General features: G+C 69.0%; 45 protein-coding genes and 2 tRNA genes. 19 read left to right on the top strand and 28 right to left on the bottom strand.

Annotated elements, in window-relative coordinates:
- The 3 genes from RISW2_RS25500 to RISW2_RS18705 form a co-directional block, all read left to right on the top strand.
- The coding region (locus tag RISW2_RS25500; protein WP_280113179.1) for a ubiquitination-like system serine protease family protein at positions 1-243 on the top strand (243 nt) is incomplete at its 5' end.
- 107 nt (positions 244-350) lie between these two features.
- The gene (locus RISW2_RS25690) at positions 351-710 is read left to right on the top strand and encodes a hypothetical protein (protein ID WP_051492150.1); all 360 of its coding nucleotides are present in this window, start codon (positions 351-353) and stop codon (positions 708-710) included.
- Between the two features lie 8 nt (positions 711-718).
- Positions 719-916 (top strand): hypothetical protein, encoded by a 198-nt coding sequence (locus RISW2_RS18705; RefSeq protein WP_043774005.1) that lies wholly within the window; start codon positions 719-721, stop codon positions 914-916.
- A gap of 1,124 nt (positions 917-2,040) precedes the next feature.
- On the opposite strand, the gene RISW2_RS18700 is transcribed toward RISW2_RS18705, so the two are convergent.
- From RISW2_RS18700 to RISW2_RS18685, 4 genes are all read right to left on the bottom strand, one after another.
- Entirely contained in the window at positions 2,041-2,520 is a 480-nt protein-coding gene (locus RISW2_RS18700; protein ID WP_051492152.1) for an NUDIX hydrolase, read from the bottom strand.
- A 222-nt stretch (positions 2,521-2,742) separates the two neighbouring features.
- Positions 2,743-2,994 (bottom strand): hypothetical protein, encoded by a 252-nt coding sequence (locus RISW2_RS18695; protein WP_156943887.1) that lies wholly within the window; start codon positions 2,992-2,994, stop codon positions 2,743-2,745.
- A 565-nt stretch (positions 2,995-3,559) separates the two neighbouring features.
- A complete protein-coding gene (locus tag RISW2_RS24655) occupies positions 3,560-3,811 on the bottom strand; it encodes a hypothetical protein (protein WP_156943886.1) in 252 nt (83 codons plus the stop codon).
- Positions 3,812-4,729: 918 nt separating this feature from the next.
- Positions 4,730-4,806: transfer RNA gene (locus RISW2_RS18685), tRNA-Ile, on the bottom strand.
- Between the two features lie 109 nt (positions 4,807-4,915).
- Here RISW2_RS18685 and purM point away from each other — a divergent pair.
- The gene (purM, locus tag RISW2_RS18680) at positions 4,916-5,965 is read left to right on the top strand and encodes a phosphoribosylformylglycinamidine cyclo-ligase (protein WP_043773999.1); all 1,050 of its coding nucleotides are present in this window, start codon (positions 4,916-4,918) and stop codon (positions 5,963-5,965) included.
- 14 nt (positions 5,966-5,979) lie between these two features.
- Positions 5,980-6,573 carry a phosphoribosylglycinamide formyltransferase gene (gene purN, locus RISW2_RS18675; protein ID WP_043773997.1) on the top strand — a complete coding sequence of 198 codons (594 nt, stop codon included), beginning with the start codon at positions 5,980-5,982 and terminating at the stop codon, positions 6,571-6,573.
- Here purN and RISW2_RS18670 read toward each other — a convergent pair.
- A complete protein-coding gene (locus RISW2_RS18670) occupies positions 6,570-6,764 on the bottom strand; it encodes a hypothetical protein (RefSeq protein WP_043773995.1) in 195 nt (64 codons plus the stop codon). The genes purN and RISW2_RS18670 overlap by 4 nt on opposite strands.
- Positions 6,765-6,960: 196 nt before the next feature.
- Between RISW2_RS18670 and rnd the strand changes: the two genes are divergently transcribed.
- Positions 6,961-8,124 carry a ribonuclease D gene (gene rnd, locus RISW2_RS18665; protein WP_043773993.1) on the top strand — a complete coding sequence of 388 codons (1,164 nt, stop codon included), beginning with the start codon at positions 6,961-6,963 and terminating at the stop codon, positions 8,122-8,124.
- Between the two features lie 71 nt (positions 8,125-8,195).
- Here rnd and RISW2_RS18660 read toward each other — a convergent pair whose 3' ends face one another.
- Positions 8,196-8,726: a hypothetical protein gene (locus RISW2_RS18660; RefSeq protein ID WP_051492149.1), complete on the bottom strand. Its 531-nt coding sequence runs from the start codon at positions 8,724-8,726 to the stop codon at positions 8,196-8,198.
- A gap of 134 nt (positions 8,727-8,860) precedes the next feature.
- On the opposite strand from RISW2_RS18660, the gene RISW2_RS18655 reads away from it, so the two are divergent.
- Complete coding sequence (locus tag RISW2_RS18655; protein WP_043773991.1) at positions 8,861-9,271, top strand: SufE family protein; 411 nt, start codon at positions 8,861-8,863, stop codon at positions 9,269-9,271.
- Between the two features lie 13 nt (positions 9,272-9,284).
- Here RISW2_RS18655 and trpE read toward each other — a convergent pair whose 3' ends face one another.
- The 6 genes from trpE to fabI all read right to left on the bottom strand — a co-directional run bounded on the left by trpE (position 9,285) and on the right by fabI (position 15,967).
- Positions 9,285-10,799 (bottom strand): anthranilate synthase component I, encoded by a 1,515-nt coding sequence (trpE, locus tag RISW2_RS18650; RefSeq protein ID WP_043773988.1) that lies wholly within the window; start codon positions 10,797-10,799, stop codon positions 9,285-9,287.
- Positions 10,800-10,807: 8 nt separating this feature from the next.
- Positions 10,808-12,655, bottom strand: a complete 1,848-nt coding sequence (locus RISW2_RS18645; RefSeq protein ID WP_043773986.1) for a peptidylprolyl isomerase — start codon at positions 12,653-12,655, stop codon at positions 10,808-10,810.
- A 46-nt stretch (positions 12,656-12,701) separates the two neighbouring features.
- On the bottom strand, positions 12,702-13,907 hold the full coding sequence (locus RISW2_RS18640; RefSeq protein ID WP_043773985.1) for an aminotransferase: 1,206 nt from the start codon (positions 13,905-13,907) through the stop codon (positions 12,702-12,704).
- A 136-nt stretch (positions 13,908-14,043) separates the two neighbouring features.
- Positions 14,044-14,544, bottom strand: coding sequence for a xanthine phosphoribosyltransferase (gene gpt / locus RISW2_RS18635; protein WP_043773983.1), 501 nt, complete (start codon positions 14,542-14,544; stop codon positions 14,044-14,046).
- A gap of 5 nt (positions 14,545-14,549) precedes the next feature.
- Positions 14,550-15,155 carry a LysE family translocator gene (locus tag RISW2_RS18630; protein WP_084615466.1) on the bottom strand — a complete coding sequence of 202 codons (606 nt, stop codon included), beginning with the start codon at positions 15,153-15,155 and terminating at the stop codon, positions 14,550-14,552.
- A gap of 5 nt (positions 15,156-15,160) precedes the next feature.
- Positions 15,161-15,967, bottom strand: a complete 807-nt coding sequence (fabI, locus tag RISW2_RS18625) for an enoyl-ACP reductase FabI (protein ID WP_043773978.1) — start codon at positions 15,965-15,967, stop codon at positions 15,161-15,163.
- 129 nt (positions 15,968-16,096) lie between these two features.
- Between fabI and pdxH the strand changes: the two genes are divergently transcribed.
- From pdxH to RISW2_RS18600, 5 genes are all read left to right on the top strand, one after another.
- Positions 16,097-16,702, top strand: a complete 606-nt coding sequence (gene pdxH / locus RISW2_RS18620) for a pyridoxamine 5'-phosphate oxidase (protein WP_043773977.1) — start codon at positions 16,097-16,099, stop codon at positions 16,700-16,702.
- Between the two features lie 156 nt (positions 16,703-16,858).
- The gene (locus RISW2_RS18615; RefSeq protein WP_425277796.1) at positions 16,859-17,362 is read left to right on the top strand and encodes a cold-shock protein; all 504 of its coding nucleotides are present in this window, start codon (positions 16,859-16,861) and stop codon (positions 17,360-17,362) included.
- Positions 17,320-17,811, top strand: coding sequence for a DUF192 domain-containing protein (locus RISW2_RS18610; RefSeq protein ID WP_043773975.1), 492 nt, complete (start codon positions 17,320-17,322; stop codon positions 17,809-17,811). The genes RISW2_RS18615 and RISW2_RS18610 overlap by 43 nt, the downstream gene beginning before the upstream one ends.
- A 64-nt stretch (positions 17,812-17,875) precedes the next feature.
- Positions 17,876-17,952, top strand: a tRNA-Pro gene (locus tag RISW2_RS18605).
- 390 nt (positions 17,953-18,342) lie between these two features.
- Positions 18,343-19,800 carry a TrkH family potassium uptake protein gene (locus tag RISW2_RS18600; RefSeq protein ID WP_244437644.1) on the top strand — a complete coding sequence of 486 codons (1,458 nt, stop codon included), beginning with the start codon at positions 18,343-18,345 and terminating at the stop codon, positions 19,798-19,800.
- A gap of 7 nt (positions 19,801-19,807) precedes the next feature.
- Here the strand turns inward: RISW2_RS18600 and RISW2_RS18595 are convergent, their stop codons facing one another.
- Positions 19,808-20,917 carry an extracellular catalytic domain type 1 short-chain-length polyhydroxyalkanoate depolymerase gene (locus RISW2_RS18595; protein ID WP_051492148.1) on the bottom strand — a complete coding sequence of 370 codons (1,110 nt, stop codon included), beginning with the start codon at positions 20,915-20,917 and terminating at the stop codon, positions 19,808-19,810.
- 25 nt (positions 20,918-20,942) lie between these two features.
- The gene (locus tag RISW2_RS18590) at positions 20,943-21,359 is read right to left on the bottom strand and encodes a CopG family transcriptional regulator (RefSeq protein WP_043773971.1); all 417 of its coding nucleotides are present in this window, start codon (positions 21,357-21,359) and stop codon (positions 20,943-20,945) included.
- 516 nt (positions 21,360-21,875) lie between these two features.
- Between RISW2_RS18590 and RISW2_RS18585 the strand changes: the two genes are divergently transcribed.
- Positions 21,876-25,541, top strand: coding sequence for a vitamin B12-dependent ribonucleotide reductase (locus RISW2_RS18585; protein ID WP_043773969.1), 3,666 nt, complete (start codon positions 21,876-21,878; stop codon positions 25,539-25,541).
- Positions 25,542-25,716: 175 nt separating this feature from the next.
- On the opposite strand, the gene RISW2_RS18580 is transcribed toward RISW2_RS18585, so the two are convergent.
- Positions 25,717-26,607, bottom strand: a complete 891-nt coding sequence (locus RISW2_RS18580) for a LysR family transcriptional regulator (RefSeq protein WP_043774019.1) — start codon at positions 26,605-26,607, stop codon at positions 25,717-25,719.
- Positions 26,608-26,707: 100 nt separating this feature from the next.
- Between RISW2_RS18580 and RISW2_RS18575 the strand changes: the two genes are divergently transcribed.
- The 5 genes from RISW2_RS18575 (at position 26,708) to RISW2_RS18555 (ending at position 29,196) form a co-directional block, all read left to right on the top strand.
- On the top strand, positions 26,708-27,208 hold the full coding sequence (locus RISW2_RS18575) for a lactoylglutathione lyase family protein (RefSeq protein WP_043773967.1): 501 nt from the start codon (positions 26,708-26,710) through the stop codon (positions 27,206-27,208).
- A gap of 90 nt (positions 27,209-27,298) precedes the next feature.
- Entirely contained in the window at positions 27,299-27,922 is a 624-nt protein-coding gene (nthA, locus tag RISW2_RS18570; RefSeq protein ID WP_043773965.1) for a nitrile hydratase subunit alpha, read from the top strand.
- A complete protein-coding gene (nthB, locus tag RISW2_RS18565) occupies positions 27,919-28,590 on the top strand; it encodes a nitrile hydratase subunit beta (protein ID WP_043773963.1) in 672 nt (223 codons plus the stop codon). Before nthA ends, nthB begins: the two co-directional genes overlap by 4 nt.
- Complete coding sequence (locus RISW2_RS18560) at positions 28,587-28,928, top strand: nitrile hydratase accessory protein (RefSeq protein WP_043773960.1); 342 nt, start codon at positions 28,587-28,589, stop codon at positions 28,926-28,928. The genes nthB and RISW2_RS18560 overlap by 4 nt, the downstream gene beginning before the upstream one ends.
- Positions 28,929-28,983: 55 nt before the next feature.
- Positions 28,984-29,196 carry a TOBE domain-containing protein gene (locus tag RISW2_RS18555; protein ID WP_043773958.1) on the top strand — a complete coding sequence of 71 codons (213 nt, stop codon included), beginning with the start codon at positions 28,984-28,986 and terminating at the stop codon, positions 29,194-29,196.
- Here the strand turns inward: RISW2_RS18555 and RISW2_RS18550 are convergent.
- From RISW2_RS18550 to RISW2_RS18530, 5 genes are all read right to left on the bottom strand, one after another.
- A complete protein-coding gene (locus RISW2_RS18550; RefSeq protein WP_043773956.1) occupies positions 29,169-29,966 on the bottom strand; it encodes an ABC transporter ATP-binding protein in 798 nt (265 codons plus the stop codon). The genes RISW2_RS18555 and RISW2_RS18550 overlap by 28 nt on opposite strands.
- Entirely contained in the window at positions 29,963-31,060 is a 1,098-nt protein-coding gene (locus RISW2_RS18545; protein WP_341872018.1) for a FecCD family ABC transporter permease, read from the bottom strand. Before RISW2_RS18545 ends, RISW2_RS18550 begins: the two co-directional genes overlap by 4 nt.
- The gene (locus RISW2_RS18540) at positions 30,957-31,988 is read right to left on the bottom strand and encodes an iron ABC transporter substrate-binding protein (RefSeq protein ID WP_051492146.1); all 1,032 of its coding nucleotides are present in this window, start codon (positions 31,986-31,988) and stop codon (positions 30,957-30,959) included. The genes RISW2_RS18545 and RISW2_RS18540 overlap by 104 nt, the downstream gene beginning before the upstream one ends.
- Positions 31,989-31,994: 6 nt before the next feature.
- Positions 31,995-32,807, bottom strand: a complete 813-nt coding sequence (locus RISW2_RS18535; RefSeq protein ID WP_043773954.1) for a molybdate ABC transporter substrate-binding protein — start codon at positions 32,805-32,807, stop codon at positions 31,995-31,997.
- 144 nt (positions 32,808-32,951) lie between these two features.
- Complete coding sequence (locus RISW2_RS18530) at positions 32,952-33,875, bottom strand: cation diffusion facilitator family transporter (protein WP_043773952.1); 924 nt, start codon at positions 33,873-33,875, stop codon at positions 32,952-32,954.
- Positions 33,876-34,210: 335 nt separating this feature from the next.
- Between RISW2_RS18530 and RISW2_RS23625 the strand changes: the two genes are divergently transcribed.
- Positions 34,211-40,711, top strand: coding sequence for a choice-of-anchor I family protein (locus RISW2_RS23625; RefSeq protein WP_051492145.1), 6,501 nt, complete (start codon positions 34,211-34,213; stop codon positions 40,709-40,711).
- A gap of 63 nt (positions 40,712-40,774) precedes the next feature.
- Here the strand turns inward: RISW2_RS23625 and RISW2_RS18520 are convergent, their stop codons facing one another.
- The 8 genes from RISW2_RS18520 to RISW2_RS25075 form a co-directional block, all read right to left on the bottom strand.
- The gene (locus RISW2_RS18520) at positions 40,775-41,461 is read right to left on the bottom strand and encodes an endonuclease/exonuclease/phosphatase family protein (protein WP_043773951.1); all 687 of its coding nucleotides are present in this window, start codon (positions 41,459-41,461) and stop codon (positions 40,775-40,777) included.
- Entirely contained in the window at positions 41,461-42,870 is a 1,410-nt protein-coding gene (gene cls, locus RISW2_RS18515; protein ID WP_244437643.1) for a cardiolipin synthase, read from the bottom strand. The genes RISW2_RS18520 and cls overlap by 1 nt, the downstream gene beginning before the upstream one ends.
- A 94-nt stretch (positions 42,871-42,964) precedes the next feature.
- The gene (locus RISW2_RS18510; protein ID WP_051492144.1) at positions 42,965-43,705 is read right to left on the bottom strand and encodes an aspartate/glutamate racemase family protein; all 741 of its coding nucleotides are present in this window, start codon (positions 43,703-43,705) and stop codon (positions 42,965-42,967) included.
- Between the two features lies 1 nt (position 43,706).
- Entirely contained in the window at positions 43,707-45,008 is a 1,302-nt protein-coding gene (locus RISW2_RS18505) for a TRAP transporter large permease (RefSeq protein ID WP_043773948.1), read from the bottom strand.
- On the bottom strand, positions 45,005-45,562 hold the full coding sequence (locus tag RISW2_RS18500) for a TRAP transporter small permease subunit (RefSeq protein WP_043773946.1): 558 nt from the start codon (positions 45,560-45,562) through the stop codon (positions 45,005-45,007). Before RISW2_RS18500 ends, RISW2_RS18505 begins: the two co-directional genes overlap by 4 nt.
- A 26-nt stretch (positions 45,563-45,588) precedes the next feature.
- Entirely contained in the window at positions 45,589-46,623 is a 1,035-nt protein-coding gene (locus RISW2_RS18495; protein ID WP_043773945.1) for a TRAP transporter substrate-binding protein, read from the bottom strand.
- Between the two features lie 213 nt (positions 46,624-46,836).
- The gene (locus RISW2_RS18490) at positions 46,837-47,670 is read right to left on the bottom strand and encodes a MurR/RpiR family transcriptional regulator (RefSeq protein ID WP_043773943.1); all 834 of its coding nucleotides are present in this window, start codon (positions 47,668-47,670) and stop codon (positions 46,837-46,839) included.
- A 359-nt stretch (positions 47,671-48,029) separates the two neighbouring features.
- Positions 48,030-49,321: P-loop ATPase, Sll1717 family (locus RISW2_RS25075; protein WP_162164344.1), on the bottom strand; the 1,292-nt coding region annotated here is incomplete at its 5' end.

Here is a 49,321-nt window from a genome sequence, read left to right as displayed (position 1 = left end):
AACATCGTCGCCTTCCGCTGCCCGGGCTGCGCCACCATGCACCAGGTCTGGACTGATCGTTGGCGGTGGAATGGTGATGGCGACGCACCGACCTTCTCGCCCTCAATCAGGTCGCGGGGCAGGGCGCCGCAAGCTAGGTGCCACAGCTTCGTCGAGAATGGACGGATTCGCTTCCTTCCCGACTGCACCCACGAACTCGCGGGCAAGACTGTGCCCCTGCCGTCGCTGGTGGGCGGCGAATGATCCGCGCGCTCTTCCATCTCCCCATCGCTGACTGGCGCGTCGCGCTGGCCCTCCACGCGGCGCTGCGCCGCCCCACGCGGCGCTGCCGCTGACAGAAAGGACCCACCATGGACAACCTTTGGACCGCCCTCGAGCCGCACGTGATCGAGCTCCTCGGGCTCGTGCTGACCATCATCATCGGCATCGCCGCGCGCCAGCTCAGCGCCTGGACGGGCATCGAGATCCAGAAGCGCCACCGCGAGGCGCTGCACGAGGCGCTCATGTCTGGCGCGATGTCCGCGATCAAGCACGGCCCGGGTGTCGGCCTCGGCACGCTCAAGGCCCACGCCATCGCCCACGCGCACCAGTCCGTGCCGGAGGCGGTCAAGGCGCTGGTGCCCGGCGACGGGATTCTCGACGCGATCGCGGAACGCTACGTGCGCGACGCGCTGAAGAAGCTCGACCAGCCCGCCATCGCGGATCGGTAGGCTCGCCGATGACCTCGGCCATCCTGAGCCAGACGCGCGTCGTCACCCGTGGCGGCGCGATCCTCGGCCTCGCGGTCGAGTTGGCAGGCGCCTGGGGCGCCTACGACATGCAGGGCAGGGCCCTCACCGCCAAGCGGTTCGAGACCGCGGAGGAGGTGCTCGCCTGGTTCGACTCGAGGGCAGCCGAGCGCGATCTTCCGGCGTGACGCCGGCGCGGCGGCGCGCTACCTGCGCCGCATGCGCGTCCTCTACCTCGAGTGCTCCTGCGGCCGTCAGGCCAAGGTGGCGTGGCCCATGGATCGGACCACGCTGCGCTCAGAGATCCTGCCGCGCACCAGGTGCACGCGCTGCCGTCAGCCGGCGGTGGATATGCGGATCATCTGGGAAACTTCAGCGAACGCGCTCGAGGGCGCCGCGGTGCCGCCGGGGGCAGGTGACCGGCGGCGGTGGCCGTGAGGGCCTCGCCGCGCATTATGCGGCGAGGCGGTCTTAGCCAAAAAGATCCGAAAGCCGGTTATTGGCCAATCGAGGTCCAAGTGCCGCCAAGGCGTTCCGTTCCGGCACTGGTTGAAGGTTGCATGGCGGACGAAACCTGTGTCTCAACTCAGTCTCGATTGAGGGCAAGATGCTGCGTGGGGCCAACATGAAGGCGATCGCGTTGCATCCATGCAGTGCTGCGCGCCTCACTCCCTCGTGCTGTCCCCATTGCCTCACCAGGCGGTCATTCAAGTTCTCGGACTCGCCGATGTACAGAACTTCGAATGGTCCGGCATGCGACGTCCGGCCAAGCATGTAGACACCTGAACTAGGAGGCGGCAAGACCGGAAGATTGTCCCAGTAGAACTCGTAAGGGCCATGCTGGCCTTGCAGTATGAACGTTGCCATGGGCAAAGATCCTATGCTGGCCTGCAAGCGGCTTGACCGTGACGGCGCCCAAGGGCACTGTCGCCTCAATCCGCGAACGACCGCTTGCAGGCGGAGGGGATTACGGATGCCGGGGTGTGCTTTGGTCGGGCGCCCCGGCTTTCGCGGCTCCGCATAGCATGTCGCGACTCAGCATCACAAAACAACCATAATTGGTTAAATGCGCCACATTTTGTGTGAGGGCACGTCTACTGGATCAACCAGTTGCGGCCGGCAGGCCAAGGTCGCCATGCGGCCCGAGTGGCCACGCAGCGCGCCGACCTCCTGCCGCGCACCAGGTGCACGCGGTGCTGCCAGCCGGCGGTGGACATGCGGATCAACTGCGAGACGGACGCGAACGCGCTTGACGGCGCCGCGGTGCCGCCCGGGTCCGGTGATCTGCAGAGGTGACGCAGTCGACCTAGCCTCAAAGCCGCTTGCGCAACGACCGTGGCAGCCTCTGCGCCGCCTCGTCAGCGGCGAGCCGAAGCAGAAGGTCCGCGAGTTCGGGCTCGTGGACGCGCTTGGCAGCACTTTTCACCGTGAACCAGCGGCGCTTGCGCTCGCGACGCTCCTTCCAGACCTTCTTCAGGTGGTCGACCACCATGGGGTAGACCGTGACGTGACACGGGATGTCGGCCTCCTCGGCCATCCGCTTGAGGTAATGGTAGGTGCCGATCGGATCTTTGGAGACAAACCCCCTGGCCCCGGCTTCCTCAAGCGCCTCGATCTCGACCGCGGTCCACGGCTTCTTGCCGTCCATGGGCCAGCCCTTTGGCATCACCCAGCGCCCGGTATCGCGCGACGTGATCATCAGCACCTCGAGGCCCCGCTTCCTCGACAGCCGAAGAGGCAGGGCAGCGATCTGCTGTTCAGACCGGCATGCACAGTCGGTGGCGTCGAGCATCGGAAAGATATCGTCCGTCATTCGAGCGGGACACTAAGCCCTTGAGAGCATCTGACAACTGACGAAACGCAATGTTCCCGACCACCGGAGAAGCGGCGTTTGGGCGGCTTTTGGCGGGATTACCTGAGCATTGGGAAAACAGAGGCGGTGGCGGACGTCTTGCGGCGCGCCACTGTGCCACTTTGGCCTGATGACCGGCGGCAGTGGCGGTGAGGCGTTACCTCAGTCCCTCGAGCCCGAGCCGAGGCTCAGCACCATGAATACCGCGACGCTTGCGAAGATCGGCAGAAGCGGAACGTCGATGCCGGTGCTGTTCTGAAGGGCGTCAAGGATGAGTGCGATAAGACTTGCCGCGGCCGATAACAGAAGGCTCAACGTGAAGAGGTTGCGGAATGGGTGACGCTGCCACTTCTCGATATTCCTGCGGCGGGTCGACGGATCGCCGCAGTTCTCGATCGCGAACTCGATCAGCATCGTTATGACCCACGCGACGAAGCAGAAGGTCAATACGCACAAGGCGATCGGAACTACTGAAGTCACGTTGCTTCCAGGGTTACTTACTCCGGCGAGAAAGGTAGGCTTTGCTCTCAGACGGCAAGAAACTGCACGAAGCGGTTCACATTTGACAATTGCGGGGGCTCGGCCTTTGGTTGACCGATACGATATGGCAGCCTAGCCAGATATTGGCGACAAGGCATATATCATGGGACCGGAGCAGCAACTCCACAAAATGTTGGAGCAGGAACTCCACAAGATTTTTAGACGGCTGGAGGCTGCTAAATTCGTCGCCATTGAGGTCTCCTCAGACGAGCTGTGCAGGAGACTTGACTGGAGTGGCGCAGCTGACTGGAGTGGCGCAGCTGACTTGAAGATGGAAGTCGCGCGCTCTGCCATGTTTCTCGAGCTTCGGGATGGCGACGTTGTGCTTCAGGATGTCGATCGTGACGTGAGCCCGGTGCTTCGTATTCGATACAGGCTGCCTCGAGAGCGTGGGACCGAGTCCGCCGCCTGACTTCCTCGCGGTTCCGGGCGGAAACAGTCAGTGCCACATCACCCAGTTTTTTATGGCGATCTTCAGCTTGGCATGCGCGAGAAGTCGATCAAGCAGCCAGCTCTTCACGTCCGCCTGTGAGGTGCAACGACGAGGGTTTGCGATAGCGTCTTTAAGGACCGTCTCCACAAGACGGTCAGCGGCGTCCTGGTCATCCACGTAATGTCGTGCACGGCTTCGGAGCAACGGCACTAAGGCCAGCACATTGATGTCAGGAGTCAGATCGGGTTGGTCCGTCACGCTTCCTCCTAATTCGATCGGCTTGCGGGGGCGCACGGCACATAGTTTCGCTGCTTAGCATGACCGCCAGTCCCCGTTCGCACCTTACGAAGCGTGACGCCTTTCGCAGAAACGCCAATAGAGCACGTCGGACCAGCCTCAGCTTTCTTGTTTATGAGCGCCCTTATGCGGCGTCTAGCCCGCGGCGTTCTGAGTTGCCGTGTGATAACTTGCTCTGCCTCGAATGTTCGGACGCTTTCATCCGTGGTAACGCTGAACCGTTTGAACCCACCCACCATCCTATGCGCTTGATTTTAGGCCGCGACAGCAGTCAAGGTGATAGCCGTGATCTCGTCAACGGGAATGCTCTTTGGTTCGTTGAACCTGCGTAGACGGATTTCAGCTGCACAAACCGGAAACATCGGTGTTCTAAACGTGGCGTTTTTCCGTGAATCCCGTTGCTCTGCGCTGGGTGCCACCCTCTCCTAAGGGGCAGTCGGCAGGTTCGGATCCTGCTGCGTCCCCGTTTTCTCTCGGCCGGTACCAAAACGGTTGTCACCTCGGATCCTAACCCATTGATTTTCAGCCGGCCATTTGTTGCCAACTGTGCCACCTAACGTGTTGATATTGCAGTAATCGGCGTAGCCCCCTACGAACTGCCACGCCGTCGCGCGCGTTCTTGCTACGTCGCACTCTAGCGCGCTAGCTCGACGCCGAGTTCGTTCAACCGGATGAGCATTTTGGGCGCGTGCAGGTGCCGGAGGGCGACCGGGTGCGGGACCTGAGCACGCACCAGGTGCTCGCGGTGCCACCAACCGCAAGCGGAGATCCCGCAAATACATGGGACACATGATCCGCAACCCATTGAAAGTTATGGGCCAACCGGGCGACGCATGCGGGACATGTAGTCGTTGAATTCATTGAAAAAATTGGGGTTTTTGGTAGGCCCGGCAGGACTTGAACCCGCAACCAAAGCGTTATGAGCGCTCTGCTCTAACCAATTGAGCTACAGGCCCCCGCCGGGCAGTCAATACCAGCCGGTCCGCCACGGTCAAGCGGCGGCATGGACAGTCGGGGGGGCTTGGGCTATCCCGCGCGCGGCGACAGCAGGCGACGGGGCAGCGCATGACCGAGGGCAAGAACGGCATCACCTACGCCGAGGCGGGTGTGGATATCGATGCGGGCAACGCGCTGGTGGAGCGGATCAAGCCTGCCGCGGCGCGCACCGACCGGGCAGGGACCATGTCGGGGCTCGGCGGCTTCGGCGCGCTCTTCGACCTGAAGGCCGCGGGCTTCACCGACCCGGTGCTGGTTGCGGCGACCGACGGCGTGGGCACCAAGCTGCGCATCGCGATCGACACGGGCCATGTGGACGGCGTCGGGATCGACCTCGTCGCGATGTGCGTCAACGACCTGGTCTGCCAGGGCGCCGAGCCCTTGTTCTTTCTCGACTATTTCGCGACCGGCAAGCTCGACACCGACAGCGCGGCGCGGGTGATCGAGGGCATCGCCGAGGGCTGCGCGCGTTCGGGCGCAGCGCTCATCGGCGGCGAGACCGCCGAGATGCCGGGCATGTACCCCGCCGGCGATTTCGACCTCGCGGGCTTTGCCGTGGGCGCCATGGAGCGCGGCACGCACCTGCCGCAGGGCGTGGCCGAGGGCGACGTGCTCCTCGGGCTCGGTTCAGACGGGGTGCATTCGAACGGCTACAGCCTTGTGCGCAGAATCGTGGATATCTCCGGGGACAGCTGGGACGCGGACTGCCCGTGGGACGCGGGCACGAGGCTCGGCGCGGCGCTGCTGACGCCCACGCGGCTCTACGTCCGGCCGGTCCTGTCGGCGATGGCGGAGGGCGGCGTGCACGCGGCCGCGCACATCACCGGCGGCGGGCTGACCGAGAACCTGCCGCGGGTCCTGCCCGAGGGGCTCGGCGCCGAGATCGACCTCGACGCGTGGACGCTGCCGCCGGTCTTCGGCTGGCTCGCGTCGGTGGGCGGGATGAAGCCCGCCGAATGCCTCAAGACCTTCAATTGCGGAATCGGCATGGTGCTCGTGGTGGCGCAGGACCGCGCCGAGGCGCTGGCCGCGCATCTCGCGCAGGCGGGCGAGCGGGTGAGCGTCATCGGCGCCGTGCGCGCGGGAGCCGGCGTGCGCTACACGGGTTCGCTCCTCTGACCGGATCGCAGGGCATGAAGAAGCGCGTGGCGATCCTCATCTCCGGGGGCGGGTCCAACATGGTCGCGCTGGCGCGGGACATGGCGGGCGACCACCCGGCGCGGCCGGTCCTCGTGATGGCCAATGACCCCGCGGCCGCAGGACTCGCGCGCGCGCGCGACATGGGCATCGACGCCGCGGCGGTGGATCACCGCCCGTTCCGCGGCGACCGTGCCGCGTTCGAGGCGGCGCTGATGGCGCGGCTCCAGGAGGCGGCACCCGACATCCTTTGCCTCGCCGGCTTCATGCGCGTGCTGACCGAGGGTTTCGTCGCGCGCTGGCAGGGGCGGATGCTGAACATCCACCCCTCGCTCCTGCCCAAGTATCGCGGGCTCGACACCCATGCGCGGGCGCTCGCGGCGGGGGATGCCGAGCATGGATGCACGGTGCACGAGGTCACGCCCGCGCTCGACGACGGGCCCATCCTCGGGCAGGCGCGGGTCCCGGTGCTGCCCGGCGACAGCCCCGCGGACCTGGCGGCGCGGGTGTTGGTCGAGGAGCACCGCCTCTACCCGGCAGTGCTGCGGCGGTTCGCATCCGGCGACCGCAGGCCGATCCTCACGCCCTAGCGGCGGATCAGCGTCGCGGAATTGCCGTGCCAGTCGAGGTCGGCGCCGGTCACCGTGCGCTCGGGCGCGGAGGCGGCGAGCGCGAGGCCGCCGGCCAGCAGCACGACGGCTGTCAGTCCGGCGAGGAGGTCGGACAGGGACACCGCGCGCTCGGCGCGGCGGGCGGGCAGGGTGAGGTCTGCAAGGGTCATGGCGGGTCTCCGGGTGGGACAGGGTCCGATGCGCCGGAGATAAGGGGGCACGCAGGATGTTTGAAATGAATGTTTTTGCGGGAAGCCATCACGCAACGGAATGGTTTCCGGCGCCGCAACCGCGCGGCCGCGCTTTCCCGCAGCACAACCTTCCGTTAACTTTGGAAAATTGCCGCTTCATTTCCTGCGGGGTTAGATGCAGACCATTACGACCACGGACGCGCTCGCGGCGTTCTGCGAGCGGGCGCGTTCGGCGCCTTATGTCACCGTCGATACGGAGTTCCTGAGGGAACGCACCTACTATTCCAAGCTGTGCCTGATCCAGCTGGCGCTGCCCGGCACGGACGACGACGACGCCGTGCTCGTCGACCCGATCGAGGGGGGCGACGCCCTGTCGCTGGCGCCGCTGATGGAGCTCTTCCGCAACACGTCGGTGGTCAAGGTGTTCCACGCGGCGCGGCAGGATCTCGAGATCTTCTACATCGACGAGGGCGTGATTCCCGATCCGCTCTTCGACACGCAGGTGGCCGCGATGGTCTGCGGCTTCGGCGAGCAGGTGGGCTACGAGACGCTGGTCAAGCGCATCGCCAAGGCGCAGCTCGACAAGTCCTCGCGCTTTACCGACTGGTCGCGGCGGCCATTGTCGGAGGCGCAGAAGACCTACGCGCTGGCCGACGTGACGCATCTGCGCGAGATCTACGAATATCTCGACCGGCGTCTGCGCGACAGCGGGCGGCATCGCTGGGTCGCCGAGGAGATCGCGGTGCTGACGGACCCCGCGACCTACGTGGTCAAGCCCGAGGACGCGTGGAAGCGGATCAAGACGCGGTCGTCCTCGGCGCGCTTCCTCGCGCTGGTTCAGGAGCTTGCGACCTTCCGCGAGACGTTCGCGCAGGAGCGCAACGTGCCGCGCAACCGGGTGTTCAAGGACGACGCGCTGTCCGAGCTCGCCTCGACCAAGCCGCAATCGCTGGCCGATCTCGGCCGCTCGCGGCTGCTGCTGCGCGAGGCGCGGAAGGGCGAGATCGCGGACGGCATCCTTGCCGCGGTGGCGCGCGGTCTCGAGAAGCCCAAGGAAGAGCTGCCCGAACCCGACACGAGCCGCGACCGCATGCAGGTCAACCCGGCGCTCGCGGACCTTCTGCGCGTGCTCCTGAAGGCGCGGACCGAAAGCAGCGGGGTCGCGCCCAAGCTCATCGCCTCGGCCGCCGATCTCGACGCGATCGCGGCGGGCGAACGGGACGTGCCGGCGCTGAAGGGCTGGCGGCGCGAGGTCTTCGGGGAGGAGGCGCTCAAGCTCTGCGACGGGCGCATCGCGCTCTCGGCCAAGGGGCGCACCATCCAGGTGATCGCGCTCTGACACGGCGATGGTTCGTGCGCCGCGGCAGGATCGCGGCGCAAGTTCCTGATCCTAAAAGATAGTAGCGCCGGTCAACGGCGGGAGACGAGGGCGTTGTCGCGGCCGCGGACCGACACGCTGCGCACGCCCGCGAGGTCGTTGTCGCTGAGCCAGACCGCCGCGGTCACCGCGCGCGCATTGGGGCCCGCATTGCGCGGCCCGGGGCGCTGGAGCGCGTTCAGGGTGAAGCTCAGCACGGTCGGATCGGCGCTCTCGTCGGGTGTCAGCCGCACGTCGAAGGGGCCGACGCGGTCGGCGACGCCCTCGACCCGCAGGATCGCCCCGCCCGGGCGCCGTTCCAGCGCCATCTCGCGCAGCTGCGCCACCGGCTGGCCGGCATAGGCATCTGGCTGCGAGCGGCGGAACAGCGACGCGGTCGGGCTGCGCTGGGGCAGCAGGGGGTTCGTGGCGGATGCGTTCGCGGCGACCGGCTGCGACTGCGCGCGGCCGAACCAGTTGAACGGGTTGAGCCGCGAGTCCCGCACCGTGCCGCAGCTTGCCACCGCAAGCGTCGCCACGAGAAGGATGCCCATCCGCGTCTTCGTCTTCGTGCCCGTGGTCATCGCGTCCGCACCTGCCCTTGCCTGTTCCTTTCGACTAGCCGATCAGGCCCCGCTTGAAAAGCGTCTAGCGGGGGTGGACCTCGGGCCGGACGCCGCTTAGGTCAGGCGGGTCGAACCGCAACGGAGGCACCCGCATGGCGCAGGCGGCGTTCGAGGACGTGGTCGAGGATTTCGAGTTCCTCGAGGACTGGGAAGACCGCTACCGCATGGTGATCGAGATGGGCAAGGCGATGGATCCCTTGCCCGAGGCGCTGCGCGTGCCCGCGACCAAGGTCGACGGCTGCGCGAGCCAGGTCTGGCTGCATCCGCGCATCGAGGGCGGGCATTTCCACTTCGACGGCGACAGCGACGCGATGATCGTGCGCGGGCTGATTGCGGTGCTGCACCGGCTCTACGACGGTCTCCCCGTGGCCGAGGTTCCGGCGGTCGACGCCAAGGCGGAACTGGCGCGGCTCGGGCTCGAGGAGAACCTGTCGGCGCAGCGGTCGAACGGCCTCAGGGCGATGATCCAGCGCATTCGCCTCTTGGCGGCCGAGGCCGCCTGACGGCGGGCCCCTCTCAGGAATTCCCCTGTCCGGTGAAGCGCGCGGCGTCCGCCGCGGCGCGCCGTATGGCGTTCGACTTGTGCACGGTTTCCTGGTACTCGGCGTCGGGGTCGCTGTCGTAGACAACGCCGCCGCCCGCCTGGATGTAGAGCTTTCCATCCTTCACGATGGCAGTGCGCAGCGCGATGCACATGTCCATGTCGCCGCCCGCGCTGAAATAGCCGAGCCCGCCGCCGTAGACGCCCCGCTTTTCCGGCTCGAGCTCGTCGATGATCTCCATCGCGCGGACCTTGGGCGCACCCGAGACCGTGCCCGCGGGCAGGCCGGCGAGCAGCGCCGACAGTGCGTCCTGGTCCTCGGCCAGCTCGCCCACAACGTTCGACACGATGTGCATGACGTGGCTGTAGCGCTCGATCACGAAGCGTTCGGTGGGGCGCACGGTGCCGATCTTCGACACCCGGCCCGTATCGTTGCGCCCGAGGTCGAGCAGCATCAGGTGCTCGGCCAGTTCCTTGTGGTCCGCGAGCAGGTCGGCCTCGTTCGCGCGGTCCTCCTCCGGCGTCGCGCCGCGCGGGCGGGTCCCGGCGATGGGCCGGATCGTCACCTCGCGGCCGAAGACGCGCACGAGGATCTCGGGGCTGGCGCCGATCACGTGGAAGCCGCCGAAATCGAAGTAGAACATGAAGGGCGAGGGGTTCGTGCGCCGGAGCGAGCGGTAGAGCGCGAAGGGCGGCAGGGGAAAGTCCTGCGTCCAGCGCTGCGAGGGCACCACCTGGAAGATGTCGCCGGCGCGGATGTACTCCTTGGCCTTCTCGACCGCCTGCTTGTAGCCCTCGGGGGTGAAGTTCGACACGGGCTCGCCGGCCTCGCGCGCCTCGCCGAGATCGCGGCTCGCCTGCGGCAGCGCGCGTTCGAGGTCCCGCACCGCGTCCATCACCCGTTCCGCCGCCTGCGCGTAGGCCGCCCGCGCCGACAGGCCGCCGGTCGCCCAGGCGGGCGCGACGACCGTCACCTCGCCCTTCACGCCGTCGAGCACGGCGACGACCGAGGGGCGCAGCATGACCGCGTCGGGCAGGCCGAGCGGGTCGGGATTGGGGTCGGGCAGGCGCTCGACCAGCCGGATCATGTCGTAGCCGAGGTAGCCGAAGAGGCCGGCCGCCGATTGCGGCAGGTCCGCCGGAAGGTCGATCCGGCTTTCGGCGATGAGGGCGCGCAGCGCGTCGAGGGGGGGCGCCTCCTGCGTTTCCCATGCGCCCGGGTCGAACCGCGCCTGCCGGTTGATGCGGCTCGTGGCCCCATGGCACTGCCAGACGAGATCGGGCTTCATCCCGATGATCGAATAGCGTCCGCGCACCTCGCCGCCGGTCACCGATTCCAGCATGAACGCGTCGGGCGCACCGCCCGTCAGCTTCAGCATCAGAGACACGGGCGTGTCGAGGTCCGCGGCGAGCCGGGCGTAGACCACCTGGCTTTGCCCGGCCTCCCAGGCGCGGGCGAAGGTGTCGAAGTCCGGAACAAGCGCCGCCATGGCCGGTCCTATTGCAGGTTGCTGTGGACGGCGTTCAGCGCCTGCTGGTCCACCTGCACGCCGGCGCGGTTCTGGATGTCGGTCGCGTAGGCGCTGAAGAGGTCGTTGGCCAGCGACCCGCTCGCCTGGTCGCGCAGCCGCTCGGCGAGCGCCGTGGCCTCGGGCCCGTCGGTGTCGGCGGGAACCACCGCGTCGAGCCGCAGGATTGCCACGCGGCCCTGGCCCGGCACCGCGACCGCCTCGCCTTCCTCGAGCGCGAAGATGCGCGCGATCGCGCCCTCGGGCAGGCCGTCCACGCCCTCGTTCCGCGTCACCGCATCGAGCGAGCGCGGCTCGAGACCCGCGGCCTCGAAGCTCTCGCCCTCCGCGATGCGCGTTGCCAGCGCCTCGGCCTGGCCGGTCAGCGCCTCGGTGATCTGTTGGCGTTCCCAGCCGGTCTCGACCTGGTCGCGGACCTCCTCGAAGGGACGCGGCGCCTCGGGCTGGATTTCGTCCACCCGCGCGGCGAAGAGCCCGCCATCGCCGGTCTCGAGAATCTCGGGGTAGTCGCCCGGGGCCATGTCGGCCACTGCCTCGCGGAAGGCGGGGTAGGAGGTGATGCCGTCGCCCGACTGGCCGGCATAGTCGACCGTGTCGAACACCATGTCGGTCTCGGCCGCGAGATCCTCGAGCGTCGCGCCGCCCACGAGGCGGTCGTCGAAATCCTCGGCCTGATCGTCGATGACGCGGCGCGCGCGGTCGAGCACGAGACTGTCGCGCAGGACCGGTACGGCTTCCTCGAAGGGCGTGCTCTGTGCCGCGAGCTCGGCGTTCACGCGGAAGAGCGCGGGCCCGAGCGGAGAGGGCGCAGGGCCCGCCACGTCACCCGCGGAGGTGCCGAACACCGCGCTCGCGGCCTCGCCCAGGTCGCCGCGGTCCACCACGCCCAGGTCGACGTCCGCGAGCGTGAGCCCGCGATCGGCGACCAGCGTGTCGAAATCGGTCTCGCCCGCGGCGAGGGCCTCGGCCGCTGCCTGCGCCTCCTCCTCGGAGCCGAAGACCAGCCGCTCGACCAGCCGCCGCTCGGGCATGTTGAACTCCGCCTCGCGCTCCTCGTAGGCGCGGCGCAGCGTCTCCTCGTCGATCTCGACGCTGTCGACCAGCATGTCCGGCGTGACCCAGGCATAGCTCACGACCTTGGTCTCTGGCCGGGTGTAGCGGTCGATGTTCTCGTCGTAATAGGCGCGCAGCTGTTCCTCGGTGGGCACCGCGACCCCGGTCGACAGCGCGCCCTCGTCGAGGATGGCCCAGCTGAAATCGCGCGTCTCGTTCGCCCAGGCGACCAGCGTGTCGACATAGGTGTCGGGCATCGCGGTCGCCGACAGGATCGCGCCCTGCAGCAGCGAGCGCGCGGTTTCCTGCCTCAGATCGGTCTCGAATTCCTGCTCGCTGAGCCCGGCATTCTGCAGCGCGAAGCGGTAGGCGTCACGGTCGAAGGCACCGTCGGGTCCCTGGAAGGCGGAGATGCGCGCCAGCTCGCCCGCGAGCACCTCGTCGCCCACCGAGAGCCCGATGCGGCGCGCTTCCCAGTCGAGGGCGGTGTTCACGACGATCCGCGACAGCACCTGCCGGTCGACGCCCGCGGCCTGCAGGTCGGCGAAGCTCACCGCCTGTCCCGCTTGCTGCTGGATGGTCGAGATCTCCTGCTGGAGCGCGCGCGAATAGGCGTCGACCGGGATCGGTTCGTCGCCGACCGAGCCCACGCTGCGCACGTTGCCCGTGATGTTCGTCGCGCCGAAGCCGATCAGCCCCAGGAACAGCAACCCCATCAGGATCCAGACGAAGACCTTCGACAGGCCCTTGGCCTTCAATGCCATGTGTTTCTCGCCCTTTCGCTGTCGCGTGCGCCGATGGAGCCGCTGTCTAGTTGCTGGCCCCCCGGGTCGCAAGGGGGCTCGCGAGCGCGGCGTCGAAGCCCGCGAGCCGGGCGAAGAGATCGGCGATCGCCGCCCGGTCCACGTTGGCGAAGGCGATGCGGACCTGCCGGGCGCCGGCGGGATCGTCCGCGGGCATGAACATGGTGCCGGGCAGGGCGAGGATGCCCGCCTCGTGCACGAGGCGCCGGGCGAGCGCGTCCGAGGGCTCGGCGAAGGGATGCTCGAGATAGGCGAAGTAGGCGCCGAGGCCCATGAGCCGCCAGCCGCGCTCGGCAAGGCGCGGCATGTTCTCTTCGATCGCGGCGCGGCGATCGAGGATCTCGGCCCGTTCGCCCGCGACCCACTGGTCGAGGTGGCGCAGTCCCCAGAGCGCCGCGCGCTGGCCGAGCTGCGGCGCGCAGATCGCCACCGTGTCGAGGAACTTCTCGACCTCGGCGAGAAGGCCCGGGTCGGCGATGACGGCGCCCACGCGGTGACCGGTCAGGCGGTACGCCTTGGAGAAGGAATAGAGCTGCACGAGGTGCGGGTCGGGGCCGTTCCCGCGCAGGTCGTGCGGCGCGCCGGTGCGGCTGTCGAAATCGCGGTAGGTCTCGTCGACGATGAGCCGGAGGCCGTGGCGTGCCGCGAGGTCGCGGAAGGCGCGGAGCGTCCCGGCCGGGTACTCGACGCCGCCCGGATTGTTGGGCGTCACGAGCGCGATGGCGCGGGTGCGGGGCGTCACGAGCGCCGCCGCGGCGTCCGCGTCGGGCACGAGGTCCGGCCCCGTCGCGAGCGGCACGGCCGTCACGCCCGCCATGTCGAGCCACATCTTGTGGTTGAAGTACCAGGGCGTCGGCAGGATGACCTCGTCGCCCTCGGTGCAGAGCGCCGCGATCACCGCGGCGAAGGCCTGGTTGCAGCCGGCGGTGATGGCGATCTCGGCCGCGTCGACCGGCCCGCCGTAATGCCGCGCCCAGGAGCGGGCGAGTTCCGCGCGGAGATCGGGCAGTCCCAGCACGGGGCCGTAGAGATGGGTCGCGGGATCGTCGAGCGCCTCGGCCATGGCCGCGCGCAGCGGCGCGGGCGGCGGGTCGACCGGCGCGGCCTGGCTCACGTTCAGGAGCGGGCGGTCGGGCGGGAAGACCGCGCCCTCGAGCCAGCGGCGGGCCTCCATCACGGGCGGGGCGAAGGTCGTCTCAGTGCGGCTCGACATGCGTGCACGGGCTCCGGTTCGGCGGGTCGGACCGGGGGCCAGCCCCCGGACCCCCGGGATATTTCTGCCAAGAAGAAGACGGGGCGGGGCGCGCTCGGGATGCCCCGCCCGGCCGGTCGGCGGCGGGTGGGGCGCGTCAGTCGCGCCCGCGATAGGGCTCGACGTATTGCAGCGCCATGTCCCAGGGGAAGAAGATCCAGGTGTCCTGGCTGACCTCGGTGACGAAGGTGTCGACCTGGGCACGGCCCTGCGGCTTGGCGTAGATCGTGGCGACGTGGGCCCTGGGCATCGCCGCGCGCACCACCTCGAGCGTGCGGCCGGTATCGACGAGGTCGTCGACGATGAGCACGCCGGTGCCGTCGCCCACGAGCGCGGCATCGGGGGATTTCAGGATGCGCGGCGCGCTCTGCGACTGGTGGTCGTAGCTCTTGACGCTGATCGTGTCGACGGTGCGGATGTCGAGCTCGCGGGCGACGATCATGGCGGGGGCCATGCCGCCGCGGGTGATCGCCACCACCGCGCGCCAGCCGCCGTCCTCGGGTCCGTGGCCCTGCAGGCGCCAGGCGAGCGCGCGCGCGTCGCGGTGGAGCTGGTCCCAGCTCACGTGGAAGCCCTTTTCGTGCGGCAGACGGTCCATCGCAATCACCTGTCGATCAAGAGTTTGAGCCCCAGCGCGCCGAGCACCGCCGCCGCCACGCGGTCGAGCAGGGGCTTCAGCGCGAGGTAGCCGTCGCGCGCGGGGCGCGTGGCGAAGAGGAGGGCGACGGCCGCGTAGACCAGCCATTCCACCAGGAGGCGGTTCGCCACGATCGCGGCCTTTTCCCAGAACGCGAGGCCGCGCGGGAAGATCACGAGCAGCACCGCCGAGGCGAAGAGCATCGACTTGGGGTTCCCGAGATTGACGAGGAGCCCGGTCCGGAAGGCGCGCCGGGTGGCGGCGGGCCCGGCGGGATCGAGCGGCCGGGCGGCGTCGCGCCACATGCCCCAGGCGAGCCACAGCAGGTAGAGCGCGCCCGCGATCTTGAGCGCGAGATAGGCGACGGGGAAGAGGGTGAAGACGATCTCGAGCCCCATCAGTGCGGCCGCCGTCCAGGCCGCGGCCATGAGCCCGAGCCCGAGGCCGGTGGCGATGCCGGCGCGGGGGCCCGCGACGATCGATGTGCGCAGCGCAAGGAGGAGCGCCGGCCCGGGGCTCGCCATCGCGGCGAGCAGCGTCAGGTTGAAGGCGAGGACATGCGGCCAGTCCATGACGGTCAGGCCTTGGCGATGTCGGGGGCGTCGGGCGCCTTCATGCCGACCACGTGGTAGCCCGCGTCCACGTGCAGGACCTCGCCGGTGGTGCCGGAGCCGAGATCACTGAGCAGGTAGAGCGCCGAGCGGCCCACGTCCTCGATGGTGACGTTGCGGCGCAGGGGCGAGTTCAGCTCGTTCCACTTCATGATGTAGCGGAAGTCGCCGATGCCCGAGGCGGCGAGCGTCTTGATGGGGCCGGCCGAGATCGCGTTCACGCGGATGCCGTCGCGGCCCAGGTCCTCGGCCATGTAGCGCACGCTGGCCTCGAGCGCGGCCTTGGCAACACCCATGACGTTGTAGTGCGGCATCACGCGCTCGGCGCCGTAATAGGTGAGCGTGAGGCAGGAGCCGCCGGCGCCCATCATCGCCGAGGCGCGGCGCACCACCGAGGTGAAGGAATAGACCGAGATGTCCATCGAGGTGAGGAAGTTCTGCCGGCTCGTGTCGACGTAGCGGCCGCGCAGCTCGGACTTGTCCGAGAAGCCGATGGCGTGCACCACGAAGTCGAGCCCGTCCCAGCGCTGTCCGAGCGCGTCGAAGAGCGCGTCGATGCTGTCCTCCTGGCTCACGTCGCAGGGCAGGACGATGTCGCTGCCGAGGCTCGCCGCGAGCGGGTCGACACGCTTCTTCAGCGCCTCGCCCTGGTAGGAGAAGGCGAGCTCCGCCCCGGCATCCGCACAGGCGCGCGCGATGCCCCAGGCGATCGACTTGTCGTTCGCAAGTCCCATCACGAGGCCACGCTTGCCCGCCATCAGATCGTTTGACATGCCCTACCTCCGACCGACATTGCTGCCCGAGACGTTTAGGCGAAGCCCGGGGGGCCATCAAGGGTGCCGCCGCCGGGCGCGCCCGGCACGGCGACCGGATGCCGGGGTGTTGTAGAGGAGACGCGCATCATGACCGACCGCACCGGGATCTTCGCCGGCGACGACCCGTTCGAGATCGCCCGCGCCTGGCTGGCGGAGGCCGAGGCGCACGAGGTCAACGACCCGAACGCCATCGCGCTCGCCACCGTTGACGGCGGCGGGATGCCCAACGTGCGCATGGTGCTCCTGAAGGAGATCGAGGACGCGGCCTTCGTGTTCTACACCAATTACGAGAGCGTGAAGGCGCGCGAGATCGCGGCCTCGGGCACCGCCGCCTTCGTGATGCACTGGAAGTCGCTGCGCCGCCAGATCCGCGTGCGCGGCCACGTGACCCGCGAGGACGGGCCGCAGGCCGATGCCTATTATGCCAGCCGCTCGCTCAAGAGCCGGCTCGGCGCCTGGGCGTCGCGCCAGTCCGAACCGCTGTCGAGCCGGGCGTCGCTGATGGCCGAGGTGGCCAAGGTGACGCTCAGGCAGGGGACGAGCCCGGAACGCCCGCCTTTCTGGGGCGGTTTCCGAATCACGCCTGTCGAGATAGAATTCTGGGCAGACGGACCGCATAGGTTGCACGACCGTTTTCGCTGGAATCTCGATCGTGACACGCAACAATGGGCTGCCATTCGCCTGAATCCTTGAGGCCGTTCCCGACACTGGCTAGTTTTGGCACCATTAAATATACTTGGACTTGCATGTTAGGGTCGCCTCGTGTTTCCGGGCGGCTCACCGCGAGCAACGATTGGCAGGCCGTCTGTGATACACGAGGAGTTCGCGAGCGATCGCGTGGAAGGAAAGGTGAAGTGGTTCGATCCCGGACGCGGGTTCGGCTTCGTCGTCGCGGACCAGGGCGGTCCCGACATCCTTCTGCATGCGAACGTCCTGCGCAATTTCGGCCAGAGCTCGGTGGCGGACGGGGCGCGCGTGGACATCGCGATCCAGCACACCCCGCGCGGCGTGCAGGCGGTCGAGGTGTTCCACATCGAGCCGCCCGAGGCGACCGGCACCGCGCCGCTGTCCGATTTCGAGGAGATGGACCCGCAGGTGCTGCGGGACGCGCCGCTTGAACCCGCCCGGGTGAAATGGTTCGATAAGGGCAAGGGGTTCGGGTTCGCCAACATCTTCGGCCGCCAGGAAGACGTGTTCATCCACATCGAGGTGCTGCGGCGCTCCGGTCTGGCCGAGCTGCAGCCGGGCGAGGCGCTGGCGATCCGCACCGTGGAAGGCAAACGCGGCCTGATGGCCATCGAGGTGAATGCATGGGAAACCGCCGTCACGCGCAGGCCCTGGCCGCCGCTCTGATGATCGCGCCGGGTGTCGCGGGCGCGGCCTGCGCCCCCGACGCCCTGTCGCTCCGCGGGGATTTCGGGACTGCCCGGTTCGCGGTCGACGTGGCCGACACGCCCGAGGAGCGCGCCCGGGGGCTGATGTTCGTCGAGGAGATGCCGCGCTTCACCGGGATGCTCTTCGTCTACGAGCGCCCGCAGCCGGTCTCGTTCTGGATGAAGAACACGCTGATCCCGCTCGACATCATCTTTGCCGACGCCTCGGGCACGGTGCAGCGCGTGCACCCCGACGCGGTGCCGGGCGACCTGACGGCGATCCCGGGCGGTGACGGCATCCAGTACGTGCTCGAGGTGAACGGCGGCATGTCCGAAAGCCTCGGCATCGCGCCCGGCGTGGAGCTGCAGCACCCGGCGATCCCCGGCGAGGCCGCCGCGTGGCCCTGCGAGGACGCGGCGGCGGGCTGATTGATCGCGCCTTCGGTCCGGCGGGCCTTTTCAAACCCGCGGACGAGGGGTAGAGGGAGCGCATCGGGGCGTAGCGCAGCCTGGTAGCGCGACGGTTTTGGGTACCGTAGGTCGTGAGTTCGAATCTCGCCGCCCCGACCACCAATATATAAATCCCGGACCTCGAACGTTCCCGCCACGCGCGGCGCTCTCGGCGTCCTGCGCCGAAGAGGATGGCCCGGGCGGGCTGGCGCCGGTCGGGGTCGTCGCTGCCGTGCTCTAGGCCGATGTGCGCCATGTCGCTGGCGTTCCGGTGGCGACCGGGTCATGCCGCGACCGACGGCGGTGTCGGCGCCGCCGGTGACATCGATGGCCATGGCCGCAGGCCTGTCGCGGTTCGCCGCGCGACAGGCGGCGCTGCCCGGTCCTTACGGGATCCTTACGCGGAGCGCGCATTTCCGAATGGCATCCTTACGGTCTGCCGGCGGATATCCGGGCAGACGCCGCAACGTGCCGGCGCGGCGCCGCGCCGGCCCCCGAAGCCGCCCGCGCGTGAGCATCGTTCCTCGGGACATCGGGACGTCCGTGACCTTCGTCGCCTTCATCAACGGCCTCCTGCTCGTCGGACTGGGTGCCCTCATGGCGCTCAACGCGCTCGTCTTTCCGGCGACGCGCGGCGTGTTCCTCGAGGCGGCGCTGCCGGTGCTCACCGTCGGCGGCTGCGTCTGCCTCAGCACCCTGACCCCGCGGGCCGGCCTCAACCGGCTGCATTCCTTCCTCCTGACCGGCAGCACCTGGATCACCGCGGCGGCGGCAGGGGCGCTGCCGCTGTGGCTCTGGGACCTGTCGTTCACCGACGCCTTCTTCGAGGCGATGTCGGGGATCACCACCACGGGGTCCACCGTGATGACCGGCCTCGACGGGACGCCGCGCGGCATCCTCATGTGGCGCGCGCTCCTGCAGTGGATCGGGGGCGTGGGCTTCATCGTCGCGGGCATCGCGCTCCTGCCGATCATGCGGGTGGGCGGCATGCAGCTCTTCCAGACGGAAAGCTCCGAGAAGGGGGACAAGGAACTTGCAAGCGCCGCGCGTTTCGCGGCGGCGACCATCTGGATCTACCTCGCGCTCACCCAGCTCTGCGCGCTCGTCTACATCTCCGGCGGCATGACGGCGTTCGAGGCCATCGCGCATGCGCTCACGACCCTGTCGACCGGCGGCTACTCGACCTCGGATTCCTCCTTCGGCCTCTTCGAAAGCGCCTACCTGCAATGGGCGGGAACGCTGTTCATGCTTGCGGGCGCGCTGCCCTTCGCGTGGTACATCCGCGTGCTGAGCGGGCGCGGGGTCCGCTCCGAACAGGTCCGCGCGCTGATCGTGACGCTCGCGCTCGTGATCCTCGGGCTGACCGCCTGGCGCGTTGCCACGGGCGGCACGCCGGTGCTCGAGACCCTGCGCCTCGTCGCCTTCAACGTCGTCTCGGTGGTGACCACCACCGGCTACGCGACCACGGACTACACCACCTGGGGGCCCTTTGCCGCGGTGGCCTTCCTCTGCCTGACCGCCATGGGCGGCTGCACCGGGTCGACCTCGGGCGGCGGCAAGATGATGCGGTGGATCGTGCTCATGCGCAGCGTCCGCGCGCAGATGAAGCGGATCCGCGCGCCGCACGGCATCTTTCCCGTGCGCTACGAGGGCCGCCCCTTCGACGCGGACGTGATGAGCGGCGTCATGACCTTCTTCGCCTTCTACGCCGCCACGGTGATGGGGCTCGCGATCGCGCTCACCATGTACGGCCTCGACACCACGACCTCGCTCAGCGGCGCGCTGACGGCGGTGGCCAACGTCGGGCCCGGGATCGGCGCGACCATCGGCCCCGCCGGCAACTTCGCGTCGCTGCCGGACGGGGCCAAGTGGCTCCTGTCGTTCGGGATGTATGCCGGCCGCCTCGAGATGCTGACCGTCTACGTCCTGCTGGTGCCGGCCTTCTGGCGCGAGGTCGCCTACCGGTAGGGCGCGGTCAGCCGGCGGCGGAGCGGCGGACGCTTTCCCGCCCGGTCGTGCCCTCGAAGAAGAAGCGGACCATCTCGGCGCTCGCATCCGGCCCTGTCGGATCGGTGTAGCTGCCCGCGGGCCGGCCGCCGGACCAGGCATGGCCCATGCCCTCGACGATCCAGTGTTCCACCGCCTGCGTGCCGTCGGCGTCGCAGGTCGTGAGCCGGCGGAAGGACCGGCCGTTCACCGCACCTGTGTCCTGCGTCTCGAGGCTTTGCCGCGGACCGCCCTCGAGCGCCTGCCGCACGATGCGGTCGCCGTTCGAGGGGTGGACCGTGCTGTCGGCGCTGCCGTGGAACACGATGGTGCGCGTGGCCCTGGTGCGGGGCGCTCCGGGCGCCTCGCTGCCCGCCATGGCCGCGAAGGCCGAGGGCACGTCGTTCGCTGCCCCGGCGGGCAGGCCGGAATGGGCGCCCACCGCCCGGAAGAGGTCGGGATAGGTGCCCCCGAGGATCACCGCCATGGCGGCCCCGGCCGAGAGACCCGCGACGAAGACCGCGTCTTCCGGCACCGCGTGGCGGGCCATGACCTCGCGCGTGAGACCTGCGAGGATCGCGGGCTCGCCGCGGTCCCGGCGCTGGTCGCCGCGGCTGAACCAGTTCCAGCAGGACTGCGCGTTGTCGCCGCGGGATTGCTGCGGGTAGACCACGACGAACCGGTGCGTTTCGGCCAGTTCGTTCATGCCGGTCCCGGCGGCGAAATCCTCCGGCGTCTGCGTGCAGCCGTGCAGCATCACGACGAGACCCGTGACCCCGTCCCGGGCGGAGGCGGGCACGTAGGTTCGGTAGCCGCGCGTCCCGGCGGCGCAGGCGAAGCTGTCCGCGTCGAAACGCGCGCCGTCCGGCAGGTCCGGCTGTGCCGCGCCCTGATGGCCGGGGGCCGGGAGGCGCGCCAGCATCGCGGACAGGCCGGCAGGCATGACCTGCGGACCGGTCGCCGGTCCGCCGGGCAGGGTGCCCGGGGCGAGGCCGTGCCGCGCGAGCGTGCGGGTCACGAGGTCGTTGGCGGACCCGAGCGGCGCGGCGCGCGTCTGCCCGGTCGCCGGGCGCCATGCGCCGGCGGTGAAATCGATCATGTGTGTGTCCTTGTCTGCGCTGCCGTCAGCGGATGCGGTCGGCCAGGGCCTTCTTGATGTCCGCGGGAGCCTGGAGGCTGCCCAGGACGGTGATCGAGCCGATGGTGGCCCGGGCGAGGTCGGGGGTCACGTCCGACCCGATGCGGGCAAGGCCCACGACCTTGATGTGCAGGACCTCGCCGGCAGCGCGGACCTGTTCGAGTTCCGCGCGGCCGAAGTCGCGCAGGCCGAGTTCCATGGTGTGGCGCTCCAGGGACCGGTCGACCGCGTCGCCATGCGTGTCGAGCTGCCGCCGGATCGCGGTGCGGATGAAATCGCTGCGATTCGAGTAGAAACCCTCCTGCACGAGGAGGTCGATCCGCCCGAGATCGACGAAGCCGAGATTGATGGTGATCTTCTCGCTGTCGGGCTGCTTGTCCCTGAGCTGTCGTATCTCGGCCATAATCCATTCTCCATCCGTCTGGATGGTATATGGATGTTCGTCGCGGATGCGCAAGGCCCGGCCCCCGATCTTTCGGGGTGATCGGGGGCCGGGTGATTCCGTCCGCAGTCGCCGCATCGTGCCCGGCATGGGCGGCGCGGCTCGGCTGCGTCTGTCGGAGGGGCCTCCCGGACGGTGGCTTATCCCCGGTTTGGTCCACAGGATCATGCCGTGGCGGCGTGCCTCTGTGGATGGTTCGTGGGACAAGCGCAGGGATTGTGTCGGGACAGCATAAACCCCCCAAATGTGGTTAAAAAGGTGTTGACCATCGACCCCGAGTCGCGTCACTTTGTGTGGGCCGGTCAAGCGAACACTACATATGGTGTCTGGCGCTGACGGCATAACATCAGGGTTCGGTCCGCACGCCAATCCACCCGATCGTCATTGGGCGCCGGGGGAGGGGAGGCTTTGCGCCCGCGGTGCGTCCGCGGCCGCGCGATCGGGCCGGTTCGCGACACGGGAAGCACGGGGCAGCACATGAAGATCGAGCGACACTACACCGCGGCCGGACGCGATGCCTATGACGGCATCGATTTCGTCACTACCGCGTCGGAGATCCGCAATCCGGACGGCACCATCGTGTTCCGCCTCGACGATGTCGAGGTCCCCGCGCGCTGGAGCCAGGTGGCGTCGGACGTCATCGCGCAGAAGTACTTCCGCAAGGCCGGTGTCCCGGTCGCGCTGAAGCGCGTGCCCGAGAAGGACGTGCCCGAATTCCTGTGGCGTTCGGTCCCCGAGAGCGCCGACACCCCCCGTACCGGCGAGACTTCGGCCAAGCAGGTCTTCGACCGGCTGGCCGGCGCCTGGGCCTACTGGGGCTGGAAGGGCGGCTACTTCACCACCGAGGCCGACGCCCAGGCCTATTATGACGAGATGCGCCACATGCTGGCGACTCAGACCGCCGCGCCGAACTCGCCCCAGTGGTTCAACACCGGCCTGCACTGGGCCTACGGCATCGACGGCCCGGGCCAGGGCCATTACTACGTCGACTACAAAACGGGCAAGCTCACGAAATCCAAGTCGGCATACGAGCATCCGCAGCCCCATGCGTGCTTTATCCAGTCCGTGGCCGATGACCTCGTGAACGAAGGTGGCATCATGGACCTGTGGGTGCGCGAGGCGCGCCTGTTCAAGTACGGATCCGGCACGGGCACGAACTTCTCCTCCCTCCGTGCCGAAGGGGAAGCCCTGTCAGGCGGAGGCCGATCCTCCGGCCTGATGGGCTTCCTCAAGATCGGCGACCGCGCGGCGGGCGCGATCAAGTCGGGCGGCACCACGCGGCGCGCGGCCAAGATGGTGATCTGCGACGCCGACCACCCCGACATCGAGGACTTCGTGAACTGGAAGGTGCGCGAGGAGCAGAAGGTCGCGTCCATCGTCGCGGGCTCCAAGATGCACGAGAAGATGCTGAATGGCATCTTCGCCGCGATCCGGTCGTGGGACGGCGCCGAGGCTGATGCCTGCGACCCGGCCGTGAACGCCGCGCTCAAGACCGCGATCCGCGATGCCAAGCGCGTCCAGATCCCCGAGACCTACGTCAAGCGCGTGCTCGACTACGCGCGGCAGGGCTATGCCTCGATCGAGTTCCCGACCTACAACACCGACTGGGACAGCGAGGCCTATGCCTCGGTCTCGGGCCAGAACTCGAACAACTCGATCCGCGTGACCGACGCCTTCCTCCAGGCGGTGCGTGACGATGCCGACTGGGAACTGATCCGCCGCACCGACGGCAAGGTCGCCAAGACCATCAAGGCGCGCGACCTCTGGGAACAGGTGGGCCACGCCGCCTGGGCCTGCGCCGATCCCGGCATCCAGTTCCACGACACGGTCAATGCCTGGCATACCTGCCCCGAGGACGGGGCGATCCGCGGCTCGAACCCGTGCTCGGAATACATGTTCCTCGACGACACGGCTTGCAACCTCGCGTCCATGAACCTGCTGACCTTCCTCAGGGACGGCCTGTTCGACGCGGACGCCTACATGCACGCCACGCGCCTCTGGACGCTGACCCTCGAGATCTCCGTGACCATGGCGCAGTTCCCGTCGAAGGAGATCGCGCAGCTCTCCTACGAGTTCCGGACGCTGGGTCTCGGCTACGCCAATATCGGCGGTCTGCTCATGAACATGGGCTTCGGCTACGACTCGGACGAGGGCCGGGCGCTTTGCGGCGCGCTGAGCGCGATCATGACCGGCGTGGCCTACGCCACCTCGGCCGAGATCGCGGGCGAGCTCGGCGCCTTCGCCGGCTTCGAGCGCAACCGCGCCCACATGCTGCGGGTCATCCGCAACCACCGCACCGCGGCGCGGGGCGCGACGGAGGGCTACGAGGCTCTGGCGGTCAAGCCGGTACCGCTCGACCATGCCAACTGCCCGGACCGCCGGCTCGTCGACCTCGCCATGTCGGCCTGGGACGAGGCGCTGTCCCTCGGCGAGAAGCACGGCTACCGCAACGCGCAGGCCACGGTGATCGCGCCGACCGGCACGATCGGCCTCGTGATGGACTGCGACACGACCGGCATCGAGCCCGATTTCGCACTGGTGAAGTTCAAGAAGCTCGCGGGCGGCGGCTACTTCAAGATCATCAACCGCTCGGTTCCTGCCGCGCTGGAAAAGCTCGGCTACAGCTCGAGCCAGATCGAGGAGATCGTGTCCTACGCCGTGGGCCACGGGACGCTCGGCAACGCGCCCGGCATCAACCACACCGCGCTCATCGGCCACGGCTTCGGTCCGGCGCAGATCGAGAAGGTGGAAAGCGCGCTCGCCTCGGCCTTCGACATCCGCTTCGTGTTCAACCAGTGGACGCTGGGCGAGGAGTTCTGCACCGGTGTCCTCGGGATCCCGGCGGCCAGGCTGAACGATCCGACCTTCGACCTGCTGAAGCATCTGGGCTTCACGCGGGGAGACATCGAGGCCGCGAACGACCATGTCTGCGGGACGATGACGCTCGAGGGCGCGCCGCACCTCAAGCAGGAGCATTACGCGATCTTCGATTGCGCCAATGCCTGCGGCAAGAAGGGCAAGCGCTACCTGTCGGTGAACAGCCACATCCACATGATGGCCGCGGCGCAGTCGTTCATCTCGGGCGCGATCTCGAAGACGATCAACATGCCGAACTCGGCCAGCATCGAGGACTGCCAGAAGGCATACGAGCTGTCCTGGTCGCTGGGCGTCAAGGCGAACGCGCTCTACCGTGACGGATCGAAGCTGTCGCAGCCGCTCGCGTCCGCACTGGTCGAGGACGACGACGAGGCGGCCGAGATCCTCGAGACCGGCACGCCGCAGGAAAAGGCGGCCGTGCTGGCCGAGAAGGTGGTCGAGAAGATCATCGTGAAGGAGGTCGAGCGGGCCACCGCGCGGGCCAAGATGCCCGAGCGCCGCAAGGGCTACACCCAGAAGGCCATCGTCGGCGGGCACAAGGTCTACCTGCGCACCGGCGAATACGCGGACGGCACGCTGGGCGAGATCTTCATCGACATGCACAAGGAAGGCGCGGGCTTCCGCGCGATGATGAACAACTTCGCCATCGCGGTGTCGGTCGGCCTGCAATACGGCGTGCCGCTCGAGGAGTTCGTCGACGCCTTCACCTTCACCAAGTTCGAGCCCGCGGGCATGGTGCAGGGCAACGACTCGATCAAGAATGCCACCTCGATCCTCGACTACATCTTCCGCGAACTGGCGGTATCCTATCTCGACCGGACCGACCTCGCGCACGTCAAGCCCGAGGGCGCGACCTTCGACGACATCGGCCGCGGCGAGGAGGAGGGCGTCTCGAACGTCAAGGAGATCAGCGAGAGCGCCGCGTCCCGGTCGCTCGAGGTGCTGAAGCAGATCAGCTCCACCGGCTACCTGCGCAAGCGCGTGCCGCAGGAACTGGTGGTCCTGCAGGGCGGCCAGACCATCGGCTTCGCCGGGCCCGATCGGTCCTCGGCAGCGCTGACCGCGCTTGTCGGCGAGGCGGATGTCGCGGTGGCGACCCGGTCGAGCGGCGGCGGCGGCGGCGCGAAGCCCATGGACGCGTCGGTGAAGGCCCGCATGCAGGGCTACGAGGGCGATCCCTGCGGGGAGTGCGGCAACTACACGCTGGTGCGCAACGGCACCTGCATGAAGTGCAACACCTGCGGCGGCACCTCGGGCTGCAGCTGACGACCACGGGCGCGGGCGGCCATCGCGCCGCCCGCACGCCCTCCGCGGATCGGAGCGGGTGCACCCGCTTCGTGGCCTGATCGGGCCGCAGGCAGAATACCTCGGGCGGTACGAACGATGAGCCTGATCGGAGACACTGGGGGCGCCATGGGGCGCCCCTTTCTTCGTGCGACCCTCAGCGCAGGCGCCGGGCGACGGTCTCGATCAGGCCGGCGGCGTGCGTCAGCCGGGCCGGCAGCGGGCGCCCCCGCCGCGCGGCCAGCCACAACTCGTGCCAGCGCCGCCGGGGCAGGGGCGCAATGCGCAGCAGGTCCTTGCGCGCGTAGGCCTCGACCCCGCTGCGCGGCAAGAGCGTGTAGCCCGTGCCCTGCGCCACCGGCGCGGGGATCTGGCCAATCTGGTTAACGAAGGCGCGCACGCGCAGGCGGTCGGCGCCCGGATACGCGCCGGGAAAGTTCAGGTGCAGGAGGTCGTCGGCATAGGCATAGCCGTCGGGATGCGCGATGAAGCCCCGCGCCTCGAGATCCGCGAAGGCCGGCGCGGCGGCGGGCGCGTCCGCCGGCAGGACGAGGCAGAGCTCCTCGCGGCCGAGGGCGCGTGCCTCGAGCCGGGCATGGCCCGGGTCTGCGCCCAGCACGCCCAGGTCGAACCGCCCGTCGAGGAGCCCCGCGAGGACGCTCGCCTGCGGTGCCGCCTCGAGGTGGACCGAGAGCTGCGGGGCGTCCTGCATCCAGGGCTGCAGCGCCGGCAGAAGCAGGTTGGCGAAGCTGCCCGAGCAGGCGATGTGTACCGCGCCCGCGTCACGGTCGTCGGCACGGATGCCCGCGCGCAGCTGCGCCTCCTCCTCCCGGCGCGCGCGGCCGAGGTCGAACACCGCCTCGCCCGCCGGGGTCAGGACAAAGCTCTTGCCCTGCCGCGCGATCAGCCGCTCGCCGAGCGCCTCCTCGAGCTTGCGCAGGTGCTGGGACACGCCGGGTTGTGTCATGTTGAGCCGCTCCGCGGCGCGGGTGAAGTGCCCGGTCTCGCAGAGCGTGGTGAATGTCTCGAGCCAGGTAGCGTTGAGCACGTTCAAGAACTTGGCGTTATGATTTACATGAGAAACGATAATTTCACATGGACCGTTCGGATGTCTACCTCCTGCGCAACGGACAGAGACGGAGACGACCGTGACGACCCCCACCCCCCGCACCTTTTCCCATATCGGCCTGTCGGTGCCCGACCTCGACGCGGCCGTGGACTTCTATTCCCGCGTCCTCGGGTTCTACGTGGTGATGCGCCCGACCGAGGCCGTCGAGGACGGCAGCGCCATCGGCGTGATGTGCACCGACGTGTTCGGTCCGGGCTGGGGATCGCTGCGGATCGCGCACCTCGCCACCGCCGACGGCATCGGCATCGAGCTCTTCGAGTTCCCGGGGAACCACGCCCCGGCGGAAAAGCTCGAGCACCGGCGCCACGGCGTGTTCCACTTCGCGGTGCAGGACCCGGACGTCGAGGGGCTCGCGGAGCGCATCGTCGCGGCGGGCGGCCGGCAGCGGATGCCGGTGCGCGAATACTACCCGGGCGAGAAGCCCTACCGGATGGTCTATGTCGAGGACCCGTTCGGCATCGTGTTCGAGCTCTACAGCCACAGCTACGAGCTGACGTATTCCGCCGGAGCCTATGCCTGACCGCCGGGGCCGCTCTGCCCCGCCGGCCGGCGGGGCGGTCGCCGCACGCGGCGCTTGCGTGCGGATCCCGCGAGGCGCTAGGGTCGGGGCGTGCCACACGATCACCACGACCACGACGCCCCCCACGCGCTCCTGCCGCCGGACCCGGCGCTCCGGGTGCGCGCGCTGGAGACCATCCTGACGCGCAAGGGGCTGATCGATCCCGCCGCGGTCGACGCGATCATCGACACCTACGCGCGGGACATCGGGCCGCAGAACGGCGCGGCGGTGGTCGCGCGGGCCTGGACCGACCCGGGGTTTCTCGGCGCGCTGCGGCAGGACGCGAGCGCCGCGATTGCCGTCATGGGGTTCGGCGGGCGGCAGGGCGAACACGTGGTCGCGGTCGAGAACACCCCGACCGTGCATAACGTCGTCGTCTGCACGCTCTGCAGCTGCTACCCGTGGCCGCTCCTCGGAATCCCGCCCGCGTGGTACAAGTCGGATGCCTACCGCGCGCGGACCGTGCGCGAGCCGCGCCGCGTGCTGGCCGAATTCGGCCTCGTCCTGCCCGAGGAGACCCGCATCCGCGTGTGGGATTCGACGGCCGAGATCCGCTACCTCGTGATCCCCATGCGGCCGGCGGGCACCGAGGGGCTTTCGGCGGACGAGCTCGCGCGCTGGGTCACCCGCGACGCGATGATCGGCACCGGGCTGCCGGTGCGGCCGTCCGCATGAGCCGGGTCCACGACATGGGCGGGCGCTACGGCGACGGCCCGATCGACCCGTCAGAGGACGACCTGCCTTTTGCCCGCGACTGGCATCGCGCGGCGCTGGGCCTGACGCTCGCCACGGGCGCCCTCGGCGCGTGGAGCATCGACGCCTCGCGCCGTGCGCGCGAGAGCCTGCCCGCCGCCGACTACAACCGCCTCGGATATTACGAGAAATGGATCGCGGCCCTGGCCGACCTGCTGGTCGAGCGCGGCCTCGCCACCCGGGACGACCTGGTGACGGTCGACCTGCCGCAGGAGCCGCTGTCGCCCCGCGCGCTGCGGGCGGAGGCCGTGGCAGGCGCGCTGTCCCGCGGCAGCCCGAGCCTGCGGGAGGGTCCGGCGCCGCGCTTTGCCGACGGAGCGCGGGTGCGCACGCGGCTGCCCGCGCGCAACATGTGGGTGCCGGGCGGCCACACGCGCCTGCCGGACTACGCGGCGGGGCATGCGGGGCGGATCGTCGCCTGCCGCGGCTGCCACGTGCTGCCCGACACCAACGCGCATTTCCTGGGCGAGCGGCCGGAGCCGCTCTACACCGTCGCCTTCGACGCCGAGGCACTCTGGGGCGTGGCGGAACGGCCGGGGGACGAGGTGATGCTCGACCTCTGGGAAAGCTACCTGGAGCCCGAGCCGTGACGCCCGCCGACGCCCCGCGGTTCGAGGCGCCGTGGCATGCCGAGCTCTTCGCGATGACCGTGCATCTGAACAAGCAGGGCGCCTTCAGCTGGTCCGACTGGACCGCGGCCCTGGGCGAGAGCCTCGCGCGGGCGCGCGCCGCGTCGGGGGCACCCCTCGACGGCGGCGACGACTATTACCTTGCCTGGCTCGACGCGCTCGAGACGCTGCTGGAACAGGCGGGCACCGCGCCCGGGGCCGAACGCCGCGCGATGCGCGCGGCCTGGCGCGAGGCCTATCTCGCCACGCCGCACGGCGCGCCGGTCACGCTCGGGGCCTCGGGGCGCGACGGGGGTTGAAATCCGCCCGTCGCGCATGACCTTCTCCCCTGACCCAAGGCGGAAGGACCATCGGATGAAACTCAGTGCACGCAACACCCTCAAGGGCACCGTCGTCGGCGTCGACAAGGGCGCGGTGAACGCCACCGTGCGGATCGACGTGGGCGGCGGCACGGTCATCACCTCGATGATCACCAACGAGGCGGTCGAGGAACTGGGCCTCGCCGAGGGCAAGACCGCCTATGCCGTGATCAAGGCGTCTCACGTGATGGTGGCGGCCGAGGACTGAAGCGCCGGCAGGCAGACCCGGCGCCCGGACGCGGTACGCTCGACGGTCAGCGGCACGCCGTAGATCGCGGTCAGCCGCTCGGCCGTCAGCACCGTATCCGCGGGGCCGGCCGCGACGATTCGCCCGCCCGACAACGCCAGCACGCGCGCGCCGAGCGCCAGCGCCTGGTCGGGGTCGTGGGTCGACAGGATCACGCCGCGCCCCGCGCCGGGACGCGCCAGCGCCGCGATGCGGTCGAGCACCGCCAGCCGATTGCCGAAGTCGAGGCTCGCCGTCGGTTCGTCCATGACGATGAGCGGCGCCTCCTGCGCCAGCGCCCGCGCGATCAGGACCAGCTGGCGCTGTCCGCCCGAAAGGCGCGCATAGTCGCGCCCGGCGAGGTCGGCGATGCCGAGCGCGTCCAGCGCCTGCAGCGCCATGCCGCGATCGGCGGCCGAGGGCTGGGCAAAGGCGCCGATGCGCGCGGTCCGCCCCATGAGCACGACATCGAGCGCGTCGAACGGGAAGGGGGGCGTGTGCGCCTGCGGGACGTAGGCCACCGACCGCGCCACCTGCCGCCGGGACAGCCGTGCGATGTCGTGGCCGTCGAGCGTCAGGCGCCCCCCGAGCCGGGGCAGGAGCCCGAGCAGCGTGCGGAAGAGGGTCGTCTTGCCGCAGCCATTCGGCCCGAGCAGGCAGACGATCTCGTCCGGGCCGAGGTCCAGCGACAGGCCGCTGCCGATCGCGACGCGGCCGTGGCCGATGGCGAGGTCGCGGGCGGCGATCCTCACGTCCAGCCCCGCCGACCCGAGGCGAGGAGCCAGACGAAAACCGGCGCGCCGATCACCGCGGTCAGGATGCCGAGCGGCACCTCGATCGCGGCGAGCGTGCGCGCGGCAGTGTCGACGACCAGGAGGTAGCCCGCGCCGATCAGCGCCGAGGCGGGCAGGAGCCGCGCGAAGGCCGGGCCGACCAGCATCCGCGCGATGTGCGGAATGACGAGCCCCACCCAGCCCACGACGCCCGCGACCGCGGTGACCGAGGCGGTCACCAGCGTCGCCGCCGCGATCACGAGGAGCCGGACGCGCGCGGCCTCGATCCCGAGCGCGCGCGCCTCCTCGTCGCCCATGGACAGCACGTTGATCCGCCAGCGCAGGAGGACGAGCGGCACGAGCCCCAGGGCCACCGCGGGCAGCGCGGGCAGGATGTCGTCCGAAGTGACGGAGGCGAGCGAACCGAGGAGCCAGAAGGTGATCGCCGGCAGCTGGTCGTAGGGATCGGCCAGCACCTTGAGGAGCGAGGTCGCCGCGCCCGCGAGCGCGCCGATGACGACGCCCGTCAGCACCAGCGTCAGGACCCGGTCTCCGCCCCGGACCGCGGCCGCGACCGCCATCACCACGGCGACCGCCACCAGTCCGCCCGCGAAGGCCGAGAGCTGGATCAGCGCGACCGGCAGCGCGAGGAAGATCCCCGCGACGGCGCCGAGCCCCGCGCCCGCCGACACGCCGAGGATGTCGGGCGAGACGAGCGGGTTGCGGAAGAGCGCCTGGTAGCTCGCACCCGCCGCGGCGAGCGCCGCCCCGACAAGGCAGGCACCCGCGACGCGGGGCAGGCGGATCCGGTTCACCACGATGTCGGCCTGCGGATCGCCGAGGCCGATCAGCGCCGCGACCGTCTGCAGGGGCCCGATCGCGTAGGGTCCGACCATGAGCGCCGCGAAGGCGAGGATCGCGAGGACCGACGCGAGGGCCGCGTTCAGGCCGATGCCGCGCGGGCCCGCGTCACTCCGGCGGCCGGCCCTCTGCCCATTCGAGCAGGCGGTCGAGCTCGGCGTCGCCGAGATCGACCTGGTACCATGTCCTGTAGAACTCGGCCGTCTCGTCACGCAGGTCCCCTTCCCAGCGGTCCGGATAGAAGAGTCGCGCCATCCAGATCAGCCCCATCATGCGGTTGAGCGAGGGCGGCCTGTCGATCCAACCGAAGGGCGCGGTGGGCGACAGGTAGACGCGGCCGTTCTCCACCGCCTCGATACCGGCCCATAGCGGATCGGTCCACACGCGGTCGTGGAAGGTGCGGTCCCACGTCACGATCACCTCGGGATCCGCGACGATCAGCTGCTCGGGCGAGGCGCGCACGAGGCCGCGGGTGCGTCCGCCGTCGTCGGCCACGTTCACGCCGCCCGCGCGCTCGATGATCTCGGTGTTGATCGACCCCGTCATCCCGGTCTCGAGCCCGTCCGGCCCGCGGGCGAGGTAGGTGCGCGGCCGCGCCTCCTGCGGCACGTCGGCGAGGATCGCGTCGAGGCGGGCAAAGATCGCCTCGGCCTCCTGCGCCAGCATCTCGCCGCGCTCCGGCCGGCCCAGCACCTCGCCGAGAAGGCGCAATGCCTCGGGCGTGTTCTCGAACCGGCCGTCGATCAGGATGTAGGGGATGCCGGTCTGCGCCTGAACCCGGTCGGCGAGGTCGGCATAGGTGTCGCGCACCGATCCGAAATCGAGGATCAGGTCCGGCGCGACCTCGAGCACCCGCTCGAGATTCGCCTCGCCGCCGCGCCCGGTGAGCCGCCCGGTCTCCGGCAGGTCGCGGTAGGGCGGCGCGATGTAGTCGCGCTCCTCGGGCCGCAGGGCACGCGGCCAGCCGGTCAGCGTCTCGGGCGCCACCACGTAGAGAAGGATCGACGCGGGCGGACCCGCGGCGAAGACGCGCGCGATGTCGTCCGGCACCTCGACCACGCGGCCGGCGCTGTCGGTCACGGTGCGCGCCGTCGCGGGCAGGGCGGCCACCAGGGCCACGGCCAGGAGACGCAGGAACATGGCGCATCACTCCTTGGGCAGGGCGGGGGCGTCGAAGCCGTGGGCGGCGAGCACGGCCTGCCCCTCGGGCGACAGGATGTGCAGGGCCAGCCGCGTCGCCGCCCCGGGCGCGCCGTCGCGCACGAGGAGGCCGTAATCGGCGCCGACGGACAGGGCGTCCGGGATCGCCACGATCTGCAGGTCCGGCACCTCGCGCGCCGCCAGCACGGCATTGGTGCAGTAGGTCAGGAAGAGATCGGCACGGTCGCTTTCCATCACCCAGGCGTAGGTGTTGCGGCCCTCTGGCGCGGCGGGGCTGTCGGGCCCGCCGGTCAGCTGCCGCGCCTTGCCATCGAGCGCGGCGCCCGCGCCGGGCCGCAGCGCGTCGGCCCGTTCGAAGAGCTGCCAGGCATAGTCTCCCGAAGGATCGGCCCCGGGCGTCGAGGTGCCGAGCCGCGTCGCGTCGTCCAGCATCACGTCGAGTAGCGTGTCGGGCCTCACCGCAAGCCCGGGTCGCGCCAGCGCGCAGAGCCGGTTGCGCGCGAAGAGGACCACGGGGCCGCCATGCCCGGCCTCGGCCAGCGCCCGCGGATGGTCCAGGTTCGCCGAGGCGAAGACATGGGCGGGGGCGCCGCCCTCGATCTCTTCCCGCATGAGGCCGGAGGGGCCGAACCGCGTTGTCACCTCGACGCCCGTCGCGGCCGCGAACGTGTCGGCCACTTCCTGCAGCGCCGTCTTGAGGCTGCCCGCGGCGACGAGCGTGACGGGCTCCTCCGCGTCGGCCGGGCCGGCCGCCATCAGCGCGAGCGCCCCGAGCGCTGACAGGATGGAATTGCGCATGACCCGGTGCTCCTCATGCCTGCCGCCTGCATGTCGCTGCGTTCTCTCCCGCATTCGCCACTCTGGCAAAGCCGTCAGGGCCGGGGAAGGGGAAAATGCAAGATAATGCAGTCGGACGCGCAATGGCGGGCCGGACCGTGGCCCTCAGGCCTGCTGCCCGTGCCCGTAGAGGACCGCGTCGCAATGGGCGTGATCGGCATGTTCGAACTCTAGGCTCGAATGGCGGATGCCGAAGCGGTCGTGCAGGCGGTGCTTGATCTCGCGCTTGATGGCCTCGATCCGCGACCAGTCCTCGGCCGCGACCACCACGTGGCAGTCGAGCGCCGCCTCGTGTTCCTGCATCTGCCAGAGGTGCACGTGGTGCACGCCGCAGACGCCGGGCACGTCCTGCATCGCGCGCACCACGCCGTCGCCGTCGATGTCGGGGGGGCTGCCGAGCATGAGGGTGCGGACCGGGCCGCCGATTTCGGACCCGGCAAGCCAGAGGATGTAGAGCGCGATCAGGATCGTGATCGCCGGGTCGACCCAGCGCAGGTCGTAGAGGAGGATCAGCGTGCCGCCGAGGATCACCGCGACCGAGGCGAGCGCGTCCGACAGGTTGTGCAGGAACAGCGCGCGGATGTTCACGCTGCCCTTCTGCATGGAATAGGTCAGCACCGCGGTCAGCGTGTCCACCACCAGGGCGACGGCGCCGAGGATCACCACCGTCCAGCCCTGCACCTGCGGCGGATCGACGAGCCGCATGCCGCCCTCGTAGACGAGGTAGACGCCCACGAGGATGAGCGTTGTGTAGTTGATCAGCGCCGCGACGATCTCGATCCGGGCATAGCCGAAGGTCATGCGCTTGTCCGCCGGTCGGCGCGCGATCTTGCGCGCGGCGAAGGCGATCACCAGCGACGCCATGTCCGAGAAGTTGTGCAGCGCGTCCGCCACCAGCGCGAGAGAGCCCGACAGGAGCCCCCCGACGATCTGCGCGAGGGTCAGGAGCGCGTTGGCCCAGATGGCGATCGACACCCGCCGGTCGCCGGATTCGGGGTCGATGTGAACGTGGCCGTGATCGTGGGGCATGGTCCCTCCGTCGGAGCGCGGGCGGGACGTCCCGTGCGGCAGGGGCACGGCCCGCCGGTCCTAGAGACACCCGTCGCGCGGAGGACGCAAGGGCCGGTCCGGCGCCCCGTCCCGTCGGGCGGCGCGGTCGGTATCGGCGGATCATTGCCCATGCGCGTCGATTCAAGACGCTTCACGCGGAGCGATTTCAACCTCAGGATGTGAGTGCGGAGAGTTATACAAAATCGTTACGATTCCGTTTGCCGTCTGTCACGGACCCCGACGCACGGTATCGCCCGGGCGCATCGGGCCGCTTCCTGCGGGGGCGATGCGGAATTTTCCTGGGGGACATTTCCATGAACGCAAAGATCAGCGAATTCCAGTCGAACCCGCCGGGCGCGGATCCGGCCTTCCAGTCGATAGAACTGGTCGGCACGCCGGGTGCCTCGTTCAGCGGCGTGCTGCTGTCGATCGAGAGCGACGCGGGCACCGCCAACGCGGGCAGCATCAACGATGTGGCGACGATCGAGGGCACGTTCGACGCGCAGGGCCTGCTGACGGCCTCGATCGCTGATCTCGAGAACCCGAGCTTCACGCTGGTTCTCGTGGACGGCTTCACCGGCACGACCGGCACCGATTTCGACAGTGACGACGACGGTACGCCCGACGTGGACCTCGCGGCGTTCGGCATCACCCAGGTGTTCGACGCCGTGGGCATCGCCGACGAGATCGCGGACGAGGCGCGGCTCTACGGCGCGGCACTGGGCGGGACCGATCTCGCCTCGATCGGGTTCGAGCCCGAGGTGGTGTTCCGCGCGGGATCGACCGGCGCCTTCTTCCAGGTGCGCCAGATCTCGGGAATTGGCGACCAGGTCTTCGACGCGGACGGCATGGCGGTCGACGGCACACTGTTCGACGCCGACCCGCAGGCCGGCACCACCTTCGGAGCGATCAACCCCGCTCTTCTCGACGATGGCGGCGTGCCCGAGACCGATTTCGTGCTCGAACTGCTGCACATCGCCGACCAGGAAGCGTCGGCCGGCGCCATCTCGGACGCGCCGAACCTGTCGGCCGTGGTGGCTGCGCTGCGCGCGCAGGATGCCGACGGCGACGGCAGCGCGGACGACAACACGCTGTTCCTGTCCTCCGGCGACGCGTTCATCCCGGGCGTCTTCTTCGATGCGGGTGCGGCGGTCTTCGGCGCGCCGGGCATCGCGGACGTGCAGATCCAGAACGAGCTGGGCCTCCAGGCGATCGCCCTCGGCAACCACGAGTTCGACCTCGGCACCGGGACGCTGGCCGGCCTGATCGACGGCACCGCCGCCGACAACGGCACGCTGAACGCGCTGATCGGCAGCGATTTCGCGGGCACGCTGTTCCCCTACCTGTCCACGAACCTCGACTTCTCGACCGATCCGAACCTCGCGCCGCTGGCCGTCGCGGGCGGCCAGACGCTTGATGCCTCGCTTGGCAACACGGTCACGTCCTCGACCGTGGCCGAGGTGAACGGCGAGCGCATCGGCATCGTCGGCGCGACCACGCCCACGCTTGCCAGCATCTCGAGCCCCGGCACCGTCGGCATCGCGCCCGCGCCCTTCGGCGCCACGCCCACGGCCGAACAGCTCGACGCGCTCGCGGCCGAGATCCAGGCCGAGGTCGACGCGCTCCTTGCGGCAGACCCGACCCTCGACAAGATCATCCTGCTCGCGCACATGCAGCGCATCGACATAGAGCTGTCCCTCGCCGAGCGGCTCGAGAACGTCGACATCATCGTCGCCGGCGGCTCGAACACGCGGCTCTTCGACGAGAACGACGTGCCGCGGTCGGGTGACAGCGACCAGGGCACGTACCCGCTCTTCGTCACCAATGCCGGCGGCACCACGACCGCGGTCGTGAACACCGACGGCAGCTACAAGTATGTGGGCCGGCTGGTCATCGACTTCGACGCGGACGGCAACATCATCCCGGCAAGCTACGACGCCGACGTGTCCGGCGCCTACGCGACCGACGATGCGGGCGTTGCGGCGCTGGGCGCGGAAGCCCTGGTCGACCCCGAGATCGAGGCGATCGTCGACGCGATCGAGGCCGAGATCATCGCGAACGAATCGAACGTGTTCGGCGTGTCGGACGTGTTCCTGAACGGCAACCGCTCGGGCGGGCCGACCGACGGCGTCCGCACGCAGGAAACCAACCTCGGCAACCTGACCGCCGATGCCAACCTCGCCATCGCCAAGGAGACGGACCCGACGGTGGTCGTGTCGATCAAGAACGGCGGCGGCATCCGCGCCTCGATCGGCGAGACGGTGGTTCCCCCGGGCGGCACCGAGGCCGTGCGCCTGCCGACGGCAGAGCTGCGCGACGGCGACGGCAACATCGTCAAGCCTGCGGGCGGCATCAGCCAGAACGACATCCAGACCGCGCTGGCCTTCAACAACGGGCTGACGCTCGTGACCCTGACCAAGGCCGAGCTGGTGGCGATCCTCGAGCACGGGGTGAGCGCGCTGCCGGGCGTCGCGGGGCAGTTCCCGCAGATCTCGGGCGTGCGGTTCTCGTTCGATCCCGACCTGCCGGCCGGCGACCGCATCCAGAGCGCGGCCGTGGTCGACGAGGCGGGCGAGATCCTGTCGGTCCTCGTGGAGGACGGCGAGATCGCGGGCGATCCCTCGGCGACGTTCCGGGTGGTGACGCTGAACTTCCTCGCGGGCGGCGGTGACGGCTACCCGTTCCCGACCGGAGATGCGGTCGACCGCGTCGACCTCTTCGACCTCGATGCCGACGGCACGGCGGACGGCACGCTGTCCGGCGACGCGACCTTCGCCGCCGACGGCACCGAGCAGGACGCGCTGGCCGAATATCTCGACGACACCTTCAACCCGGCCAACGGCGGCGTCGCCTATGGCGACGAGGACACCGCGGGCGATCTCGACGAGCGCATCCAGAATCTCGACCTGCGGGCCGACACGGTTCTGGGCGACGCGCCGGCGCCGGAGCCGCTCGTGCTCGAGGCGTCCCTCGTCACCGTCTTCCAGGGCCAGAGCAGCGATCCGGACGATGCGGAGGGTGCGTCCGAGGTGGTCGCGCACGAGGACGGCACGCTCTACGTCACGAACGGCAATCTCGGCCGCATCGACGTGTTCGACCTGACGGGCGCCGAGGCCCCGCGCACGATCGACCTGACCGGGCTGCCGGGCTTCGACGGCGTGCAGTCGGTCGCAGTCCGCAACGGCGTCGTCGCTGTCGCCATCGCCGCGCCGAACCTCGAGCGCACCATCGCGGGTACCACGTTCGAGGTGACGCAGCCGGGCTCGGTCGCGTTCTTCGATGCCACGACCCTCGAGCTCCTCAGCCAGGTGACGGTCGGCACACTGCCCGACCAGATCGTGTTCTCGGCCGACGGCACGTCGCTGCTCGTCGCCAACGAGGGGCAGTCGAACGGCGAGGACAGCCATTCCAACAACCCCGCCGGCACCGTGTCGGTGATCGACACGACCGACGCGACGCAGCCGACCGTGTCCACGCTCGGCTTCGACGACTTCAACGGTCTCGAGGACGCGCTGCGCGATGCGGGCATCCGCATCCGCGAGGGCATCTCCGCCTCGCTCGACTTCGAGCCCGAGTACATCGCGCTCAGCCCCGACGGCACGACCGCCTTCGTGTCGCTGCAGGAGAACAACGCGATCGCGCGGGTCGACCTCGCGTCGCTGACGGTGACCGAGATCTTCTCCCTCGGCACGCAGGACTTCTCGACCGTGGGGATCGACCCGAACGATGACGGCGTCATCGGCATCGGCACCTTCCCGAACCTCCAGGGCCTGCGCATGGCCGACGGCATCGCGAGCTTCGAGGTGGGCGGCGTGACCTACATCGCGACCGCGAACGAGGGCGACAGCCGCGGCGATCCGACCGACGATCTCGACGACGTGCCGTTCCCGGGCCGCGCCGACGAGGTGCGGGTGGGCGACATCCTCGACGGCGACGTCCCCGGCGTCTCGATCGATCCGTCGGTCGACACCACCGGCCTCGAGCGGCTGCTCGTCTCCGTGGTCGATGGCGACACCGACGGCGATGGCGACATCGACGTGCTGACCACGTTCTCGGCGCGGTCGTTCTCGATCTTCGACGCGGACGGCAACCTCGTCTTCGACTCGGGCGACGATTTCGAGCGCATCATCGCCGAAGTCGCGCCGGAGCGGTTCAACAACGACGACGGCGAGAACATCGCGACCGAGGACGACAACCGCTCCGACGCCAAGGGCCCCGAGCCCGAGGCGATCACAGTGGGAGAGGTCGACGGGCGCATCCTCGCCTTCATCGGTCTCGAGCGCGACAGCGGCATCATGGTCTACGACGTGACCGATCCGGCGAACGCGTCGTTCACGACCTACATCCCGCCGCTCTTCACCGGCGCGGCAGCACCGGGCCAGACCGCCTATCAGTCGCCCGAGATCGTCACCTTCATCCCGCAGGCGGAAAGCACCTCGCCCTACGCGCAGATCGCGGTGTCCTACGAGGTCTCCGGATCGACGGCGGTCTTCGACCTCGTGACACCGGTGACCATCATGGACATCCAGGGGGCGGGGCACGTGTCGCGCTTTGCGGGGTCCGAGGTCATCACCGGCGGGATCGTCACCGCCGTCGACTTCAACGGCTACTACCTGCAGGATGCGACCGGCGACGGCGACGCCGCCACGTCCGACGCGATCTTCGTCTTCACCGGGAACGGCGGCACGTCCGGCATCTCGGTCGGTGACGAGGTCCGCGTGCGGGGCGCGGTCAGCGAGTTCATTCCCGGCGGCGCGTCCTCCGGCAACCTCTCGACCACGCAGATCACCGACACCGGCGCCGCGGCGACCGAGATTCTGTCCTCGGGCAACGCGCTGCCCGCGGCGACGGTCCTCGGCGACGGCGGCCGGGCGATCCCGACCGAGGTCATCATCTCGGAGGACGAGCTTCCGGTGAACCTCCAGGAGGAGGCCGGCACGTTCAACCCCGAGACCGACGGCATCGACTTCTACGAAAGCCTCGAGGGGATGCGCGTCACGGTCGAGGACGCGGTGGCGATCTCGCCCACCAACAACTTCGACGAGACGTGGGTGCTCGCCAATGGGGGCGCCAACGCCACCCCGGGTCTCAACGACCGGGGCGGGCTCAACATCAACGCGGGAGCCGACGGCTACGGCGACCTCAACCCCGAGCGGATCCAGCTGCAGTACGACTCGTTCTTCGACCTGCTGCCCGACGGCTTCACGCCGCCCGACATCAACACGGGCGATGCGCTCGGCGACGTGACGGGTGTCGTGGGCTACGCCTTCGGCAACTTCGAGATCAACGTGACGGACGCCTTCTCGGTCGAGACCCCGAGCGCCAATGCCGCGGAGACCACGACGGTTGCCGCCGGCGACGACGTGCTGACGGTCGCGACCTACAACGTCCTGAACCTGACCTCGAACTTCGCCTCGGGTGACGACGAGGACGCGGATGCCGCGCAGATGGCGCTCCTCGGTCAGCAGATCGCGCAGAACCTGGGCGCGCCGGACATCATCGGCCTGCAGGAAATCCAGGACAATTCGGGCGTGAACTTCAACCTCGAGGACGGCGTCACCTCGGCCGACGAGACGCTCTCCGCGCTCATCGAGGCGATCGTCGCGGCCGGTGGCCCGCGCTACGAGTTCGTCGACAGCCTGGTCGACGTCGAGGGCGAGACGGGGGGCGTTCCGGGCGGCAACATCCGCAACGCCTATCTCTACAACCCCGACCGGGTCTCGCTGGTCGAGGCGGTGACGCTCGAGACGGCAGAGCTTGCCGCCTACGGCGTGACCAACACGGAGGCGTTCAACGACGCGTTCTCCCGCGATCCGCTGCTCGGCGTGTTCGAGTTCAACGGCGAACAGGTCACGCTCATCAACAACCACTGGGAATCGCGCTCGGGGTCCGAGCCGATCTTCGGGGGGCCGCAGCCGTTCTTCCAGAACGGCGAGGACTCGCGCGAACAGCAGGCGCTGGCGATCAACCAGGTGGTCGACGCGATCCTCGCGGACGACGCGGACGCGAACGTGGTGGTCCTCGGGGACCTGAACACCTTCGAGTTCACCGACGAGCTGGCCGAGGACCTGCCGGGAGCGGGTGCCGACAAGGTGCTGACGAACCTTGCCGACATCGCCGAGGGGGACGAGGCCTACAGCTTCAACTTCCAGGGCAATTCGCAGGCGCTCGACCACATCTTCGCCACGGCGGGCCTGACGGCCGGGGCGCAGGTCGACTACGTGCACGTGAACACCGACTTCGTGAACTTCGCCTCCGACCATGATCCGCTGGTCGCGGCGTTCCGCATCGAGGGCCCCGAGGACCTGTTCCTCTCCGGGACCAAGGGCCGGGACGTCCTGACCGGTGGACGCGGCGACGACCGGATCGTCGGCTTCGACGGGCGCGACTCGCTCGAGGGCGGCGACGGCGACGACCGGGTGATCGGCGGCGGCGGGCGCGACCTCGTGTCGGGCGGCGCGGGTAACGACACGCTCTGGGGCGGCGACGCCAACGACACGATCGTGGGTGGCGACGGCGACGATGTCATCCTCGGCGGACTCGGCCGCGACGACATCACCGGCGGCGGCGGCGACGACTGGATGTCGGGCTCGCTCGGGCGCGACACGTTCCGCTTCGTGGGCGATTTCGGCGACGACTCGATCCACCTCTTCGAGCGCCGGCAGGACGACATCGTGATCGAGGGGGCGACGGACGCGGACGTGACGCTGTCGCGGGACGGCCGCGACCTGCTGATCACCGTCGACGCCGAGGACACGTTCGGCACGATCCGGCTGCTCAACACGCAGGTCTTCGACTTCGTCGACTTCGTCTGACACCGGTCCCCGGACCGGACAGAGCGGCCGCGCCCCAAGCGCGGCCGCTTTCCGTTCGCGGGGTCAGGTCTGCGGGCCGGCCTCGACCCGGGCCCAGACCGGCAGGTGGTCCGAGGCGAGGCCCGCGAGCCCGCGTTCGGCCACGCCGTGGTCGAGCACGCGCACCGCGCGGCCATGCGCGAAGCGGTCGAGCGCCGCGACGGGGCGCGCCGCGTGGAAGGACGGCCCGGGCACCACGACGCGCAGCGTGCTGCGCCACGGCTCGAACCCGCGCACCGGCGACCATTCGTTGAAGTCGCCCGCGACGAGCGCGCTGTCGGCGCGAGGTCCCAGATGGCGCAGGATCGCCGCCATCTGCAGTTGGCGCCAGCGCCGCAGCAGACCGAGATGCGTTCCGACGACCCAGAGGTTGCCGACGCGCACCATCACCGCGCCGCGCGGCTCGAGCCCCGGCAGGTCGAGGCGGATCGCCTCGTCCACCTGCAGCCCGCGCCGGACGAGGATCGCGTTGCCGTGCCAGCCGATCCCGCGCGCGCCGGTCTCGAACTCGACGACCTGCAGCGAGGTGTCGCCCTCGATCAGGTCGCGGGGCAGGGCGGTCGGCCGCGCGCCGAGCCGCTTGTCCGCCTCCTGCAGCACCGCGATGTCCGGGTCGAGCCGGTCGAGCACGCTCAGCACCCGTCCGGGACGGCGGCGCCAGTCGAGCCCGACCGCCTTGCGGATGTTGTAGCTCACCACGTGCAGCGTCATCAGAGCACCGGCGCCAGGAGCCGCGCGAGCCGCGCACCCACCCGCATGGAGAGGCGCTGTTCCTCGAGCCGGCGGTCGAGCAGCGTCGCGTGCGCCATGTCGGCGCGCAGCATCTCCGCGACCTCCGACGCGAACCCTTCGTCCGCGATCGTGACCATGGTCTCGAAGTTGAGCCGGAACGAACGGTTGTCGAGGTTCGCCGTGCCGATCGCGGCGAGGTCGTCGTCGACCAGCACCACCTTCTGGTGCATGAAACCGTCCTCGTAGCGGAAGATCCGCACGCCCGCCGCGCGCATCTCGTCGAAATAGGCGAACGCGGCGAGCCAGGGCAGGTAGTGGTCGATCCGTGCCGGCATCAGGATGCACACGTCGCACCCCGCGAGCGCCGCGCACTTGAGCGCCGACAGCGTGTCGACATCCGGCACCACGTAGGGCGAGGCGATCCAGACCCGCCGGCGCGCCCGCGTGATCGCGGCGAAGAAGAAGAGCGCCCCGGTGTCGTGCAGGTCCGTCGGCCCCATCGGCACGGTGACCGCGTCGACACCGCCGGGCACCGGCCCGGCGGTCCAGTCGAGCGCGTCGTAGAGGAAGGTCCCGGTGTGCCAGTGCCAGTCCTGCACGAAGCCGAGCTGCAGTTGGGCCACGACCGGCCCCCTGAGCGCGAGGTGGGTGTCGCGCCAGTGCCCGAGCTCGGGGTCGAGGCCGAGATAGGTGTCGGCGACGTTGTGTCCGCCGAGGGTTGCCCAGCGTCCGTCGACCACCACGGTCTTGCGATGGTTGCGAAAGTTGATGCGGCTGCGCGATGTCCGGTGCACGCCCGCGTGCGGATCGGGAAACTCGACGCCCGCCTGCACGAGCCGGTGCCGGTAGCTCGAGGGAAGCCCGTAGCTGCCCACCCGGTCGCAGAGGAGCATGACCCGGACGCCGCGGGCGGCGGCCGCGATCAGCCGGTCTGCGAAGGCCGTGCCGAGCGCGTCGTCCTCGATGGTGTAGAACTGCGCCAGCACGTAGGTCTCGGCCCCGTCGATGGCGGCGAAGATGGCATCGAAGGTCGCGGTGCCGTCGACGAGGATCTCGGTCGCGTTGCCGGGCACGACGGGAAGGCCGCCCAGCGTCGAGAAGATGCCGAGCCGTTCCGCCGCCTTCGGCGGGCAGTCCGCCGCGGCGCCGGGCAGGCCGATGCTTTCGGTCGCCGCGAGCGTCCGGCGGTAGGACAGCCGGTCGGTGCGCATCTTGTGCTGGCCGAAGACGAAGAAGGCCGGGACCGCCGCCCAGGGCGCGGCGACGAGGAAGATCGTCCAGGCAACGGCGCCCTGCGGGGTGCGCGCGGTGGTCAGCGCGCTCCACACGCAGTAGGCCGCCGCCGAGACGAGCACGATGCCGAGGATTGCCGTGATGATGCCCGCCACGCAGGTCTCCCGCCGAGGGTCGATGTTCGCGGCATCATCCCGGAGACGCGGCGGTCCGCAAGGGCGAAACGCCCCGCGCGTGCGCGGGGCGTGGTCAGTCGCGGGCGAGAGCGGAGGCCCGTCGGCCCGTGCCGTGCCCGGCGCGGGCCGATGGGCGGCGGTCCTGGCGCGCGGCGGCATCGGCCAGAAGCACCGCCGCCTCGATGCAGTCGATGACCGGCAGGCCGTGCCGGGCCGAGAGCGCCGCCGCGCGGCCGGTGAGCCCGCCCGAGCCCAGCACGATGGCGCCCGCGCCGTCCATGTTGCGCGCCGTCTCGATGGTCGCGTCGAGCCGCGCGTCGGTCTCGTCGCCTCCCGCGGCGGCGGAGGACACGCCGATGCCCGCGGCGCGCACGCTGCACTGCCCGGCGACGCCCATGGCCTCGACCAGCGCGCGGATGCCCGGGACCATGGTCTCGACCGTGGTGACGATGCCGAAGCGCGGCGCGAAGAGGCGCGCGACCGCCAGGGAGGCCTCGACCGCGTCGACGACCGGCGCGCGCAGGAAGCGCCGCGCCGCGCCGACCGCGATGTCGTCGAAGCAGGCCATGACGTAGCCGTCGTAGCCGCGGTGCCGCGACAAGAGGTCGAGGGCGTGCGGTTCGGCCCGGCGGCGGTCGGCCAGCGTCTCGATGGCCTCGGGGCCCTCGCTGGGCTGGACCGCGAGCGCCACGCAATCGGGACCGAGCACGCGGTCGGCGCTGGCCTGCACCCGCGCGGTGACGCGCGGGTTGGCGTTGGGGTTCACCACGAGGAGCCGGCGGGGCGCGGGCCCGGAACGGGCGGTCGCGTCCATCTCAGCGCCCCGCCGCCATGTCGGGCAGGAAGAGCGCGATCCCCGGCACGAGGATCAGGAGCCCCGCGAACACGATCATGATCCCCACGAAGGGCAGCGCCCCGCGGATCACGTCGTTGAAGTCGCCCCCGCCCTTGCGGACGCCCTGCACCACGAAGAGGTTCATGCCCACGGGCGGCGTGATGAGGCCGATCTCGCACATGACCACCACGAACACGCCGAACCAGATCGGGTCGACGCCGAGCGCCGTGACCATGGGCACCGCGATCGGCACCGTGAGCACCAGCATCGACATGGCGTCCATGAACATGCCGAGGATGACGTAGAACAGCACGAACAGCAGCAGGAGCGTCGTCGGGCTGAGCCCGAGGCCCGTCACCCAGCGGGTGACCGCCTGCGTGCCGCCGGTCATCGACAGCGTCACGTTGAGAAGGAGCGCGCAGACGATCACGAGGATCACCATGCCGCTCGTCTTCGCGGACTGCACGAAGCAGCTCTCGAGCAGTGCCCAGTTGAGCCGGCCGTTGCGCCAGACGAACCAGAAGGCCGCCATCACGCCCAGGGCCGCGCTTTCGGTCGGCGTGGCGAGCCCGCCATAGATCGACCCCATGACGATCCCGAAGATGACCGCGGGCGGCACGAGGTGGCGCAGGAGCCGGCGCTTCTCGGCCGGGGACACCTCGGCCGCGGCGCCGCTGCGGCCGGCATCCGGGTAGGCCACGGCCACGTAGGCCATGAAGAGCCCCGTCAGGATCAGCCCCGGCAGCAGCCCCGCGATGAAGAGCTGGCCCACCGACACGTTGGCGAGCGAGCCGTAGACCAGCAGGTTGACCGAGGGCGGGATCAGGATGCCGAGCGTGCCGCCCGCGGCGAGCGTGCCGAGCGCCGGGCGCACCGGGTAGTCGCGCGCGTCAAGCGCCGGCAACGCGATGGTGCCGACCGTCGCCGCCGTGGCGACCGAGGACCCGGAGGTCGCGGAGAAGAGCGCGCAGGTCCCGATGTTGGTATGCAGAAGACCGCCCGGCAGCCGGCCGAGCCACACGGCGAGCGCGTCGAACATCTTGTCCGCGATCCCGCCGCGCAGCAGCAGCTCTCCGAGGAGCATGAAGAGCGGGATGGCGGTCATCACCGGGTTGTTGAGCGTGCCCCAGACGACGCCGCCCATGGTCTCGACGAGCGGCATGCCGTAGGCGAGGTACCCGCCGACGCCGCCCACCGACAGGATCGCCACGGCGACAGGCATCGACAGGAACATGAGGAGCAGCATCACGAGGAAGCCGCCGCCGATCACGGTGATGCTCATGCGCGTGCCTCCAGGTCGGAGAGTTCCTGCGCCAGTTCCTCCTCGACGGAATCCGGGCCGAAATCGCGCACCAGCGTCGCGGTGTCCCCCGTGAGCGCCGCGAGCAGCGCGCGCCCGGCAAGGACGACGGTGCCGAGGGTGAAGACCGCCATGCCGGCAAGCCACGCGGCCTGCGGCCAGATGAGCGGCGTCATCCACGGCGTCTGCGCCACCGATCCGAAGAGCCGGGTCTCCTGAACGGTGCGGTAGGTGAAGGTCAGCAGGTAGAGCGCGAGGAGCGCGAGCGTCAGCGCCGCCACGAGATTCATCGCCGCCTTCATCCCGCGCGGCATCCGCATGTGAAGGAGGTTAATGCGGATATGGCTCTGTTCCGCCGCGGCGACGGCGAAGCAGAGCGGCGCGCCGACGGCGATGGCATAGCCCGACAGCTCGTCGACGCCGGCGAGCGAGTGGTTGAAGAGCTTGCGCAGGACGGTCTCGACCGCGATGACGACGCAGAGCGCCGTCATCATAAGGCCGAAGACCACCGCGCAGAGGCGGGAATAGGACTGCATCTCGGTCCTCCCTCCGGGTCCGGCGCTCAGAGCCCGAGCTTGGCGCCGACGGTGGCCATCCAGTCCGCCTCGCAGCTCGGGGTCACGGCGTTGCACTGCGCGGTCCAGGCGGGCAGGGACGAGCCCACCAGCGCCTGCGACACCGCGGCGAGGTCGGCGTCGGACACCGGCGCGGCCGTCAGCGCGTAGGGTGTCCCGTGGGTGCAGGGCTCCTGCCCGGTATTGCAGTTCATCGCGTCGGTGTAGAGTTCCTCGGAATAGGTCCAGATGTCCGAGACGAGTGTGTCCATGGCCGCCTGCAGCTGGTCCTGCTGCGCGGGCTCGAGCGCGTTCCACGTGTCGAGGTTGATGGCGTAGCCGTTCATGGCGAGCTGCAGCGCGATCGGCAGGACCGTGGTCGTGACCTCAGGCCAGCCGCCGGAATTGGCCGAGGACGGCCCGGTGATGGCGCAGTCGACCACGCCGCGCGCGAGCGATTGCTGCACCTCGCCGAAGGGCAGGGGCACGCCGGTCGCGCCGAACTGCCCGACGAAGGCCGCGGCCGACTGGTCGCCCACGCGCACCTTCAGCCCCTCGAGATCGGCGAGCGAGCCGATCTCGGGCTTGCAGAACACGACCTGAGGGCCCGCCGGCCAGACGCCGAGAAGCTTGGCGTTGAACCGCTTCTGCACGGCGGCGTCGACCACGGGCAGGAAGGCCTCGGCATTCGCGCGGCCGCTCTCGAAATCCGGGTTCAGGCCCACGAGGTCGAGGCCCAGCATCGCGGGCTCGTCGCGGCTGACCTGGGGCCCGCGCACCGACACGATGTCGAAGAGCCCGGTGCGCAGCACCCGCATCCCGTCGGTGTCGGGGATGCCCGCGACATCGACGGGCAGGTATTCCACCGCCACGTCCATGCCCGAGGTCTCGGCGAAGCGCTCGAAGAAGGGCTGCTCCTTCTGCTGCTGGATCAGGCCCGATCCGACGGGCTGGCCCAGCACGCGCAGGGTGACGGTGTCGGCCGGGGCGGCCACGGCGCCGGCAAGGCAGAAGGCTGCGGCGGAGGCGAGAAGTCTGGTCATGGGCGAAGTCCTCTCTGTCGGAGGCGCGCCGCGGGGGACGCGCGGGATGTGGTTCTTGTTGTCCGTGCGTCACATGAAAACACATTTTCTTCATAAAGGAAGCGTCGCGTATCCGCGAAACGCGGTTTTCTCTCAAGCACCCGTCGCTGCACGGAAAGACGGCGCGTTTTCGCGCCGTCTGCCCGCTTCCGCAGCGGAATGTTCAGGGATCGTTCAGAGCTCGCCGAGCGAATCGTTGGCGGATTCGATCGCGGCGAGCCGTCGGCGGCCGGTCTCTCCGGCGGCCGCGATGGTCCGGTTCGCCACGAGGTTCAGCACGCCCATGACCGAGACGTGGCTGAAGAGCGGACCGGGAGACCCGGTGCGGCAGCGGATGTGCCAGTCCACGTCGGCCCGCGGGCCGACGCTCTCGTCGGTGATGTAGGCGACACGCGCGCCCGCCCCGAGCGCCGCCGCGAGGATCGCCTCGGTCTGCGCCACGCGCCGCCGCAGCCCGAAGAGGATCACCACGTCGTCCCGGCGGATGCTCGCGAGGTGTTCTCCCAGCGTCTCGCCGCTCCGCGGGATCGCCGCCGTCGTCTCGAGCACCTGCACGAGCTGCCAGTTGAGGTAATGGGCGAGGGGAGCCGCCGCGCGGAACCCCACGATCCACACCTTGCGCGCGGCGAGAAGTGCCGCCGCCAGCCGTTCAACCGCGCCCTGCTCGAGCCCGTCGAGCGTCTGGTGCAGGTTGCGGATGTCGCTTTCGGCATAGGCGCGCGGATCATCCGAGGCCGGCGCGCGCACGTCCCCGAGATAGAGCCGCGAGCCGCTCGCCTGCTCCTCGCGCGCATGCCGCCGCGCCTCCTCGTAGGAGCCGTAGCCCAGCCGCCGCACGAACCGGCTCACGGTCGCGTTCGACACGCCCGCGAGGTCCGCCAGTTCGGACGCGGAATAGCTCGCGAGCTCGCCCGGGAAATCCGACACGAGCTCCCCGAGCCGGCGCTCGGCGGGGTGCAGGTCGTCGAGATGCCGACGCACCCGCGACAGGAAGGATGGCTCGGCCATGGAACCCGGTGAAAATCACTTTTCGCTTCGCGCCCCGAGACCTTTCCACAGGACGCGCCCGACGGGAAGCCCGAAGGCAACGCTGGCGGTGACTTGGTGGCTTGGCTGCTGAAGTGGTGCCCGGGGGCGGAATCGAACCACCGACACGAGGATTTTCAATTGGTCTGTTGATCCGCGCACGCTGTCTCAGGATCGCTCAACCCATAACGTAGCCGGTTGAAAACCTTGGTCTTTGCGCTCGGCAGATCGTCTCGACCCGTCTCGCGCCGGAGCATTCAAGCACGCCGCTCCTGCTACCCCAGCGATACCCAAGGACGCCGAAGACCACACTCAATTGTACCCTTCGATCCTTGGGCCGATCACTCATGAATAACGTCATTTCTTTCGATGTACTCGTCGCTGTATGCGCAGACCACGCGCCCAACATCCGAATCCAATGAAAGGTATTCACAGAAGATCGGATGGATCACGTAACTAGCTTCCATCTTAGCCTCATCCGAAAGCGACTCAAATACACGCATTCCATCCGAAAAGACGAAGACATCCTTTGACTTTCCTCCACCTCTCATCTGCGCGCTAGTGAGTTCAACCCCAATGAATCCAATTTCGTACAAAAGAGACAGCTTTTCAATTGGATCGTCTAGCCGAATTAGCCCACCGCTTGTAAGAAACGGTGTCCGGGATACTCTCATCTTAAAGTCCTCAAACGACAACGTAATTGGAGATTTATCAAAAGCTCCGATTATCTTTTTGATGTTTGTAATACTGCTCTGAAACTCCTTGATGAACTCTGTACCAATAACATCATATGTCGTACGAGAAATGATATCCTTAACCAAATCCGCATCTAAGACTTTTGAGTGCTTTCTGCTGTACTTCATATTCGTGAGAATTGCAGCTACGTAAAATATAAAGTCTCGTGGGCGCCAGAAGGTATGGCGCAGAAGGTACTTGAAGAAGGAGAGAGTAATAACATTGCCACCAACCCTCATTTCGATGGATCGAGGAATGCTGAGTTCCTTCGCCATAAGAACCTCCTCAAGACGATCCAAGGGAGACAACTGTTTGTCCGAAGAAATAGTGGTAAGCCCCTCCAAGCGCTTTCTAATCAGGATCGAAAGTTCCAACGCGGACCATTGCAAATTTGCAGCCAGCGCTCGATATCGATAATCATCACGCTCGGTACTTCTGACCTCAAGATAACGATCTTGAGGTATTGTGATGCAAAAAGCTATTTTATCTTGCACCACCTCGTCGCTCGACCGAAGTTCGAGAACGCTTCGTAGTAATCCCTTGAGCCAACCAATCTCAAATTGGATCCGATTGTCCTTCTCCTCGCCATCCATACTGCTCATGATGGAATTCGAAGACCGAAAGTCCTCAAACCGTTGATCAAATCCGTCCAAGGCAAAGACAAAATGGCGACTGCAGGCGTAAATGCATCTCGACAGCGCGTCAAGTTGATCCACTCCTATCACTGATGACACTATTTCATCCACTGCGAGTTTTGCCGAGACTCTCGCAAAGAAGTCCATACCAGCGGGGATTTCTTGGATGGTGTGGTTTACGTACGCTTGTACGGCTTCGCAAACTCCAACAAATTCTGACCAACGAAGCTTTTGCCTCTTTGAACTGGCCCCGGTTTCGACCG

It is taken from the genome of Roseivivax isoporae LMG 25204 (assembly GCF_000521865.1).
GTDB lineage: Bacteria > Pseudomonadota > Alphaproteobacteria > Rhodobacterales > Rhodobacteraceae > Roseivivax > Roseivivax isoporae.
Note: the sequence above shows the minus strand (reverse complement) of the source record. Positions and strands in the feature narration are given on the sequence as shown.

What these genes read in the sequence shown, in the direction of transcription:
- RISW2_RS18590 (WP_043773971.1), bottom strand. Translation starts at nt 21,359, where the DNA reads ATGGCCGAGATACGACAGCTCAGGGACAAGCAGCCCGACAGCGAGAAG.
- RISW2_RS18510 (WP_051492144.1), bottom strand. Translation starts at nt 43,705, where the DNA reads ATGGACGCGACCGCCCGTTCCGGGCCCGCGCCCCGCCGGCTCCTCGTG.
- RISW2_RS18695 (WP_156943887.1), bottom strand. Translation starts at nt 2,994, where the DNA reads ATGCTGATCGAGTTCGCGATCGAGAACTGCGGCGATCCGTCGACCCGC.
- RISW2_RS18505 (WP_043773948.1), bottom strand. Translation starts at nt 45,008, where the DNA reads ATGAGCATCACCGTGATCGGCGGCGGCTTCCTCGTGATGCTGCTCCTC.
- RISW2_RS18495 (WP_043773945.1), bottom strand. Translation starts at nt 46,623, where the DNA reads ATGACCAGACTTCTCGCCTCCGCCGCAGCCTTCTGCCTTGCCGGCGCC.
- RISW2_RS18535 (WP_043773954.1), bottom strand. Translation starts at nt 32,807, where the DNA reads ATGCGCAATTCCATCCTGTCAGCGCTCGGGGCGCTCGCGCTGATGGCG.
- fabI (WP_043773978.1), bottom strand. Translation starts at nt 15,967, where the DNA reads ATGTCAAACGATCTGATGGCGGGCAAGCGTGGCCTCGTGATGGGACTT.
- RISW2_RS18555 (WP_043773958.1), top strand. Translation starts at nt 28,984, where the DNA reads ATGAAACTCAGTGCACGCAACACCCTCAAGGGCACCGTCGTCGGCGTC.
- RISW2_RS18595 (WP_051492148.1), bottom strand. Translation starts at nt 20,917, where the DNA reads ATGATCGATTTCACCGCCGGCGCATGGCGCCCGGCGACCGGGCAGACG.
- trpE (WP_043773988.1), bottom strand. Translation starts at nt 10,799, where the DNA reads ATGGCGGCGCTTGTTCCGGACTTCGACACCTTCGCCCGCGCCTGGGAG.
- gpt (WP_043773983.1), bottom strand. Translation starts at nt 14,544, where the DNA reads ATGGACCGTCTGCCGCACGAAAAGGGCTTCCACGTGAGCTGGGACCAG.
- RISW2_RS18520 (WP_043773951.1), bottom strand. Translation starts at nt 41,461, where the DNA reads ATGACGCTGCACGTGGTGAGCTACAACATCCGCAAGGCGGTCGGGCTC.
- RISW2_RS18630 (WP_084615466.1), bottom strand. Translation starts at nt 15,155, where the DNA reads ATGGACTGGCCGCATGTCCTCGCCTTCAACCTGACGCTGCTCGCCGCG.
- rnd (WP_043773993.1), top strand. Translation starts at nt 6,961, where the DNA reads ATGCAGACCATTACGACCACGGACGCGCTCGCGGCGTTCTGCGAGCGG.
- RISW2_RS18670 (WP_043773995.1), bottom strand. Translation starts at nt 6,764, where the DNA reads ATGACCCTTGCAGACCTCACCCTGCCCGCCCGCCGCGCCGAGCGCGCG.
- RISW2_RS18640 (WP_043773985.1), bottom strand. Translation starts at nt 13,907, where the DNA reads ATGTCGAGCCGCACTGAGACGACCTTCGCCCCGCCCGTGATGGAGGCC.
- RISW2_RS18500 (WP_043773946.1), bottom strand. Translation starts at nt 45,562, where the DNA reads ATGCAGTCCTATTCCCGCCTCTGCGCGGTGGTCTTCGGCCTTATGATG.
- RISW2_RS18610 (WP_043773975.1), top strand. Translation starts at nt 17,320, where the DNA reads ATGGGAAACCGCCGTCACGCGCAGGCCCTGGCCGCCGCTCTGATGATC.
- RISW2_RS18530 (WP_043773952.1), bottom strand. Translation starts at nt 33,875, where the DNA reads ATGCCCCACGATCACGGCCACGTTCACATCGACCCCGAATCCGGCGAC.
- RISW2_RS18660 (WP_051492149.1), bottom strand. Translation starts at nt 8,726, where the DNA reads ATGACCACGGGCACGAAGACGAAGACGCGGATGGGCATCCTTCTCGTG.
- purN (WP_043773997.1), top strand. Translation starts at nt 5,980, where the DNA reads ATGAAGAAGCGCGTGGCGATCCTCATCTCCGGGGGCGGGTCCAACATG.
- RISW2_RS18655 (WP_043773991.1), top strand. Translation starts at nt 8,861, where the DNA reads ATGGCGCAGGCGGCGTTCGAGGACGTGGTCGAGGATTTCGAGTTCCTC.
- RISW2_RS25690 (WP_051492150.1), top strand. Translation starts at nt 351, where the DNA reads ATGGACAACCTTTGGACCGCCCTCGAGCCGCACGTGATCGAGCTCCTC.
- RISW2_RS18645 (WP_043773986.1), bottom strand. Translation starts at nt 12,655, where the DNA reads ATGGCATTGAAGGCCAAGGGCCTGTCGAAGGTCTTCGTCTGGATCCTG.
- RISW2_RS18490 (WP_043773943.1), bottom strand. Translation starts at nt 47,670, where the DNA reads ATGGCCGAGCCATCCTTCCTGTCGCGGGTGCGTCGGCATCTCGACGAC.
- RISW2_RS18585 (WP_043773969.1), top strand. Translation starts at nt 21,876, where the DNA reads ATGAAGATCGAGCGACACTACACCGCGGCCGGACGCGATGCCTATGAC.
- RISW2_RS18700 (WP_051492152.1), bottom strand. Translation starts at nt 2,520, where the DNA reads ATGCTCGACGCCACCGACTGTGCATGCCGGTCTGAACAGCAGATCGCT.
- RISW2_RS23625 (WP_051492145.1), top strand. Translation starts at nt 34,211, where the DNA reads ATGAACGCAAAGATCAGCGAATTCCAGTCGAACCCGCCGGGCGCGGAT.
- nthB (WP_043773963.1), top strand. Translation starts at nt 27,919, where the DNA reads ATGAGCCGGGTCCACGACATGGGCGGGCGCTACGGCGACGGCCCGATC.
- RISW2_RS18705 (WP_043774005.1), top strand. Translation starts at nt 719, where the DNA reads ATGACCTCGGCCATCCTGAGCCAGACGCGCGTCGTCACCCGTGGCGGC.
- purM (WP_043773999.1), top strand. Translation starts at nt 4,916, where the DNA reads ATGACCGAGGGCAAGAACGGCATCACCTACGCCGAGGCGGGTGTGGAT.
- pdxH (WP_043773977.1), top strand. Translation starts at nt 16,097, where the DNA reads ATGACCGACCGCACCGGGATCTTCGCCGGCGACGACCCGTTCGAGATC.
- RISW2_RS18540 (WP_051492146.1), bottom strand. Translation starts at nt 31,988, where the DNA reads ATGTTCCTGCGTCTCCTGGCCGTGGCCCTGGTGGCCGCCCTGCCCGCG.